The following is a 52,747-nucleotide window of genomic DNA, read 5'->3' as shown; positions in this document are numbered from 1 at the left end:
GGGAACACCTCTAGGACAGAGGCATAAAGGATTCACTTCAGGATGAAGTCAGGGAACACCTCTAGGACAGAGGCATAAGGGATTCACTTCAGGACGAAGTCAGGGAACACCTCTAGGACAGAGGCATAAGGGATTCACTTCAGGATGAAGTCAGGGAACACCTCTAGGACAGAGGCATAAAGGATTCACTTCAGGATGAAGTCAGGGAACACCTCTAGGACAGAGGCATAAAGGATTCGCTTCAGGACGAAGTCAGGGAACACCTCTAGGATAGAGGCATAAAGGATCACTTCAGGATGAAGTAAGGGATACCTCCAGGATGGAGCGAGAGTCGACATAGGATGTGGCGACGGGTCAAGGAACAACCGAAGGACAACTCTAGGATAGAGATTAGGAATTACGCTTGGAAATAAGCTAATCATGGATTGATGCAGGGAGCACCATAGTAGCGGGATTGCTGCATGTAAGACCTAAGGGCGCAACAGAAATGTTGCGCCCGTTCTTTTTCTACTATTTAGATCTATCTTGTTCGCCTCCACGTTTATCTGTGTCTTCTCTTTTTTACCGCTATTTCCTACTCTTATTTTGCTTTTATTGCTGTTTTACTTCATTCATTCATTCATTGTATTGATTGGTTTGGCTATCGCTACCCCTACCAATATCTGATCACTTTGTGCGAGATCTCTTACAAAGGTGTGGGATAAAGCAATGATTCCTTGCTATAAAAGAGATGCTGACTTTATTAAGTTACTGTTATTTATAGCTTTATTTTTTTATGGTCTTTTTCTTAATATAAAGATACGAATAAGTTTTTTCTTACATGGGTTCAATCTGCAGTGGATCAGCGTAATCTTATTGGTGTCGGAAGGAACTGACGGAACGGAACAGGAAATAGCCAAGGATTTGGGCAGTCTCAGGATGAGACCGATGTATTAGGATGATATATCGTACATGGACTGTGAAGGGAAAGCCGAAGGATTCGGTAATAGTAAGTTAGGATTACTTACTGGTCAGGATGACAAATGGACCACTTCAGGATGAAGTTAGGGACACCTCTAGGATAGAGGCATAAAGGAACACTTCAGGACGAAGTAAAGGACACCTCCAGGACGGAGACGAGAGTCGGATCAGGATGAAACGACGGGTCAAGGTAAGGCCAAAGGACAACTTCAGGATGAAGAATTAAGGATTACGCTGACGGATTACAGCGATTCAATGGATGGATGCAGGGAGCACCATAGTAGCGGGATTGCTGCAAGTAAGACCTCAGGGCGCGACGCAAGTCGCGCCCGCTCTTTTTGGGGAAGGAGCGGGAGCGATTCGAGCCCAATACCAAGACAGACAGATATGACCTATTGGTATTATACCAATCTAACTAAGCAACTGATCGTTCTTGCTGGTTAAAATCAATGATAACTGCGTTGTAGATTTTGTAGATAGAACAACTAGCTATCCGCAATCTACGCCTTGTTCTCAGTGATTTTTCCTGCGCAATCACCTGATCATTTACTTACCCAGATTGGTATTACAAAAAAAGCAGCCTTGGCTGCTTTTTTTGTATCTGCTATTTAGTGATTGGTCGATATTAGGGCTAATACTCATCCGGTAAACGGTGAGGTGGCACATAAAAACGCATAGGTCTAAACCCTTTCATTACTATGTACCCTTGATAATAGTCTTGCCCATCAGCCGAAAATTCAAACCAATATACGGTATGCCAGTGCCATTGTTGCTCATCACGCAGCTTATGCGATCCTCGGGCTGTACTGAGTAGCTGTAAGCCTAACTTTTCACAGCGTTGCTCTATAAATTTCTGCGCCAATTCCGTTTGGCGGCGTTGTTGCCAAAACAGAAAACAGCCAAACGATACTGTGACAATCCAAAATAAATTGGTCAAATTATCTTCCTTGTAAACCACATTTAACGGCTAATACCCATAGCTTGCAGCGAGTTACTACTGACTACGTGCATGCTGCTGTAACTGAGTAATGGCAGTTACGAGTTCAGGGTTTGCTTGGCTATGAAGTACTTGCAACATGATGCCACGCAATAAAGGCAACATGACTAAGTCGGTAAATAGCTGATTAAACAACACTTGGTCATTAGTTTGAGCCAAGCGTAATAAAAACTCACCGGCAGTATCAGTATGCGTTAAGCCATTCCAGCAGCGCCCTGCAATTGCGACCAGCACTTCTGGGTGGCACAGCTTTGGTTGGCTCAGTACCGCTTTTAAGGCAAGGTTGAGTTGTTGGGCGTCAATTCCTGCCATTGCACGCAATAATGCAGCAATCAGGAATAGGTCGGGCTCAGCTTGTTCGCATTCAAGGTTGAGGCGCTCTTGTAATCGTTCTGCGAGGCTTTGCGGTAATTCACAATGCTCTAAGCAACCGAGTAATGCATATAACGGTGTCATTGGTAGCTTATTGATGCCTTTACGGAGCAGAGTGGTATTGTTTTCTTGTTTCATGCGAGCACAGACATCAGCCAAACCTTGTAAACCAACGGCTTGCCATTGCTCCCAGCCTAAGTCACCAGTGAGGTAATGTTGAGCGTGTTCATAGTACTGGCTAGAGGAAAGCGATAAGCGTTGGCGAAGCTGAGCATGAAAGATTGCCATCTTGTCGTCGCTAGGTTTGAAGGTGTAAGGGTTTGCAGCTAGCTTTTCTTGTTCTTCTTCCGTTGGCTCACTGTTGAGTGTTGCGCCCATGGCTTCAATCACATACTTGATGAAGTCGCCTACAGCAGCTTGCTTTAGAAGACCACGTTCATCAAGCGGTAAGCGTAAGAACCAAATCCAAGGTGTATTACCTGCTTGCCAAAAAGAAATGGATAAATGAGCATGCTGTTGCAATGGCCATGGATAAGGTTGGCGGTTTTCTTCGACGGCTTTAAATTGCTCAACATTGATTTCGCAAACGCGGCGGCCAAGATCAAAAATTTTGTATTGGCAGCCGGCATTGTCTAACAGTTGGGTGAGGGTATGAAAATTATCCATGGACATCTTTGATTACTCCTAAATGGTTCTTTGATTATATGGACTCTGCGTGCGAGATGGTATCCTTGCGCGCCTGAATTCATCGCACTGGGATAAATGACGTGGATAAATACCTTCATTGCCAACAATTACTGGGAAAGTTGCAGCAAACTATGCAACAACATCAACAATGGGATGCGTGTTCACCGAGTGCGCAGGCATTGGCAAGTATTGAGCCGTTTGCGATAGATACCTTGTCGTGCTCCCAGTGGTTACAGTGGATTTTCATCCCTAAAATGACCCTGTTGGTGAGCCAGCATTTACCGCTGCCTAGTCAGTTTGAGATTGCTCCCTATGTGGAAGAGGCGATGAAAAACGAACAAGGTTACGAGGCTATGCTTGCTGTGTGCCATGAATTCGATCATTTACTAAAAGCGAAGTGAGCTAATGGAACTCGAAATTTTATTCCAAGATGAATATTTAGTGGCGGTGAATAAGCCCGCAGGTATGTTAGTGCACCGATCTTGGCTCGATAGCCATGAAACGCAGTTTGTAATGCAAACATTGCGTGATCAAATTGGTCAGCATGTATTCCCGTTACACCGTCTTGATCGTCCAACATCGGGTGTGTTGATCTTCGGGCTATCGAGTGAAATTGCGGCACAAATGATGCCATTATTTGCAGGACGAGATATTCATAAAACGTACCATGCCGTGGTGCGCGGTTGGGTAAAAGAGGCGGCAGTATTAGATTATCCACTGAAAAAAGAGTTGGATAAAATCGCCGATAAACACGCCAAAGAAGAACAAGAAGCGCAAGAGGCGGTAACTGCATATTGTCCACTCGCAACCGTTGAAACAAACATTGCAGTGGGTCGCTATAATACCAGCCGCTATTGTTTGGTTGAAATGAAGCCGGAAACTGGCCGTAAACATCAGCTTCGTCGCCATATGCACCATTTAAGTCACCATATTATTGGTGATGTGAACCACGGTGATGGTCGTCATAATCGTATGTTTCGTGAAAATTATGATTGCCACCGCCTGATGCTACACGCATCTCGCTTGCAGTTTGCACATCCGATTACAGGCGAAGCGTTAGACATCCGCGCCAATGTTGATGAGCCATGGCTACGAGTGATGACGGCGTTTGACTGGCCTATTTCTTTAATGTGTGTTGCTGAAAGCTAACGATTAACCGCTTAAATTGTTTGCAACTTTTACTAATGCCGACCACTCTAATACTAAAGGAATGTAATTGTCAGCCTGAGAGGCTAAGCGAGGAAGCGATGGCAAAAATTGGCGTGTTCGTCGGCTCGGTATTTGGTGGCGCGGAAGATGTCGCAGAAGAAGTCGCAGCAAAATTAAATGAAAGCGGCCATTTAACCCAAGTCTATCTTGACCCTGAATTGAGCGATTTAGTCGCCTATCAGCAAGATATAGTGTTGGTGATTTCATCAACCACAGGGCAGGGTGAGATCCCCGATAACTTGATGCCATTGTTTATGGCGTTAAGCGATCAATTCCCGTTAATGCCTGCGATGCATTATGGTGTGGTTGCCTTAGGTGATTCTAGCTATGGCGAAGATCGCTACTGTGGTGGTGGCCGTCAGTTTGATGAGTTGCTACAGCAGTTGCAGGCTAAACCACTCGCACCGCGGTTAGACGTTGATGCTTGTGTTAACTTCGATGCACTAGAAGTGGTGATCCCTTGGCTTGGTGGGCTATTGAAGAAAGTCGCCTAAATTGTTTCTTATCACGATAACAATGACGAACATAAACACAATGACCATTAAGATGCTGTTGTGAGCGTGGCATATAAAAGCACATGGCCAATATAAAGGCGATGTGCTTTTTTGTTGGAGAGGGTGGCGGCTAGCGACTATTTTAGCTTTTCGAGATCGGCTTCGATCTCTGCAATTTTATGGCTAACCACTTGTTCTAAGTGGCGAAGATCACCTAATATTTTTTTCTTAACATCCACTTCTACATGTTTGCGTTTCGTGATTTTATCAAGCTCATCAATGATATGAGTTAGGTTTCGATTGATCTCTGTAACTTCTTTGTATTCTCGGCTACCACTGTTTACTACAACAGATTTGCGTTGGCGTGGAAATTTGAATTTCACACTTTTTGCGAACAGCTCGCCTTTTCGTTTTTTAAAGTAAATTTTAAGAATATCGTTCGCGGCTTCTTGGCGAAGGCTATAGCGTTCGATAGTTTCTGGAAGTTCGATGCCAATGCCGGTGAGGTTTGGGTACATAAAGGCCTCATGTATGGGGTACGGTGGGAGAGAAATGTTGCAATACCAATCTATTCATCATCTAAGTAAATTGGCGATTCTTGTTTGAATAATGTAGCAAGATTGTAAGTTGGACGCTTGCTAAGAGGGCGGGATATGTGGACAAGATCGCCCTTACTCATTTTAAAATCAGTAAGGGCTGATAGGGAGGATTAGTCGTGATGGTCGAGTTTAGCGATCAACTCAGCTTTGAGTACCAGCTGCTCGTCATCCGTTAATTGGCTGCCATGTTCATTAACCACGATGAAAAAGTCTTCTGCGCGTTCACCTATGGTGGTGATTTTTGCGGCTTGTAAGCTGATACGCAGTTTAGCAAAGACGGCACCAATTTTAGCTAATAGCCCTGGCATATCGAGCGCGACTAATTCCATCATGGTTTTCTTACCTGTTTTGGTCGGTAAGAAATCGACTTTGGTTTTGACGTTAAAGTGCAGTAATTTACGTGGCGCGCGTTTCTTTTTACGATCTGACTTCATGTGTGTTAACGCATTCACCAGTGCGCGACGTACTGTATTATGGCGATTTTCATTCAGGGTTTTCCCTGTGGGATCGAGAACCATAAAGGTATCTAATGCATAGCCATCTTTACTGGTCATGATTTGGGCGTCGTGCACGCTCAAATTCTTCTTGTCGAGCTCTGAGACCACAATCGAAAAGAGCTTAGGCTTGTCTTTACAATAAACAAAGACCTCAGTGCCGCCTCTCGTGGATTTCTTACTGAGTAAAATCAATGGTTTTTCATGGTCATGCTGCAACATAGCTTCGGCATGCCATGCCAATTGTTTATGGGTATGTCGTAAGAAGTAATCCGCTTTAAAGCGTTGCCATAAGACTTCTATTTCACGTGGTGCAAAGTTTTGGCTGCGCAGTAACGCAGACGCTAAATGTTGATTGTGGCGGATACGTTCTCGTATATCGGGCGGATTTTCTAATCCGCGACGCAGTGCCTTTTGAGTTGAGTAATACAGCTCTGCCAGTAGTGTGCGCTTCCAGCTATTCCACAGATCTTGGTTCGTGGCACAAATGTCGGCAACGGTGAGGCAAATAAGGTAATCCAGTCGTTCTTCATCACGGACTATTTTGGCGAATGTAGTAACGACTTCTGGGTCGTAAATATCACGGCGCTGCGCGGTCACTGACATCAGTAGGTGGTGTTTGACTAACCAAGAGACAATGTTGGCTTCTGGGCGAGATAAACCATGCAAGATACAGAAATCATAAGCTTCGATAGCCCCCAACTCTGAGTGGTCCCCACCGCGTCCTTTGGCGATATCATGGAAAATCGCCGCGATAAGCAGTAACTCTTTTTTGATGATCCTTGGGTACACTTCGCAGCAAATTGGGTGGCGTTCACGGTTTTCTGGATCGTTAAATTTATTAATATTTTTGAGTACGCGGACACTATGTTCATCGACGGTATAGACATGAAAGAGATCAAACTGCATTTGACCTACAATTTGGCTCCACTGCGGTAAATATGACGACAAAATACCGTGGCGATGCATCAACCTAAAGGCTTTTTGCAGGGCGTTGGGTTGACGGATCAACTCCATGAACTTCTCACGAGCTGCTGGAATATCAACGAGGAAAAGGTTAAGACGACGGCGAGCTGTACGCAGTTGGCGTAAAGTGGGTGCGGCGATACCTTCTATGCTGGAGTTTTCCGCAACGTGTTGGCACATGTCTAAAATGGTTTCAGGGCGCGCCTGAAATAGGGCCGGTTTAGTGGCTTCGATTAAATGCCCGCGAATGTGAAAATCATCACTTAATACAATGACTTCACGTTCTTCGCGATTATTCAAAATAGCCTGATCAAATAACTGCAATAGCATTTTATTGAGTTCTAACACCCGTCTCAGGGTACGGTAGAACTCTTTCATCATCATTTCAACGCCACGGTTCCCTTCAGCGATGAAACCTAGGTTTTCAGCAACAGAAGCTTGGTGGCCAAAGGTGAGTCGATTGTCGTAGCGACGTAGCTCGATGTGCAGTGCAAATCTAATTTGCCATAAAGCGGTTTGGCATTCAGCGAGCTCTCGGTATTCAGCGTCGGTGAGAAAGCCAAATCGACTCATTTCCAATAGGCTGGTGGCACCAAAGTGACGACGAGCGATCCAACTTAAGGTGTGAATATCGCGCAGGCCACCGGGGCTAGATTTAATATCCGGTTCTAAGTTGTAAGTGGTATCGTGATAACGGGCATGACGCTTTTTTTGTTCATCAAGTTTTGCTTGAAAGAAGACCTCACTGGGCCAGAAGTCTGTCGCGTGTATACGTTCTTCGAGTTGTAGGAATGTTTCTTCACAGCCGCAGATCTGACGCGCTTCTTGCAAATTAGTTGCCACGGTTAAGTCATCAGAACCAATCTCGATACATTGTTCGACAGTACGTACGCTGTGGCCGACGTCGAGTCGTAAATCCCAAAGAAGGGTTAAGTATTGGCTGACTTTTTCGCCGATTGCTTCATCAAGTGCAGTCTGACTCAGTATGAGGATATCGACATCTGAAAGTGGGTGTAATTCACCTCGACCATAACCACCGACTGCAATGAGTGCGAGACCGGGTAACTCATGGAATTGAAAGTTGCGCCATAATCGATGGAGCAAGCTATCAATAAAATGAGAACGAGCATGCACCAGTTCTGTAACTGGACTTCGTGCGAGAAATTGGTCTTTTTGCAACTCTGCAAACTGCTCGAGCTCATCGCGTAGATGCTGTGGGTTACAGTCATGATTATAGTGAGTTGAAGAATCAGTCATTGCTGTCCATGCCATATGATGAAGGTCGGGATGTGCTTATAAAAAAGCCGACGTTATCGTCGGCTTTTTTTATTATGCGTTGTTTACAAAGCGAGGTAATGATTCCTCTTTGCGAAGGGTTAACACTTCGCAACCTGTTTCCGTTACCAGCAATGTGTGTTCCCATTGCGCCGAATTTTTACCGTCGACGGTGTAAACTGTCCAGCCATCTTCGTCATCGACTAAACAACCAAATTTACCCGCATTGATCATAGGTTCAATCGTGAAACACATGCCCGCTTTAAGTACTGTGCGGTCATTGTTTTTGTAGTGAACCACTTGCGGCTCTTCGTGGAATTCGTTGCCAATGCCATGGCCACAGAAATCTTTCACGATAGAGAAACGGCTGTTACCGTTTTTGATGAACTTTTGAATAGCTGTACCAATTTCGCCTAGTTTCGCACCAGGTTTTACTTTCTTAATTGCAAGGTACAGGCTTTCTTGTGCCACGCGGCAAAGACGTTTGTTTTCAAGTGATGCTTCACCCACTTCAAACATCTTAGAGGTGTCACCATGGTAACCGTCTTTGATAACCGTGATATCAATGTTCACAATATCGCCATCTTTAAGGATCGCTGGTTTACCAAATTTTTGGCCTTCGTTACCATCTTTCTCAGCCGGAATACCGTGACACACGATGTGGTTGATTGACGTACAGATAGATTTCGGGAAGCCGTGGTAGTTAAGCGGAGCTGGGATACAACCTTGCTCTTTGGTGATGTACTCGTGACAGATGCGGTCAAGCTCTTCTGTCGTCACGCCCGGTTTTACGTGAGGTTCAATCATTTCTAATACGTCAGCAGCTAATTGACCTGCTACGCGCATTTTTTCGATTTCTTCCTGCGTTTTGATCTTGATAGTCATTCAATCTTCTCTACGAATTACGGTTTACCTCTCATGTTATCAGCGAGGGGGCAATATGAAAACCAAGTTTCGCTCTAGAGCTAGATTTGGCTGGATTATTGGTGGCTTTATATGGTATAAAGCGCGCCGTAAATGTACTAATTCAGGTTGAAGCTTCGCACTTCACTGGGTTAGTTGCGTTTGCACTAAACTTTATTAATCACTCACACATATCGACACATGCTCCGGGGTGCCCGCTGTTATTTCGCTTAGGCAAATGCAGAAAGAGGGTCGGTAGGATGGGATATGTGGACGCCTAACCCCATAGAGGAATATTCAATGGCAACTGTATCAATGCGCGACATGCTTCAAGCTGGTGTTCACTTCGGTCACCAAACTCGTTACTGGAACCCAAAAATGAAGCCTTTCATTTTCGGTGCTCGTAACAAAGTACACATCATCAACCTAGAAAAAACTGTACCAATGTTTAACGACGCTCTAGCTGAAATCAACAAGATTGCAGCTCGTAAAGGTAAAGTTCTTTTTGTTGGTACTAAGCGCGCAGCCAGCGAATCAATTAAAGAAGCAGCTGTAAGCTGTGACCAGTTCTACGTAAACAACCGCTGGTTAGGCGGTATGTTGACTAACTGGAAAACTGTTCGTCAGTCAATCAAACGTCTAAAAGATCTAGAAGTTCAGTCAGCAGACGGTACTTTCGACAAGCTAACCAAGAAAGAAGCGCTTATGCGTACTCGTGAAATGGAAAAGCTTGAAAAATCTCTTGGCGGTATCAAAAACATGGCTGGCCTACCAGACGCTATGTTTGTAATCGATGCTGATCACGAACACATCGCAATTAAAGAAGCTAACAACCTGGGTATCCCAGTATTTGCTGTTGTAGATACTAACTCTAACCCAGACGGCGTAGACTTCGTTATCCCTGGTAACGATGACGCAATCCGCTCTATCCAGCTTTACACTGGTGCGGTAGCGACAACTGTTACAGAAGCACGTAACCAAGATATCGTAGCGCAAGCTGAAGAAGGCTACGTAGCTGAGTAATAGCCAAGCTCCTTTATTTGAGCTTCTTAAGTTACCTTGCGTAAACTAAGAATGGTTAGCAGGGGCCTACTTAGGCCCCTGATTTTTATATCAAGTATTTAAAACTGAGGATATGACAATGGCAACAGTTACAGCTGCCCTAGTTAAAGAACTGCGCGAACGTACTGCCGCAGGCATGATGGAATGTAAGAAAGCACTTGTTGAAGCAAATGCTGACATCGAGCTAGCAATTGAAAATATGCGTAAGAGCGGTGCTGCAAAGGCTGCTAAAAAAGCAGGTAACGTTGCTGCTGAAGGTACAATCTTAATTAAAGATGCAGACGGCGTTGCCGCTCTTCTTGAAGTTAACTGTCAAACTGACTTCGTAGCTAAAGATGTTAACTTCCTAGCATTCGCTAACGAAGTACTAGATGCAGCACTAGCTGAGCGTCTAGACATCGCTGCACTTCAAGCTAAGTTTGAAGACGCACGTATCGCTCTAGTAACTAAAATCGGCGAGAACATCTCTATCCGTCGCGTTGAGTTCATCGAAGGCGCTAAAGTTGGTTCTTACCGTCACGGCGACCGTATTGGTGTTGTTGTTGCTGGTGAAGCTGACGAAGAAACGATCAAGCACGTTGCAATGCACATCGCTGCATCTAAGCCTGAGTTCGTTAACCCTGAAGACGTTCCAGCTGAAGTAGTTGAGAAAGAGAAAGCAATCCAAGTAGCTATCGCTGTTGAATCTGGCAAGCCACAAGAGATTGCAGAGAAAATGGTTGTTGGCCGCATGAAGAAATTCACTGGCGAAGTTTCTCTAACTGGTCAAGCATTCATCATGGACCCATCTCAAACTGTTGGTCAAATGCTGAAAGCTAAAGGCGCTACAGTAACTAACTTCATCCGTCTTGAAGTTGGTGAAGGTATCGAGAAAGCTCAAGAAATGAGCTTCGCTGACGAAGTAGCAGCTGTACAGAAGGGTTAATCCTTCTTGTAAGAACTCTAAAGACCGTAGCCAAGGCTGCGGTCTTTTTACAACTCCATATCTCAATTGTAAGCCTGGAAGGTAATCCTAATGACCACAAACCCTAAACCGACTTATCAACGAATCTTACTTAAACTGAGTGGCGAAGCGCTACAAGGCGAAGAAGGTTTTGGTATCGACGCACAAGTTCTTGACCGTATGGCACAAGAAGTTAAAGAACTGATTGAACTGGGTGTACAAGTTGGTCTTGTTATCGGTGGTGGTAACTTGTTCCGTGGTGCTGGTCTTGCTGAAGCGGGTATGAACCGAGTTGTGGGCGACCACATGGGCATGCTAGCAACTGTTATGAATGGTCTTGCGATGCGTGACGCACTTCACCGTGCCTATGTGAACGCTCGAGTAATGTCTGCAATTCCTCTAAACGGCGTATGTGACAACTACAACTGGGCTGACGCTATCAGCCAGTTACGTCAAGGTCGTGTTGTGATCTTCTCTGCTGGTACCGGCAACCCATTCTTCACAACTGATTCTGCTGCGTGTCTACGTGGTATTGAAATTGAAGCTGACGTGGTGCTTAAAGCAACGAAAGTTGACGGTGTGTTCACAGATGATCCAGTTAAAAACCCTGATGCTGTTCTTTGTGATAAGCTGGGCTACAATGATGTTCTTGAAAAAGAACTGAAAGTGATGGACTTAGCTGCATTCACTCTTGCTCGTGACCACTCAATGCCTATTCGTGTATTCAACATGAATAAGCCTGGCGCTCTTCGCCGCGTGGTTATGGGTGAGAAAGAAGGCACTCTGATCACTAACGACTAATTTTCGTAAAGGGCTCTAAAGGGCCCTTTATAGTGACCGAATAATCAAGGATATTAATCGTGATTGATGCAATTAAACAAGATGCGCAAGAGCGCATGGCAAAAAGCGTTGATGCGCTAAAAAACCAACTGGCTAAGATTCGTACTGGCCGTGCGCACCCAAGCCTACTAGATACTATTTACGTAGAATACTACGGTGCAAATACACCGCTTAAGCAACTTGCAAACGTTGTTGCTGAAGATTCTCGTACACTGGCGATCACTGTATTCGATAAAGAATTGACGCCTAAAATTGAAAAAGCAATCATGATGTCTGACTTGGGCCTAAACCCAATGTCTGCTGGCACGGTTATCCGTGTTCCACTTCCTGCACTAACAGAAGAGCGTCGTCGCGATCTTGTTAAGATCGTACGTGCTGAAGCTGAGCAAGGTCGTGTTGCTGTTCGTAACATTCGTCGTGACGCTAACGCAGACGTTAAAGGTCTTCTAAAAGACAAAGAAATCTCTGAAGATGATGATCACCGCGCACAAGATGAGATTCAGAAACTGACTGACGTTGCAGTGAAGAACATCGATTCAGTACTTGAAGTTAAAGAAAAAGAGTTAATGGAAGTTTAATTCTTCTCAGCTCATTAGCTTTATGTAAGTTAAAGCGCTGTGCGTGCAGCACAGCGTTTTTTTTTGAGGAAGATTTATGTCGGAATCGACAACTGACACCCCACTGAGCATCGATAGCCTTCCTAAGCATGTTGCAGTGATCATGGATGGCAATGGTCGTTGGGCTAAAGCACAGGGCAAGGCTCGTGTTTTCGGTCATAAAGCAGGTGTTGAGGCTGTTCGTAAAACAGTATCTGTAGCTAATCGTTTTGGCATTAAAGTTGTCACCTTATTCGCGTTTAGCAGTGAAAACTGGCGCCGCCCAGAGGCGGAAGTTTCATTGTTAATGGAACTGTTCATGACGGTATTAGGTCGTGAAGTTAAACGTCTGCACAAAAATAATATTCGTTTGAAAATCATTGGTGATACCAGCCGTTTCAGCCAACGTTTACAAGACAAAATCATGGCAGCTGAAACATTAACCGCAGACAATACCGGCATGGTGTTGAATGTGGCGGCGAACTACGGTGGCCAGTGGGACATCCTTCAAGCAACCAAACGTCTTGCTGTTCAAGTGGCTGAACACGGTTTGACGGCTGAAGATATTACCGAAGATATGTTAGCAGAAGGTTTAACCACCGCAGGGTTACCTGATGTTGATCTATTGATTCGTACCAGTGGTGAATCCCGAATTAGTAATTTCATGCTGTGGCAGATGGCTTATGCTGAAATGTACTTTTGTGAGCAGCACTGGCCAGATTTTAATGACGACAGCTTTGCGAATGCGATGGCATGGTTTGTTAATCGTGAGCGCCGTTTTGGCTGCACCGGTGAGCAGCTCCAGGCATTGCTTCAACAATAAAAAAGATTTTAAAGAGGATGCAGCTTGCTTAAGCAACGAATTATAACGGCATTGATTCTCGCGCCTTTGGTTATTGCGGGTATTTTCTTCCTACCTTTTCCTGCTTTTGTTGTGGCACTTGCCGCGATTACTATGGTGGGCTTTTGGGAATGGACTCAATTTATAAATGGTAACGCTCGCGTCCAAATCGTGAGCCTGTTTACACTGGTATTTGGTGCTTCTTTAGCTGCAATGCCCACTGATGTTACGGCGCTGGCTGCGGTTGGTGATTCCCACCGTGCGATGCTAGCCGTCGGCGGTATTTGGTGGTTAGTGGCTTCTACGTTGGCGATCACTTACCCAAAAAGCGCTAAGCTTTGGTCATCATCGGCATTGTTGAAAGGTGTATTTGGTGTATTGACGTTATTGCCTTTCTTTTGGGGCATTTTACTGCTTCGTGCCGTTAACTATGCTGAATCACCGTATCACGGCTCACAGCTTGTGATGCTGGTATGCTTTATTGTATGGGCGGCAGATACAGGTGCGTATTTCACTGGTAAACGCTTTGGCAAACATAAAATGGCGCCATCAGTTAGCCCGAATAAGACCATCGAAGGTTTAGTCGGCGGAGCTGTATTGGCAATGTTTATTGCTTGGAGTGGTGCTTCACTGATGAACATTCCATTTTCAGGTGTAGGCTCATTACTTGCTATCGCGATGGTGACAGTGGTGATTTCTGTTCTTGGCGATTTGGTTGAAAGTATGTTCAAGCGTGTTGCTGGTATAAAAGATAGCGGCACAATATTACCTGGTCACGGTGGTATCTTAGACCGTATCGACAGTTTAACCGCCGCGCTTCCCGTCTTTGCTCTATTCTACCTTTGGTAGTCATTATCTCCTATTCAAAGGTAGCTACAGTGTAGCTACCTTTTCTAAGCCAAATGAAGTGATATATGCGTAAGTTATCAATCTTAGGTGCTACTGGTTCTATCGGTACAAGCACACTGGCTGTTGCAGCACAAAACCCTGATTTATTTGATGTCGTAGCGCTTGCTGCAGGTTCTAATGCTCAAAAAATGTTTGAGTTGTGCTGCCAGTGGCAGCCGAAATATGTCGCGATGGCTGATGAGTCGGCGGCGAATGCGTTAGCCGCTATGCTGATTGAGCAATCGATGCAAACAATCGTGCTCGCAGGCGAACAGGGACTCTGCAAGGTTGCCTCCCTAGACGAGATTGATACGGTTATGGCAGCCATTGTGGGCGCGGCAGGGTTAATGCCAACCATGGCTGGTGTAAAAGCGGGTAAGCGTATTTTACTGGCGAATAAAGAAGCCTTGGTAATGTCAGGACAAATGTTCATTGATGCTTGCGAACAATATGGTGCTGAATTGCTGCCAGTAGACAGTGAACATAATGCTATCTTTCAATGTTTACCTGCCGAAATTCAACGTCGGATGGGGCGCTGCGACCTGACTGAGCATGGTATCAGCAAGATTTTACTTACAGGCTCTGGCGGTCCGTTTCGTTACACGGATATTGCAGAACTAGATGCAGTAACGCCAGAAATGGCAATTGCACACCCGAATTGGTCAATGGGACCGAAGATTTCGGTGGATTCTGCCACTATGATGAATAAGGGCTTAGAGTACATAGAAGCACGCTGGTTGTTTAATGCTTCGCGTGAACAAATGCAGGTGATTATTCACCCTCAGTCTGTGATCCACTCAATGGTGCAATATAAGGATGGCTCTGTGCTTGCGCAGATGGGGCTACCGGATATGAGAACCCCAATTGCGTGTGCGATGTCCTATCCTGAAAGGGTAGATGCAGGTGTTGCGCCGCTCGATTTTAGCCAAGTGGGTGAGTTTACTTTTTTACAGCCAGATTATGACCGTTACCCTTGTCTGAAATTAGCGATGGATGCGTGTTACAGTGGTCAAGCAGCAACGACGGCACTGAATGCCGCCAATGAAGAAGCGGTTGCAGCATTCTTAGATAAGCGCATTGGCTTTACTGATATTGCTAAAATCAACCACTTAGTCTTAGAAACAGCACCCAAGGAAGAACCAACTGACTTGGAATGTGTGATTGAGCTAGATAGAATGGCACGACTTTTAGCTCAGGAAGAGATTGCTAAGGTAGCAAAATGACAGGCATTTTATGGAATTTAGGCGCATTTCTTGTTGCGCTTGGTGTACTAATCGCAGTCCACGAGTTTGGTCACTTTTGGGTTGCTCGCCGTTGTGGTGTTTTTGTTGAGCGTTTTTCCATCGGTTTTGGTAAGGCAATTTGGCAAAAGAAAGGCAAAGATGGTACTGAATATACCTTAGCGATGATCCCGCTAGGCGGTTACGTCAAAATGCTCGATGAGCGAGTTGATGACGTACCAGAGCATCGTCGTCAGCAAGCGTTCAATAATAAAACGCTGTGGCAGCGCAGTGCGATTGTTGCTGCCGGACCAATAGCAAACTTCATTTTTGCTATTTTTGCTTACTGGGTGGTTTACCTCATTGGTGTGCCTGCAGTTAAGCCCGTGATTGGTGATATTGCGCCGCAATCTATTGCTGCAACTGCAGGAATTGAACCAGGAATGGAACTTAAATCTATTTCAGGTATCAAAACCGCTGATTGGGAATCCGTTAATATGGCGATGATCTCCCATATTGGCGATAAGAAAATGGTGATCACGGCGACGGAACCCGAAGGTGGAGCTACTGTCGAAAGAACATTGGATTTAGAGTATTGGCACTTTGATCCTGAAACTGAGCGTGTAATGACGAGTCTAGGGATGAAACCCTATACCCCAAAGATAACGCTCTCTATTTCACAACTTGTTGACGGCGGTGCAGCTATTGATGCTGATATGCGGTTAAATGATCGTATTACTGCAATTGATGGACAACCTGTGACGCAATGGCAGCAAGTGGTTGATGCTGTACGTTCTCATCCCGAGCAAGCGTTAATTATCGAGGTGAGTCGCCAGAGTCAGTTAGTCGATTCAGCCGAGGTTGCTCCTGAGACTAAGTTAGTGACGTTAACATTAACACCTAAAGCCCGAACCTTAGCTGACGGTGAAGTGATTGGTTACGCTGGTTTTGCCCCTGAGCTTGAACCTTGGCCGGAATCTTACCGTCTTAATTTACAGTTTGGTCCTATTGAAGCTGTAGGCAAAGCAACGGAAAAAACGTGGCAGTTAGTCACATTAACATTTGATATGGTCACTAAACTTGTAACGGGTGATGTGGCTGTAAAAAACCTAAGTGGCCCTATTTCAATTGCAAAAGGTGCTGGAATGACCGCCGACTATGGCTTGGTTTACTTCCTTGGCTTTCTAGCATTGATCAGTGTGAATTTAGGTATTGTGAATTTGTTACCGCTTCCAGTATTAGACGGTGGACACTTGATGTTCTTCGCTATCGAAGCAGTAACACGCCGACCAGTCTCTGAACGCGTTCAGGACATTGGCTACAGAGTGGGCTCAGCCATTTTGGTTGCGTTAATGGCCGTCGCGCTATTCAATGATTTTACCCGCCTTTAATAAATGCGTTTTTAGCAAGGAATAATCAGAACAGTAATGGCGATGAAAAAACTGTTGGTCGCATCGCTACTGCTAAGCAGTAGTATGGCGCAGAGTGCTGAACAATTTGTGGTCGACGATATTCGATTTGAAGGTCTTCAACGAGTAACGTTAGGTGCTGCACTATTGAAGATGCCAGTACGTGTTGGTGATAAGGTCGACGACCGTGATATCGCTGATGTTATTCAAGCGCTATTTGCTTCTGGTAACTTTGAAGACATCAAAGTTTATCGCGATGGTGAGGTGTTGTTAGTCAAAGTGTTGGAGCGTCCAACGATTGCTAATATCTCGTTTTCAGGCAATAAAGCGATTAAAGAAGAGCAGCTAAAAGAAAATTTAAATGCCTCAAACATTCAAATTGGCGAAGCCTTAGATCGCACAACGCTGAGTAAAATTGAAAAAGGTCTTGAAGACTTTTACTACAGTGTGGGTAAGTACAATGCGACAGTGCAAGCTGTTGTGACGCCGTTGCCACGCAACCGTGCTGACTTAAAGTTTGTATTTACGGAAGGCGTGTCGGCAACCATTAAGCAAATTAACTTTATCGGTAACGAAGTTTTTACTGATGATGAACTGCGCGGTAAATTTAACCTACAGGCCAATGTGCCGTGGTGGAACTTCCTAGCCAATGAAAAGTACCAAAAGCAGGTGCTGGCTGGTGATATGGAAGTATTGCGCTCTCAGTATCTGAATAATGGTTATTTGAAGTACAAGTTAGAGTCTACCCAAGTATCGATTTCGCCGGATAAGAAAGGTGTCTATATCACCTTGAAGGTTGATGAAGGTGATCAATACACGGTTAAAGGTGTTCAATTCCGTGGGGAAGTTGCTGGTCGCCAAGATGAGTTAGATACACTTGTTACTTTCAATAACGGTGATATTTACAACGGTGCGCAAGTAACAGCTCTAGAAGAAGCCATTAAGCGTAAGCTGGGCGAATCTGGGTATGCGTATCCGCAAGTTACCACTATTCCAGATTTTGACGATGATACGAACGAAGTTTCTTTGTTGGTTAATGTTGAGTCGGGCAAGCGCGTGTATGTACGTAATATTGGTTTCTCTGGTAATACGACAACCAAAGATGAAGTACTACGCCGTGAAATGCGTCAGATGGAAGGCAGCTGGCTAAATTCTAAATCGGTTGAACGTGGCAAAGAGCGTTTGAGCCGTACTGGTTTCTTTGAAACCGTTGACGTTCAGACATCACGCGTTCCTGGAACCGATGATCAGGTGGATGTGACCTATAACGTAAAAGAAGCAAACGCAGGTAGCGTTAACTTCGGTGTTGGTTATGGTACTGAATCAGGTATTAGTTTCCAGGCGGGTTTACAGCAAGATAATTTCTTAGGTACAGGTACACGCTTTGGTATCAATGCGATGACCAATAAATACCAAAAGAATATAAGCTTAGATTACCGTGACCCATATTTTACATTAGATGGGATCAGCCTTGGTGGTAAGGTTTACTACAACGAGTTTGAAGCATCGAATGCCAACATCTCGGACTATACCAACCAAAGTTACGGTGCTAGTTTGACCTGGGGTTTCCCATTTGATGAGCTAAACTTCTTTGAGTTTGGTGTTGGTTATGATCATAACAAGATCTCTAACACCCGAGAGTACTACCAAATCGAAAAATTCAAAGCGATCCATGGTTTTGACCGTGGTGAAAACATCATTGAATTAGATGATTTTGATTGGTCGGTTTCATGGTCGCGAAATAACTTGAACCGCGGTTATTTCCCAACAGCGGGTAATCACCAACGTGCGTCATACCGTATGACGATCCCTGGTTCTGATGCGCAGTACTTCAAAATGCAGTACGATGTGCGCCAGTACATTCCATTGAATGAAGGCCATGATTTCACGGTATTGCTACGCGGTAAAGTGGGTTATGGTAACGGCTACGGTACAACAGAGAATGGCAGTGATCAATTAATGCCATTTTATGAAAACTTTTACGCTGGTGGCTTTAGTACTTTACGAGGCTTCCGCTCTAATACTGTAGGTCCGAAAGCTGTTTATGTTGAAGGTTGTTCCGGTGGCGGCCCATCAGGCAACAACAACTGTGCTACGGGCACAAAAGATGCCGCGGGTGGTAACGCTATTGCATTGGCAAGTGTGGAGTTGATTGTACCAACCCCGTTTGCATCGGAAGAATTTAAAAACCAAATTCGTACCAGTCTGTTTGTGGATGCGGGTTCAGTGTGGGATACCGAGTACGACCTGAAAGATACTGATGGTAAGTACTTGTATGACTACTCTGATCCATCATTAATTCGTGCGTCATACGGTGCCGCGCTTCAGTGGATGTCCCCAATGGGGCCGCTGGTATTCTCGGTAGCTAGTCCGCTTAAGAAGTATGACGGTGACCAAGAGGAATTCTTTACCTTCACAATCGGACAGACATTCTAATTTTTTGAGGAGAACTCTTTTGAAACAATGGATCAAAGCAGCAAGTCTTAGCCTTGTCATTTTATCATCGTCGATGTATGCACAAGCAGCTGAAGCAGCACAAAAAGTCGGTTATGTAGCGACAGGTCAGGCCATGCAACAGTTGGCTAAACGCTATAATGTTACCGAAAAATTACGTAGCGAATTCAAAGATCGCATCGATGAACTTCGTAGCATCGAAAATCGCATGAAAACAAAAGTTGATAAAGCGAAGCGTGATGGTGAGCTACTAAGTGAATCTGACCGTACCAAGATTCAACGTGAACTTGCGTCACTCGATTCAGACTACAAATTAAAAGCAAAAGCGCTTCAAGAAGATCAACGTCGTCGTGGCGCTGAAGAAGAACAAAAACTAGTGATGAAAATCCGTACAGCAATTCAAAGTGTTGCGAAAAAAGAAGGCTATGACATCGTTGTTGATGCACAAGCTGTACTTTACGCAGATCCAAAAGATGACCTATCAAGCAAGGTTATCTCTGCTGTAAAATAATTGATTAAAGCGCCACAGATAACCTAAGCTGCTATGCGTTTAACGTATGGCAGCTTTGTTGTCTCTACCCTTAATGGTGGCGTCTAACAAAAAAGATAAGGTAACTCATGGTTGTAATTACCCTTGCTGAATTAGCAGACAAATTAGGTGCAGAGCTTCATGGTGATGGCACTGTCGAAATTCACTCTATTGCTGGCACTGAGCAAGCTGGTGAAGGTCAAATTACATTTATTTCAAATAGTAAATACCGAAAGCAACTTGCTGACTGCCAAGCTTCGGCTGTCATGCTACAAGAAGGGGATCGCCCTTTCTTTAATGGCAATGCATTAGTGATGGCGAATCCTTATTTAGGTTATGCCAAGGTAGCTCAGTTGCTTGATACCACGCCTGCAGCCGCGAACGATATTGCAGCATCAGCATACATTGCAGATGATGCCGTCGTGGGCAAGGGTGTTGTTATTGGCCACAATGCCGTGATTGAATCTGGCGTTAAGCTGGGTGATAACGTGCAAATTGGCGCAGGCTGTTTTGTGGGTAAAGAAGCCGAGATTGGTGCTAATACTAAACTGTGGGCAAACGTGACTGTTTACCACCGCGTGACATTAGGCACTGATTGTTTAGTACAATCAGGCACGGTATTGGGTTCTGATGGCTTTGGTTATGCGAATGACCGTGGTAATTGGATCAAAATCCCTCAACTAGGTTCTGTTCGTATTGGCAACCGTGTTGAAATTGGTGCATGTACCACGATTGACCGCGGCGCATTGGATGACACTATTATCCATGATGGTGCGATTATCGATAACCAATGTCAGATTGCTCATAATGTATCGATTGGTGAAAACACTGCAATTGCAGGTGCAACTGTGATGGCTGGTAGTTTAACCGTAGGCAAAAACTGCTTCATTGGCGGCGCAAGTGTATTTAACGGTCACATGGAAATTTGTGATGGTGTGTCGATTGCAGGTATGGCGATGGTGATGCGTCCGATTACTGAGCCGGGTTTCTACTCGTCAGGTATTCCGCTTCAGCCAAACAAAGAGTGGCGTAAAACGGCGGCACGCGTTATGAAAATTGACGACATGCATAAACGCCTGCGTGCTGTTGAGAAAAAAATAGACGCTGAAGGCTAATGCCAGCGCCATGTATGCCGATATAAATGGGCAACGTGCGATTGTGTTCTACGGCTCTTAATATCGTAGGACACTTCATTTCCTTGCTATTTTAGCTTTGATTCATCGAACTCGGCTTTGAAATAGCAGCGAATTGAATAACCAAAGTAACATTGTTATTTTGCGTTTCACTTTACTGACAGGAATCCAAGTTTTGACTTGCGAGAACAAAACGTTAAACATCACTGAAATTCAAGAGCTTCTTCCTCATCGTTACCCGTTCTTAATGATCGATCGCGTAACCGATTACGAAGAAGGTAAAACACTAACGGCAATTAAAAACGTTTCAGTGAACGAGCCGCAATTTACTGGCCACTTTCCAAAAATGCCAGTATTCCCAGGTGTAATGATCCTTGAAGCAATGGCACAGGCGACTGGCTTATTAGCATTCAAAACATTTGGTGCGCCAGCTGAAAACGAACTTTACTACTTTGCTAGTATTGATAAGGCGAAGTTCCGCAAGCCTGTTGGCCCTGGTGATCAGCTGATCATCGAAGTGGAATACCTGAAAGAGCGCCGCGGCATTGCTATGTTTAATGGTGTAGCAAAAGTTGATGGCACAGTTGTTTGCTCTGCTGAACTAAAATGCGCAAGACGAGAGTTTTAATGATTCACGAAACGGCACAAATTCACCCTTCTGCTGTAGTGGAAGAAGGGGCTAAAATCGGCGCGAATGTGACGGTTGGTCCATTTACCTATATCACTAAAGATGTAGAAATTGGCGACGGCACAGAAGTGATGTCTCATGTTGTGATTAAAGGCCCGACGGTCATTGGTCAGGATAACCGCATCTTTCCGTTTGCGGTTATTGGCGAAGAGTGTCAGGACAAGAAATTTAGCGGTGAAGCGACACGCCTCGTTGTCGGTGATCGTAACGTGATCCGTGAGAGCGTCCAGCTTCACCGTGGCACTACCCAAGATAAAGGGGTAACCACTGTTGGTAATGACAATTTACTTTGTGTAAATGCTCACGTTGCTCACGATGTAGTGATTGGCAATCATACCCACATTGGTAATAACTCCATCCTTGGTGGCCATGTTACGGTTGGTGACTATGCTGGCGTGATGGCGTTGTCTGCTATTCACCCATTCTGTACTGTTGGTGCTTATAGCTACATTGGTGGCTGTTCTGCGGTTGTGCAAGATGTACCACCATACGTATTGGCACAAGGGAACCATGCGACACCTTACGGGTTAAACTTGGTTGGCCTTCAACGCAATGGCTTTGAAAAGCCAGAGCTTCATGCTTTACGTCGAGCATACAAAGAAATTTACCGTTCAGGTAAAACATTGGCGGAAGTAAAGCCTGTGTTAGCTGAGATGGCAGAAGAATGGCCATCTATCGGTTTATTCTGTGATGCATTGAATAACACAGAACGCGGTATTATTCGTTAATGGCTAAACCTCTTCGAATAGGTATTGTCGCCGGAGAAATCTCCGGCGATATTTTAGGTGCCGGTTTTATTAAAGCGGTAAAAGCGCAATACCCAGACGCTGAATTTGTTGGTGTGGCTGGCCCTCGCATGATTGAAGCAGGCTGTGAAGCCTTATTCGATATGGAAGAGCTTGCTGTCATGGGGATTGTTGAAGTGTTCGGTCGCTTGCCTCGCTTGTTTAAAATAAAAGCCGAGTTGGTGAAGTACTTTTCAGATAATCCCCCCGATGTTTTCGTTGGCATCGATGCCCCCGATTTTAATTTGCGCCTAGAGCGAGACTTAAAAGAAAGCGGCATTAAAACGGTTCATTATGTGAGTCCATCGGTATGGGCATGGCGTCAAAAGCGGATTTTCAAAATTGAAGCTGCGACTAACTTAGTGTTGGCCTTCTTACCTTTCGAAAAAGCGTTTTACGATAAGTTTAACGTGCCGTGTGAGTTTGTTGGCCACACTATGGCTGATGCCATTCCGTTACAGACAGATCAGCTTGCTGCCCGTGAATTGCTAGGTTTAGATAACAGCAAACGTTGGTTAGCGGTATTGCCTGGTAGTCGTGGTGGTGAAATGAGCATGATAGCGACGCCATTTATTGAAACGTGTCGGCGTTTACACCAGCAACACCCTGACTTAGGTTTTGTGGTTGCTTTAGTGAATGAGCAACGTCGACAGCAGTTTGAGCAAGCATGGCGTGAAACCGCACCCGAGCTGAATTTCGTATTGGTCGATGACACCGCACGAAATGTGATGATTGCTTCTGATGCCGTATTATTGGCATCGGGTACTGTGTCTTTGGAATGTATGCTCGTGAAGCGTCCCATGGTGGTTGGCTATATTGTTAAGCCTCTTACTGCGTGGATTGCACGTCGCATGCTGAAAACCAAGTATGTTTCCTTACCCAATATTCTCGCGGATAAGGAATTGGTACCTGAGTTACTGCAAGAAAATTGCACGCCTGACAAACTGACTGAACAGGTTAACCATTACCTCAGCACCGATAACAGCGAATTAATGGCTGAATTTAATCAGCTTCATCAACGTATTCGCTGTAACGCCGATCAAAAAGCCGCCCAGGCTGTGCTTAACTTGATTGGCAAAACGACAGATCAACAAGCAGATTAATCATGAAAGAATTCGAACCATTTGTGTACCCGCAAGCAAATTGTATTGCAGGGGTAGATGAAGTAGGGCGTGGTCCACTCGTTGGTGCCGTGGTAACTGCTGCGGTGATCTTAGATCCTAATAACCCAATTGAAGGGCTAACGGATTCTAAAAAACTGACGGAAAAGAAACGTAATGTGCTGTTTGATGAAATCAAAGAAAAAGCATTAGCGTGGTCGCTAGGGCGTTGCGAACCTGCAGAGATCGATGAGCTGAATATTTTGCAAGCGACGATGGTTGCAATGCAACGTGCAGTTGCAGGTCTGCATATTCAACCTGACTATGTGTTGATTGATGGTAATAAAGTCCCTCAACTACCTATGGATGCTCAAGCCGTGGTAAAAGGCGATTTACGGGTGGCGGAAATCAGCGCGGCATCTATTATTGCTAAAGTGACCCGAGATCGTGAAATGGAAGAGCTCGATGCTCAATATCCGCAATACGGTTTCGCAAAGCACAAAGGGTACCCGACCAAAGCTCATTTTGAAGCGCTAGAAGTGCATGGTGTTATAGAACAACACCGTAGAAGCTTCAAACCTGTAAAACGCATATTGGGCATAGATTAATCGAGTTGCGCACGCACTGATTCGCTCACTAAAAATTTGTGTCAGAAGCGCGCTCCGTGCGGTGTTTTCTGGCACAATGTCCCTCTCGAAATTACCTATCTGATCTGGTTGTCATGGCAGAACCTCGTTTTATTCATCTTCGTATTCACAGTGACTTTTCAATGGTTGACGGCTTGTCGAAAGTACCTCCATTGGTAAAAAAAGTGGCTGAAATGGGCATGCCTGCAATGGCATTAACCGATTTTACTAACCTATGTGGTTTGGTGAAATTTTACTTTGCAGCGCACGGTGCAGGCATGAAGCCAATCATTGGCGCTGATTTCAAAGTGAAGTCGGAAGAGATGGGTGACGAGTTATGTGACTTGACGATTTTGGCATCGAACAACGAAGGGTATCAAAACCTGACGATGTTGATCTCGAAAGCGTATCAGCGTGGTCATTATCACCATCAAGTGGTGATGGATAAAGAGTGGCTGCTTGAGCATAAAGAAGGCTTAATTTTGCTTTCTGGCGGTAAAAGTGGTGATGTGGGTAAGGCATTACTCAAAGGCAATCAGACCCTGATTAACCGTTGTGTTGAATTTTATCAAACCCACTTTGAAGATAACTATTATCTTGAGTTGGTTCGCACGGGTCGCACTGATGAAGAAGCGTATTTGCATTTCGCGGTAGAACTGGCTGAGCAGCAAGGCTTGCCTGTTGTTGCGACCAATGATGTACGTTTCTTAACGCCTGATCAGTTTGATGCCCATGATATTCGTGTGTGCATCCACGATGGTTACACTATCGTGGATCCTAACCGTCCAAAACTGTACAGCGATCAGCAATATTTACGCAGCGAAGAAGAAATGTGTGAGTTATTCTCAGACATACCTGAAGCGCTCGAAAACAGCGTAGAAATTGCTAAGCGTTGTAATGTTACCGTTCGTCTTGGAGAGTATTTCCTACCAAACTTTCCAACTGGCGATATGACTATTGAAGATTTCTTAGTCAAAGTGTCGGAAGAAGGATTAGAGCGCCGTTTAGCCTTCTTATTCCCTGATGAAGAAGAGCGTCTGAAGCGTCGTCCTGAATATGATGAACGCCTTAAAATCGAGCTCGACGTAATCAACCAAATGGGATTCCCAGGTTACTTCTTGATCGTAATGGAGTTCATTCAGTGGTCGAAAGATAATGATGTACCAGTAGGACCTGGTCGTGGTTCGGGTGCGGGTTCATTAGTGGCTTATGCCCTTGATATCACAGACTTGGATCCGCTTGAATTCGACTTGCTCTTCGAACGCTTCCTGAACCCTGAACGTGTATCTATGCCCGATTTCGATATCGATTTCTGTATGGATAAGCGTGATTTGGTTATCGATCACGTGGCTGAAATGTATGGTCGAGATGCGGTATCGCAGATCATTACTTTCGGTACTATGGCAGCAAAAGCCGTCATTCGAGACGTGGGGCGTGTTCTAGGGCATCCCTATGGCTTTGTTGATCGCATCTCTAAACTGGTACCTGCTGAACCGGGGATGACGTTGGCGAAAGCGTTTGAGGCTGAGCCTCAATTGCCACAGGTTTATGCTGCCGATGAAGAAGTCAAAGCCCTGATTGATATGTGTCGCATTCTTGAAGGTGTAACACGAAATGCCGGTAAGCATGCGGGTGGTGTTGTTATTTCACCCACTACCATCACTGATTTTTCACCTTTATATTGTGATGCTGAAGGTGGTAACCCAGTTACTCAGTTCGATAAGAATGATGTCGAAACGGCAGGCTTGGTCAAATTCGATTTCTTGGGTTTGCGTACGTTAACCATCATCGACTGGGCACTGGGAATGGTTAATCCCCGTCTTGTTGCCAATGGCGAAGAGCCTGTCAATATCGCGTCTATCCCTATGAATGACCCTAAGTCATTTGCGATGCTACAGCGTTCTGAATCGACCGCGGTATTCCAGCTTGAATCCCGCGGGATGAAAGATTTGATCAAACGTCTTCAGCCCGATAGCTTTGAAGATATGATCGCATTGGTAGCTTTGTTCCGCCCAGGTCCTTTGCAATCAGGCATGGTAGATAACTTCATCGACCGTAAGCATGGCCGAGAAGCGGTTTCATACCCGGATGAAAAATGGCAACACGACTCGCTAAAAGAAATTCTTGAACCCACTTACGGCATCATTCTGTATCAAGAACAGGTTATGCAGATCGCGCAGGTACTCTCTGGCTACACCCTAGGTGGCGCCGATATGCTTCGTCGTGCGATGGGTAAGAAAAAACCAGAAGAGATGGCGAAACAGCGTGCCACTTTCGAAGACGGCGCGATTAAGAACGGCGTAGACGGCGAGTTGGCGATGAAAATCTTCGACTTGGTAGAAAAGTTTGCGGGCTATGGTTTTAACAAATCCCACTCCGCAGCATACGCTTTGGTTTCTTATCAAACACTTTGGCTAAAAGCGCATTATCCAGCAGAATTTATGGCTGCGGTAATGACTGCTGATATGGATAACACTGATAAAGTTATCGGCTTGGTAGATGAATGTCTTCGTATGAAGCTGAAGTTACTGCCGCCTGATGTAAATAAAGGTTTATACCGTTTCAATGTCGATGATAACGGTGCCATTGTTTACGGTATCGGTGCAGTCAAAGGGGTGGGTGAAGGCCCAATCGATAATATTATCGAAGCCCGTAATAAAGGCGGTCATTTCAAAGATTTGTTTGATTTCTGTGCCCGAATAGACACTAAAAAAGTCAATAAGCGTGTATTGGAAAAATTGATTAAAGCCGGTGCAATGGACCGTCTAGGGCCAAACCGTGCAGCTATGATGGCGACGTTAGATGCGGCGATTAAAGCGGCGAGTCAGCACCATCAGGCGGAAGCATTTGGTCAAGCAGATATGTTCGGCGTACTGACGGCGGCACCTGAAGAAGTGGAACATGCTTACGCGAACATCCCTGAATGGCCTGATGCTATATGGCTAGAGGGTGAACGTGAAACATTAGGGTTATACCTAACTGGTCACCCGATTAATGCGTATTTATCTGAGCTAAAACATTACACAACGTGGCGCTTGAAAGATGCGAATCCAACCGGACGTGATAAAGTAGCGACTGTTGCAGGTTTAGTGATAGGCGCAAAAGTGTTTACCACCAAACGCGGCACACGAATTGGCGTTATTTCATTGGATGACCGTTCAGGTCGAATGGAAGTAATGTTATTCTCTGAAGCGTTAGAACGTTACGTCGATCTGATTGAAAAAGATAAAATTGTGGTCGTAACAGGACAGGTCAGCTTTGATGATTTCAATGGTGGCCTTAAAATGTCCGCGCGAGAAGTGTTAGATATCTCTGAAGCAAGAGAAAAGCACTTAAGAGGTCTTGCCATCTCGGTCACCGAGGGGCAGATTGATGAACAGTTTTTTGCACGCTTCAGCCAAGTGCTGGAGCCACACAAAGCAGGTACAGTACCTGTGAACGTGTATTATCAGCGCTCGAACGCACGCGCTAAACTCACCTTAGGCACAGAATGGCGGGTGACGCCTAGTGATAAGCTAATCCTTGATCTCAAAGGGTTGTTGGGTGAGAAGCAAGTCGAGCTTGAGTTTAATTAATAATGTCTGTGATCGCTTACGATGATAGACAAAAGGATTTTGAGTGGTATGAGCCTGAACTTTCTTGAGTTTGAACAACCAATTGCTGAACTAGAAGCCAAGATTGAAGCATTACGTGATGTTTCTCGTCGTGATGAATCTGCGTCGGTTGATCTGGATAAAGAAATTGAACAACTAGAAAAGAAAAGCCTAGAACTGACTAAGAAAGTATTCAGTGATTTAGGTGCGTGGCAAGTTGCCCAAATGGCACGTCACCCTCAGCGTCCTTATACGTTTAATTACGTTGAGCACATTTTTGAAGAGTTCGATGAACTAGCCGGTGACCGTGCGTTTGCTGACGATAAAGCGCTAGTGGGTGGTATTGCACGTATTGATGGTCGCCCTGTGATGATCATTGGACATCAGAAAGGCCGCGAAACCAAAGAAAAAGTGTTACGAAACTTTGGTATGCCGAAGCCAGAAGGTTACCGTAAAGCCCTTCGTCTAATGAAAATGGCTGAGCGTTTTAAAATGCCGATTATCACGTTTATCGATACAGCGGGTGCATACCCAGGTGTCGGTGCAGAAGAGCGTGGTCAATCTGAAGCTATCGCAACTAACTTAAAAGCAATGGCTGGCCTTACTGTGCCAATCATTTGTAATGTTGTTGGTGAAGGCGGTTCTGGTGGTGCATTAGCTATTGGTGTGGGTGATTGCGTGAATATGCTGCAATACTCAACGTACTCAGTGATCTCACCTGAAGGGTGTGCATCTATCTTGTGGCGTGATTCAGATAAAGCGCCACAAGCCGCTGAAGCTATGGGTATTACCGCTGGTCGTCTAAAAGAACTAGAGCTAATCGATAATATTATTGAAGAGCCGTTAGGTGGTGCACACCGTGATGTGGCTCTGATGTCTGAAAGGCTAAAAGCGCAGTTTAAAGCAACGCTTGATGAGCTTGATGCACTAGATACAGAAACCTTGTTAGAGCGCCGTTACCAGCGCTTAATGAGCTACGGTTACTGCTGATAGTCAGTGACTAAAGTAATAACAAATTCAATGGGGCAGCCTAACTAGGCTGCCCCATTTTTTATGCTTGTTTTCCCTTTCTTTGTACGTCTTATTTCTTCTCATTGTTATACTGACGCCGTGTTTATTTTCAACGATCATGGTTGCTATGTCTCGCTCGCTGCTTTATCGCCAGCTTCATCTTTGTTTACAGTCCCACTCGCCTAAGTCAAAACGTTTTGTTTTAGCCTTGAGCGGCGGTATCGATTCGCGTGTATTGCTGGATGTCATGGCCGAGTACCTTACGTTACATCCTGATCACCAGTGCGATGCTGTTCATGTTCATCATGGATTAAATGTTCATGCGAATGAGTGGGCAGAGAAGTGTTATCTGTGGGCGAAAGCGGTTGGTATTCAGTGTTATGTCGAACGAGTTACTTTAATGAAAGACTCTGGAGATAGCCTTGAGCAACTAGCACGAGATGCCCGTTATCAAGTGTTGGCAAAACACATCAAACGTGGCGATGTTTTACTGACTGCGCAACATGCAGATGATCAGGTCGAAACCTTGCTGCTGGCACTAAAGCGAGGCAGTGGACCGGCAGGTTTGGCCGCAATGCCTGTTTCAACATCGTTTGCCAACGGCCATCATGTTAGGCCATTACTACAAATAAGCCGAGTGGATGTCGAGGCATATGCCGAGCAGAAAAACCTTGATTGGGTAGAAGATGACAGTAATCAAGATACTCGTTTTGATCGTAATTTTTTGCGTCATCAGATAACCCCATTATTAGTACAGCGTTGGCCTGGGTTACGTAAAGCTGTTGCTCGCAGTGCTGCCTTATGTGGTGAACAAGAGGCCTTACTTGATGAACTCTTAGCAGACAAGCTTGCACTTGCTACTGCTGTTGATGGCAGTTTAGCCTTGAGTGAACATACGCAAGAGCGATTAGGTAAAGCCCTGATCCGACAATGGCTTCAACGGCAAGGTGTCGCGATGCCATCTTGTGCTCAGCTTGAGCAAGTATGGCACTCAGTGGTGCTCGCGCAGCAAGATGCCAATCCACAACTGAATTGGCAACAGCACCAAATTCGACGTTATCAACAGCGCCTATACCTAGTGCAACAATGGCCTGATATCCAAGATGTTCAGCTGCCTATCACATGCTCTGTACCGTGTGAATTACCACAAGGGTTAGGTCGAGTGACGCTTATGCCAAGCAAACATGGTCAACTTCGTTTACCTCAAAACGATGAGATTATTTCGGTTCGTTTCAACCCTGAAGGGATAAATGTAAAGCCTGTTGGTAGGGTAGGTAAGCGTAAGCTGAAAAAGCTATTCCAAGAGTATGGGGTGCCTAGTTGGAACCGTCGCCGTACCCCATTGGTTTATTATGGCGATCAATTAGTGGCGGTTGCTGGTCTCTTTGTGGTGGATGGTTTTGCTGGGCAAGAGTGTGAACTCACATGGCACAATCCGCTATCCGATTGATATTAAAAGTGCATTGGAAAGGTAAAGCAGGCACAATTACTAGCAGGAAACTACAACTATAAAAGAGGACCTCATGAAGAAAGTTCTTACACTTGCACTGTTAGCCACTGTTATGTCAGCACCTGCTCTTGCTGGCGACCCTGCTGCGGGTAAAGCGAAAGCCGCCATTTGCGCAGCCTGTCATGGCGCAAATGGTATTGCTGTTATTCCAGGTTATCCCAATCTGAAAGGGCAAAATGAGCAATATCTCGTTAACTCGTTAAAAGCTTACAAGAATAAAGAGCGTACAGGTGGCATGGCGATGGTGATGCAGCCACAGGCTTCCATGCTTAATGATACGGATATTGCTAACGTAGCCGCATATTTTGCTCAAATGAAATAATTGCTCTAACTGTAATATTGAATAACCGAAAAGCCGCTTGATCACTTGATGATCAAGCGGCTTTTTTCATTGGTAACGTGGCGTTTTTAATGAGTAAGAGCCGTGACCTTTATAGGGGAAGAGGCCGCTACAGTTGAATACAAGCAGTACCCGATAAAATGTAGTGATTAACGGATGTGATAATTCTTTCTATAAGGTGATGAATAATTGTTCAGTTGGTCATTCTCTAGTTGCTAAAAATAACAGAAGATATTATTGTACTAGCACGCTGATACATTATTGTTGCTGTCGTTATTATTGTTGTCTAGGAGTCATTATGAGTAAACCATCCACACTTGGGGGCGCGTGCATTATCGCCAGTGTTTGTGTTGGGGCTGGCATGCTTGGTTTGCCAAGTGCCGGTGCAGGTGCGTGGACGTTATGGAGTGTGGTGGCCATCTCTTTCACAATGATCATGATGACACTTTCTGGATGGTTGTTACTAGAAGCACTTAAGCATTACGAGTTTAAAGCCTCATTTAATACCGTCACCAAAGATTTATTAAACAATAAACTTAACGTTATTAATAACCTATCTCTTTATTTTGTTGGTGGCATTCTGCTTTATGCTTATATCTCATCATCAGGTATGATTTTTAGTGACATCTTGGGTGTGACGCGTGAATTGGCTTCTGTCCTGTTTGTTGCATTCTGTTCAGCTTTTGTATTGCACTCGACCCGTGCTGTTGATCGTATTTCTATTGTACTGATCCTCTTTATGGTCATCAGCTTTGTATTGGGTATCTCTGGATTAGCTTCAAATATCAGTGTGCCTGTGTTGTTTGAACAAGCTCAAGGTGGAACCCCATACTCGGCTTATGCACTCGCTCTATTGCCTGTCGCGCTAACATCATTTGGTTACCACCACTCGGTCAGTACGATGCGTGATTACTACCAAGATGAACACCAAGCTAAAAAGGCGATCCTTGGCGGGACGCTAATTGCCCTTACGTTTTACTTAGGGTGGGTGATCTGTATCTTTGGTAATGTATCGCGTGAGGCGTTTGGTCCTGTTGTGACTGCGGGTGGCGGGGTCGATGTATTGATGTCGGCGCTAACTTCAGCGATAGATTCAAATAGCATTCAACAAGCACTGCATGTCTTTTCTATTGCCGCGATCGTTTCATCTTTTATCGGTGTGGGTTTAGGTGTGTTCGATTACTTAGCTGACTTTTTTGGCTTTGGCGATACTAAGCAAGGAAGATTAAAAACCTGGGGTGTAACTTTTCTTCCTCCGTTGGTTTTCTCGTTAGTCGCACCATTTGGTTTTGTTGCTGCAATTGGTTTAGCCGGTGCCGCCGCTACGATTTGGACCTGTATTATCCCTGCTATGTTGGCAAAAAAATTACGTCAAAGACAGCCAGAACAAGAAGGGTTTGTAGTACCTGGTGGCAATGTGACTATTTATGTAGTGATCGCATTCGGGGTACTGACTGCTGCGTTCCATTTACTCGCGATGGCGAACTTACTGCCTATCTTTAAAGGTTAGGGAATCTGCGAAGTAGATACATGAGCATGTATTCGTGCAATAAAAAACGGAAGCTTTGGCTTCCGTTTTTTATTGATCTAAATTTGTGAGTCTTTTGGGGCTAGCGCCTTAACGAAATTGCTTTGCTTCCGGCAAGTAATCAAACCCTGCACTCGCCAAACGAGCAATCAGCTGGGCCTTATCAATTTCGTAATACTTCACCAGATTATCAAGGTCACCAAACTCATCACGGATCTTCATATTGACGATGCTCATCAACATCACGGCATCCATGGTTTCAAAGTTGGTTAGCTTCATGATTAATCCTCGTGATCGCTCATTAATAGGTTAGCAGCAGCGTATGCTGCACGCTCACGCACTTCTTTGGGTAAATCCGTATTCGCAGCAACGTAGTCAAGCGCCTTAATCGCACAGTGAATCGCATTTGGGATATAACCAAGTTCACCACCACCAATTTGGGCGTAGTTCATTCGGATTAATTCGCAACACTCATGTACTTTCATTAGTTCATCCTTAATTAAATCATTAGCTCAATGTACCAGTGTCAGGTGCCGGTAGATTCAGCGAATGATTCACATTTGCAGATTAGTATACCGTGAATAGCGAGGCTTTGATCAATATTAAGAAAGAGGATTAAAAGGGGATACTAACGTGCTAGGTGTGGTTATTTTTGGCGCTTGTGTTGGTACAGTTGGCGATCTGCTCGATCAATTAACGAAATTGATGTATCGCCTTTTTGATAGTGCGCATAACCCAAAGACACGCTGATATTAAGTGCGCGTAATGTTTGGTCTTGCTTCATTAATAGTTGGATACGAGTTGCTACCTTACTGGCAGACTCCCCCGTTGCGGGTTGGAGTAGCGCGGTAAATTCATCCCCACCTAAACGATAACAGCGATCGGTTGCACGCACGGCATCTTTTAAAATGGTCGCAAATCGTCGGATCACTTTATCGCCATCAAGATGACCAAAGCGGTCGTTCACTTGTTTAAAGTTATCCAAATCAAAAATGATTAGAACAAGCCCTACATTGCGGCGTTCGCTTAATGCTATGGCATGGCGGATATCTTGTTCAAAGCTGGTACGGTTTCCCAAGGTCGACAAGTAATCTTGTAGAGCGAGATTTTTCACTCGACGGTATTCAATCGCATTTGCTAATGGGCCGGCAAACAGTCGATGGTAGGTATGAAGCAAGTTGATTTCGTCTTGGTCCAGTTTGTAAGGGGTACAGTACTGGAGTTTGCCGAGCTCATTTTCACCGAAGCGAAGTACAAATGTTTGACGATACTCGGTCGCTTTACCTCTACGGATCAGAGTCGCTGTGCCCTCTAACTCCCAAATTAGCCGATGAATATCAATTTGCTTTTCCATTTCACGAGTGAAAATTTCAAATAGCAGTGCTAAATCAAGCTTGCCTTGGAGCTTCTGTAGGATCAATAGGCGTACGTCAGCACCGAGCGGTTTTCTTCTCGGTTTCTGTGGTGCATCCGCATATTTATCCCAAAGAGCTGGATCCATATCATCATCGAAATAAAGGGTGGGCAATCACTATATGCAAAATTCAGCGTCGATCAACCGTTTGTTGTTAAAATTGATAATAATTAACTGATTCTATTTTAAAAAGTTTCTGAGTTCGCCTTCTTGTCGTAGTGCATCTTCATATCCGAGCTGTATGAGTGATTTGATGTAACCTGGCTCAAACAATATATAGCTCGTAATGGCAGCATCGTCTTGAGGGCTGATCCCTATCATTCTCATTAATGCCCGTGTCATTGGTGGCAGGTAGCAGTAATTGTCTTGCGCGAGCGGCTCAAAAGATTGGCTTGGGAAAAGGTGAATATGCTCGACTACCTTCATATTGAGATTTTCTCGTGCAGTCGTAGGTAAGGTTTGTAATAAGCGATTAGTTCGATCGAGATGCTCTAAATCAGCGGTTAATGTATCGCTGAAAATAGTATCCATTAAATGGCCACCTAAGGTTGCTAACCCCGGTGTTTGAATATGCTCAGACGGTTCAATTTTCTGGTTGATTAAGTTAATGATCAGAATTTTGTCAGCGCCCATTTTGAGTGAAGGGCGTAATGGGGCTAATTGGTGAATAGAACCATCCCCATAATAATGGCGACCGATACGACTGGCGGGGAAAACTAAAGGAATAGCGGCAGATGCCATTAAGTGATCGGTATTGAGCATAGCGCGGCGGCCTTTAGACTTAGCGCGATCCCACTCCGAGAGGTGGGATTGGCCTTGAAAGAAGCTTACTGATAAACCGCTTTTGTAACTTGAGGCCGTAATGGATAGTCCCTCTAAGTTGCCAGCCATGATCTGTTTTTCAAGTCGATCGTAATTGTGGACTTGGTTGAGCAATTCGCGCAATGGACGATTATTAAGTAAACCAAATGGTGGCCTTTCATGGTGCTGAGCTTGCATTCGGGCGTACCACTGGTGGGCTAAATAGCCCGTCATGCCTAATGGACTGGATTTAAAAATTCTACGGCTGTGGAGTCGCCCCCAAATCCATTCTAGTTTCTTCACACCAAGGCGAAAACAGGACGCGTAGCAGGCGATAGAGGTGGCGTTGATGGCTCCTGCGGATGTACCACAGTAAATAGAAAAAGGGCTGTGATGTACCCGTGGATACCATTCTGAAATGGCTTTGAGTACACCCACTTGATACGCTGCGCGCGCACCGCCACCACTGAGTAATAAACTGATTTTAGGCTTATCCTTTGCCATATCAACATCCTGACTATCTTTGTTTAACTATACAAGGTCTTGTCTGGCAGGATAAGTCTTTTTCGATTAGGCCGAAGGCGGACCAATAAAAAAGCCTCCACGAGGGAGGCTTTAAGATATTGCTTAGAGAGAAGGATTAAGCCATTTTTTGCTTAATAAACTCAACCATCTCAGCAACAGGTACACCGACCTTGCTGCCGTCTTTACGGTCTTTGTATTCCATCTCGCCATTTTCAAGGCTACGGTTACCGATAACGATAGTGTGAGGGATACCGATCAGTTCGTGATCTGCAAACATAACACCAGGGCGCTCTTTACGGTCATCGAATAGTACTTCGATACCTGCAGCAGTCAGGTCAGCGTATAGCTTCTCAGCGGCTTCTTTAACTTCTGCAGACTTCGCCATGTTCATCGGTACGATGGACACTTGGAAAGGTGCAATCGCTGCAGGCCAGATGATGCCGTTTTCGTCGTAGTTTTGTTCAATAGCTGATGCAACAACACGTGACACACCAATACCGTAACAACCCATTTCTAGAATTGAGTTTTTACCGTTAGAGTCAAGTACGCCACAGTTCATTGCTTCTGAGTAGGCAGTTCCTAATTGGAAGATGTGACCCACTTCGATACCACGTTTTAGTTGTAGAGTACCTTGACCACATGGGCTTGGATCGCCTTCAACAACGTTACGTAGATCTTCAACTTGACCAAGTTCAACGTCACGACCCCAGTTAATGCCGAAGTAGTGCTTATCGTCAACGTTAGCGCCAGCGCCAAAGTCGCTCATTACTGCAACCGTGCGGTCAACGATGAATGGTAGTTCAAGACCAACAGGGCCTAGTGAACCAGGGCCTGCGCCGATCAGTGCACGAATTTCTTCTTCTGTTGCCATCTCTAGTGGAGCAGCAACTTCTTTTAAGTTTTCCGCTTTTACTTCGTTAAGCTCGTGGTCACCACGGATGATAAGAGCAACGATTGGAGCTTCGATTTCGTCAGATGCTTTGAAGAATAGAGTCTTAACTGTTTTCTCGATAGCCAAATCGTGCTGCTCAACAAGCTCAGCAATCGTTTTTGCGTTTGGCGTATCAACCAGCGTCATTTCTTGCGTTGGTGCTGCAAGCTCAGTGGCAGGTGCTAGTGCTTCTGCTTTTTCGATGTTTGCTGCGTAATCAGACTCTGAAGAGAATGCGATTAAATCTTCGCCACTTTCAGCCAGTACGTGGAACTCCTGAGAGCCACTGCCGCCGATAGCGCCAGAGTCAGCCAGTACTGGACGGTACTCAAGACCCATACGGTCGAATGCTTTACAGTAAGCATCGTGCATTGCATCGTAAGACTTTTGCAGGCCTTCTTTGTCGATGTCGAAGCTGTAAGCATCCATCATGCAGAATTCACGTGCACGCATTACGCCAAAACGAGGGCGGCGCTCGTCACGGAATTTAGTCTGGATTTGGTACAGATTTAGCGGAAGCTGCTTGTAAGAGCTGACTTCGTTACGCACAAGGCTAGTAATAACCTCTTCGGCTGTTGGGCTAAGTACAAACGGACGAGCGTGACGGTCAGTAAAGCGAAGTAGTTCAGGACCCATCTTTTCAGAGCGACCTGTTTCTTCCCAAAGTTCAAACGGCTGAACAACGGGCATCAAAGTTTCAACTGCACCGGCATTGTTGATTTCTTCGCGAACGATGTTCTCGACCTTACGTAAAACACGCAGACCAGTAGGCAGCCAAGTGTAAAGACCTGAAGCCAGCTTACGGATCATACCTGCACGAAGCATTAGCTGGTGGCTAATAACCTCTGCGTCGTTTGGAGTCTCCTTCAGGGTAGAAAGAAGATATTTACTGGTACGCATTGATGGTATCCGTTTGTTGATAAAAATTTATGTGAAGGGATCTATATTATCAGCTAATCCGTTACTCGCCAAAGGATTCATCATCAATTGGCTCTAATGCAATAACGGTAATTGCGTCAAAACTCACGCTGAACCTGACATTATAGTTAAACAGATGTACGGCGTATTGTTTATTGTCAGTTTTCCCTTTTTTGTAAGCTGGGCGGGGATCTTGCGCCAGCACTTCACTGATCACTGCTTGATGATAGGCAGCTTGGCCTTTTTGTAGCTGCTTAACCGCAGAGTCACTGAAAATGACGGGTAAAGTTTGCGGTTCTGAGGCTGCAAATCCTCCTTGGGCATTCGATAAGCTATCGGAGTAAGGGATGTAAGGTTTGATATCCACAATAGGAGTACCGTCAACCAAATCAACGCCACCTAATTCAATGATCACATTGCCATTTTGTTGGCGTACCCCTTTCAACTCTACCGCTGACATGCCGATGCCATTGGGCCTAAAAGTCGCGCGGCTAGCAAATACGCCAATACGTTCATTACCGCCAAGGCGAGGTGGTCGAACGGTTGGGCGCCACCCCGCTTCTAGATTCTGATCAAATAAAAACAACAGCCACAAATGGCTAAATTGCTCTAAGCCGCGAACCGCTTCGGCGGTGTTGGCATCACCTTGCAATACGATTTCAGCCCGTGCACTTGGCACTAGCCCAGGTTGGCGAGGCACCGCAAATTTTTCTTTGTAAGGGGAGTGAATAACACCAACAGGTTCGATAGAAACAGACATACACGCATTCAAGTTAACGAGGATGAAGAAACTTTATCATAAATAAACAAGGAAGAAGTTGTTGAGAATAGCTATCAAGTGTTACATTATAACAAGTGTTATAATATAACATTAAAATCAAAGCGAATAATAAGGATAGCATCATGAAATCGGGTATCCATCCTGAATACCGCACAGTCGTTTTTCACGACACCAGCGTTGATAAATATTTTCTGATTGGATCAACACTTCAAACAGAGCGCACGATCACTTGGCAAGATGGCAAGGATTACCCGTATTACACCTTAGATGTGTCGTCAGAATCGCATCCGTTTTATACCGGTAAGCAGCGTGTTATTTCTTCTGAAGGGCGTATGGCTAACTTTAACCGTCGCTTTGGACAAATTGGTTCAGCAAAAGGATAAGATGATGAAAGTATTAAGTTCGTTAAAAAGTGCCAAGATGCGTCACCGTGATTGCCAAATCGTAAAACGCAAAGGCCGTGTCTATGTGATCTGCAAATCGAACCCTCGATTTAAAGCGGTGCAGGGCAGTGGCGGTAAGAAGAAATAGCGTGTGATTTGTACTGAAGGAAAGAAAACAATCAAGCCCCTTTTCGAAGGGGCTTGATATTAGGTTTGTTAGACATTATTGCCTAGCGATAGGGCTAAGTAGATTACCAGCCTTTCACTACACCACCTTGAAAGATGTCTTTTGCTGCAGTGTAAACCGTTTCTGATTGGTATGCTTTTACGAATGTTTTCACGTTTTCTGCGTCTACATTATCTTGGCGAGAAACAATCAGGTTTACGTAAGGTGATTCTTTATCTTCAACGAACACCCCGTCACGCTCAGGTGTTAGGTTAATGCTGCTAGCGTAAGTCGTGTTGATAATGGCAAGCTTCACGTCGTCCAGTGAACGAGGAAGTTGAGCTGCTTCTAGTTCAACAATTTTTAGGTTCTTTGGATTTTCAATAATATCAAGAACCGTTGCGGCTAGGCCTGAACCTTCTTTCAGTGTCAGTAAGCCTTGTTGTTGCAGTAGCAGCAGTGAGCGACCTAGGTTTGTTGGATCGTTAGGTACCGCGACTTGATCGCCATCTTGTAGTTCATCAACCGATTTAATCTTGTTTGAGTAACCTGCGATTGGGTAAACAAAGGTATTGCCAGCAACGGTGAATTTGTAACCGCGGTCAGTAATTTGCTGATCAAGATAAGGTTTGTGTTGGAACGCATTCACATCAATTGAGCCTTCTTCAAGCGCTGCGTTTGGTGACACGTAGTCTGTAAAGGTGATCAGCTCAACATCAAGACCGTATTTGTCTTTGGCTTCTTTAGCTGCCACTTCTGCCACTTGCGCTTCCGATCCAGCCATTACCCCAACTTTAATCTTGGTATTATCAACCGCGGCTTCTTTTTCACCACAGCCAGTTAGTACAAGTGCAGATGCTAACCCTGCGACTGCAAAAATGTTTTTTAGATTAAACGCCATGTTACTTCTCCTTTGCGGGGTATTCCCTGATTTTTTGCGTGAGTTAACTTGGCTAACTCACTGTCATAATATGTTGTTGTGTTCGGTGATACGTTGTTATTACGTGATACTAAGATTAGCGATGGTCGGTACGTTTGACTAAGTGATCACCAAGCGACTGAATAAGTTGTACTAAGATAACCAGCATAATGACGGTGATTGCCATGATGGTGCCATCAAAGCGTTGGTAGCCATAACGGATGCCCACATCACCTAGGCCACCGCCACCTACGGTTCCGGCCATTGCCGAGTAACTTACCAGTGTTACTAAGGTGATAGTGACAGCGTTAATGATGCCCGGCAGCGCTTCAGGTAATAGTACTTTAGTTATGATTTGGATTGGCTTTGCGCCCATCGCTTGCGCTGCTTCAACTAGCCCAGTTGGAACTTCCAATAATGCCCCTTCAACCAAGCGAGCGATAAATGGAATCGCTCCGACGGTGAGTGGCACTATGGCTGCAGCTGTCCCGATCGAGCTACCTACAATAAAGCGGGTAAACGGTATAATCGCGACAAGTAGAATAATGAATGGGATTGAGCGACCAATGTTCACCACAATACCCAGTACTTTATTGAGTTTTGGGTTTGCCATTAGGCCGTTATTTTTGGTGAGGTGAAGTGCTACACCTAGCGGAATCCCCAAAATAAACCCAATAAGCCCAGAGGCTAATACCATAGTTAATGTTTGGCCAAGAGCTTCAATTAATAGTTGAACTAAGCGTTCGTTGGTTTGCCACCAAGTAGTAATAGAATCAAGCAACATAACCCAGTACCTCTACGTTAACTTTGTGATCGCGAAGGAAGGCTACCGCATTTTCGGCTGCTTGTTCCGTACCATAAAACTCAGCCAACATTAGGCCAAATTTCACACCGCCAGCGTAGTCCATATCTGAGCTTAAGATACTGATATCAATATTGAACTCACGTGCTACTTGGCTGATCAGCGGAGCGTCAACAGAAGCGCCTGTGAATTCTAAGCGGATGAGAGGGTAACTATTTTCAATTCGTTCAGCTGTCATCCGCGCTTTGTAATCTTCTGGAATAGAGAGATCCAATGTTGAGCGGATAAACTCTCGTGCGAGTTCCGTTTTAGGGTGGGCAAAAATATCGCCGACTGGGCCTTTTTCTACTAGCTCTCCATCGCCAATGATGGCGACTTTAGAACAGATGTTTTTAACCACATCCATTTCGTGAGTGATCAATAAAATGGTGAGGTTTAGTTTACGGTTAATCTCTTTTAGTAGTTCTAAGATCGACTGGGTCGTTGCTGGGTCTAACGCGCTGGTGGCTTCATCACACAGTAGAACTTTGGGCTCAGAAGCCAGTGCGCGTGCAATGGCAACACGTTGTTTCTGGCCGCCACTTAAATTAGCTGGGTAGCTGTGGTGTTTGTCTGACAGCCCAACCAATTGAAGTAGTTCTGTTACTTTGGCTTTTATGTCTGTTTTTGATTTATTCGCGAGCTCAAGGGGCAGGGCAACATTATCAAAAACGGTACGAGAAGAAAGCAGGTTGAAATGCTGGAAGATCATGCCGATTTTGCGGCGAGCAAGAGTTAATTCTTGATTGGATAGCTGAGTTAGGTCAACGCCATCGACAACCACTTGGCCGCGACTAGGACGTTCCAGTAAATTGACACAACGGATCAGGGTACTTTTACCAGCACCCGATGAGCCAATAACACCGAAAATAGTACCTTGTTCAATGGTAAGGTTGATATCACGCAGAGCATGTATTTCTAACTCTCCCTGATAAAACACTTTGTCTACTCTATTTATTTCTATCATCGAACTTCCTAGATACCAGATAAAATAATGCGTTTTGTGGTTATACGTATTGTATTTGTAACGCGTTTGTGCGAAAAGTTGAATTAAATCGCGTTATGTTGATAACGAGATTAGCAGTCTGGATGGCTAAGTCAATAGATATTTTTACGTCTAGATGGCTAAATGGATTTCGTGTTAAAAACACCCAGCTAAATCCTAACCTCGCTATATCTTCCTTAAAGCTGTAAATAGATGAATCGCAACTGCTGTCGTGCCATAATCTAGCGAAATGAAATATAGAGGGCTTACCTTTGGCCAAACCAGCAGTTTTTATCGATCGTGATGGTGTCATTAATGTTGACCGCGGTTATGTTCATACTGTAGATGACTTTGAATACATCGAAGGTGTCTTTGAAGCATGTAAGAAATTAAAAGAAATGGGCTACATGTTAGTACTTGTGACGAACCAAGCTGGTATCGCACGTGGTATGTACACTGAAGATGAATTTCTTTCTTTAACAGAGTGGATGGATTGGAACTTTGTTGATCATGATGTTGAGTTTGATGGGATTTATTACTGTCCGCATCACCCAACGGAAGGCCAAGGTGATTACTTACAAGCTTGTGAATGTCGTAAACCTAATCCAGGTATGTTCATCTCAGCGCGTGATTTCCTAAAAATTGATATGGAAAACTCCATCATGATCGGTGATAAAACCGATGATATGAAAGCGGCGCAAGCGGCCAATGTCGGTTCGAAAGTTTTAGTTCGTACTGGTAAGCCAGTGACAGAAGAAGGTGAAAGCCTTGCATCCGTTGTGCTAGATAGCATCGCAGATGTGCCAGCATGGGTTGCTGCGAAGTAAGTGTAATTCATTACGTTTATGTTCAAAAAAACAGGTCGCTTAGGCGACCTGTTTTCGTATTAGGGAAAGGGTTATTTATCGGTTATCAAGCGGTAGAATTTCTAATACTTGTTGATAACGATTGGCGAGTTTGAGCAGTTTCGGCTGTTGCTCTGAATCATCAAACTGAGTCAATGTAATGTGCTTAAGTTCAAGCGTGCTGTTATCGATACTTGGGTCTAGCAGTTGGTTTAATTCATTGGTGAATTGAATCATCTGTAGCGCTAACCCATTCGCTGGGCCTGCATAGTAACTTTGGCCATTCTGACGAACAAAAGTCTCTAGCTGGCTAACATGATCGTTACTGCTACGTAGTGAAACATACTGCGCTAATTTGTCACCGTTGGTGTAATAGCCTGTTTGGCTATCACTGAATTGCACGACCAATTTGAGTAACGCTTCAATCTGGCTGTACTCACCTTTATGTGGCAAGTTGTAGAAACGCTTGAGGTTCTTGGCGTAATAAGGCGTTGCTTCTACTTTAGTGTCTACTTCAAATGTAGTGAACTCACCTTGTGGCGCAACTGCTTTACCTTGGCGATCTCTAAATAACTCGGTGTCTAAGAGTGCTTGGGTATTGTTGGTACCCAAGGCAATGTCGTCTAGCAGTATTTTAAAAATATCGTATCTTGTGTAACCGTTGCCGCCCGCAGGAATAATGTAGGGTAAATCAACCAAGGCGCTATCTGTACGGTCAGTGGTACGACGAATGCCATCTCGCTCTAGTAATGCAGCCATCGCAGCAAACTTATCAGGCCAGAAGCCGTAGTAGTCAAACATGCCGACGTAGTTAAACTTCGGGTTCACGTTGGGTGCTTTACCGCTGTTGAGCATTTTACCAGCTTCAGCCTGGACTGTTTGTCCTTGGCTGGCTAAGTATGATTCAACGGCTGGGTGGAAACAGCTACGTGGCACTTCCCCTTGTTCTAGCTGGCTACGTACTGTGCTTTGATAGATAACATCATTGAGTGTGCGATAACTTATTTCTCCAGTCGTATCTTGCACTTCACATTGGTGGTCTGGTTGTATGACGATATTCACTAAGTTGTTTCTAAGCTCGTCGATACCTTGCGCCATGCCACAGAAGTAATCGAAATTAAAATCAGACACTGGCCATATTTCCATCTGACCAGTACAAACAGGATCAGTTTTGGCGATGAATAGGCGATCTGCATCACTCCAGCCGAGATATTGCGACATACGATCGAACATCTGAATGTTTTCACGCCAGTTCATGAAGGTGTTGACTCGACCTATTGCGTAATCACTTAGTGTTGACTCATCAAAGTTTTTGCGGTTATTACGCTGCGTATTTAATGGGAAGTGCTCGTAGTAACGCTGCCAATTGTAATCGTTGATTTCGCTGTGGTTTCGTCCTTCATCATGACGGTTACAATCGGTATTTAAGCTGACATTACCATCGGTACAGTACTTAAATTCGCGTAGCACTTTGTCACCAGGTACTTTGTCGCTCCATTTATCATCTAATACCGCATCGTTAACGGCTGCACTCAAAACACCATCGCTTAAGCGTGGGTCAAGGTGGGAGTTTTCAGCAAAGAAAGCGGTTTTAAGTTCTTTATCATAAGCGTTTAAGTTGAAGTACTCCGGTGATGTTGCGGATGAATCGGGTTTTGCACCGAAGGTTGATATTTCAACTTGGCGCTTATAGGCAAAACGCAATGCGGCTTTATCGTATAAGCCAAATACAGGGAGCGCGTCCATCATTGATGGGTTGTAATCCATGATAGAGCTATACGCTGGAATGTATTTTAAACCGTGATTATGCGCTTGCTGTTTGGTGAAGAAGTTGGTGTCATCATTACTGCCTTGGAAGTTATGGCGTAGCCCAAGATTGTGACCAATTTCATGGACTAATGTTTTCGCGTAATAAATGCCAGCTAAGATACGCCCAACATGTGTTTGCTGCTCAATTGTGAGATCGTCCCAGCGTTTAAGTTGGGTTTTTTCATTATCAGCCCAGACATATGCCTCTTCAGAGGTGAAATCGATTGATTGCCCTGCCACTATCATAGTCGGCAGCATTTTCTCTGTTGTGCTTGACCATAAACTAGAAACTGGGAACATATTGTGTTCAGCCCATAGGCGCTTTTCGAGTTCGTTAATTTTGATTAAATCAACGGGGGTAAGCGTATCTTGCGGAATTTTATTGAGTTCATTAAGTGCTTTTAATGCGCTCTCAAGTGGTTCGCTCGCCAGCATTTGTGCTGCTGGTGGTAACGTATTCGATATCACTGCGCCTTGTAAATCTGCCGAGCTTTCACCAAGTTGACCAGTACTTGCTGAATGGGAAAATGTCATCGGTTCAGTGGATTCAAAAGCCCCTTCTTCTATTGGCATTGGTTGTACATTACCTTGGTTATATTGGATCGCGATACGATCCCACAAGCGATGAGCAATGCTTTCTAGTACACCTGAATACTGGTTGACGTGTGCGTGGACGATCTCACCAGTAACTGGATTGACGGCTGATGGACCATAGCCAGCCAAGCCATTTTGTAGGGGTTCGTGAATTAAGTTAATGACGTTGTAGCGTAAGTCGCCTGATCGCTTACCAGAAGGCTCGTGCAGCGTAATTGCTGGTACACCAACTTTGGTTAGTTGTGGATTAATGCGTTCAATGACATCAAGGGTAATTTGCTTATAAAACTGGGTTGTTGGGTCAACATTGAAACTATCAGACAGGTGGTAATTGACGGTAGCTTGCGTTGGGTTGAAGCGATGCATGTAATGAATGCGGTTACCATCTTGAGTGTTGTTCCCTAAGTGATCGGGACGAGAGACTTGCGAGGCAAACATACCAAAAGTATCTTCATCGCCTTTAGGGTAAAGCACAGGTTCATAGTCTTGGCTTTGAACTGCATCAAGAGGGACAAATGAATAAAAGTTTGAAACCGTGAAAGTGAGGTTATTGAAATCGAGTCCGTCGTTGCCTTGAAATAAGGCATTAACTAAACAGTTCCACTTATTTGAAATTTGATAGTCTTGCTCAAGTTCAATATTCAGTGCGCCATCTTTTAATTCATAACCTTCCCAATCGGTAGCGAGTCGAGCGGGTCCTACGGCAGTATAACACCCTGTTGAATAGGTAAATAAATCATCCCAATCACGCTCTAATACAGCAAGTTTGGTATAATCAGGCGTAAAAAACTTTTTATCTTTCCAACTTACATCATCGTCTTTGTTTTCTTCTTCTTTATTTGTACAGTCATCGTAAGCATCTTCTTTACAGCGGTAATCTTGGTAAGTACCTGGTAGTTTAAGTAGTGGACTTAAGTTTGTGTCAATATCGGACCAACGACCAAAATCATTATTATTTATCTGAGCTTGGCTAATGACATCTGGGCTTAATTGGCGTACCTCTAAACCTTCCTCAGTATAGAAAAATCGAACCAATTTTTCTTGACCTTGCATAAATGGCGCCATGCTAACGGCATAACGTGGTGCTTTTGCCATTGATGGCATATAAAGATAAACTTGGTCAGTTTTAATATCTCTTTTAGTTACTTGTTGAGGATCTCTTTCAACAAGGTCATAACTTTGGTCATCAGCACCACAACCTGCGAGAAATAACGCAGAGATAATACTGGATGCGACCAGTGATCGTTTCATACAAACTCCTTTTGTATTTTAAAATGAATAGCCAACAGCGATTGAATATGTTGCTGTATTGAGATTGAATATGTCTATATCGCCAACAGTGCCACGCTCGGCATCGAAGTAGACACCTGAATTAGAGGTGGAAAGGGCGGTGTAAAAATGTGGTGTTATTTGCCAAAGACCCGTTAATGCGCCTGAATAGTCCCAGTCATATCGAGTGCCATGGTAGTTCCAGCCTGTACCTGCTAGAAGGGATAAGTTCACTTTAAAATCATGCCACTTATAACCAATCCCTGTATTAAATGATGCAACCCATTCGGTTAAGTTTTTCTCTCCCGCTGTTTTGTATTTATGAAAGTTCTTTTTAACTCTTGGCGTGAAGAAGTAATTAAAGTTGTCCCATTTATTAGTGATTGGCATCGAAAGTCGTAAAGCCGTATATAATTCATCTTTCTCTGATAGTTCCGACGTCGGTAAAGTTAGTTGGGCTGCATAACCAATATGGCCGGTTTCTCCCCATGGAAATATCTCATTATTCTTAATGCCAATAACGGTATCCGTTAAGTAAGTATCCGTTTCATCTTCATAAACGCGGTAGCCGCCAGAGTCGAGATAAAAAGTGTGGTTATTATTAAATGTGTAATTTAGATTGCCTGACCAATTTAAATTTCTAATGCTGCGGTGATCATCGGTATCAAAATAATTGGATGTGTACGTCAATGATAAATAACCACCAATATTATTAATATCAGCATGGCTACTATTAGCAAATAGAATATTTGCTACAAAAAAATAAAATATATGCTCTTTTGGGATTCCATTCCGTATTATGTTTTTTATTTCCATCATGTTCATCCATTAACAATATTATTGACGGTGCTTACTTTAATATTGTTACAGTTTTATATATAGCTCGGTCAATTTTTAGAGCTTGTTGAATATGCTGCTTAAATGCAATCTTATGGGTCATATGTGTCAGGGTAGTAGTATATTATGGTTTATAAATTCAACTAGCTACACTGAGGCTTTAATATTTAACTTAATTATGTGGAGGGGCGTTATTTTGCTCTTATGTGTTTATTGAGTTGAATTTGACACGGTACTAAATGATTACATTTGAGGTTGTTAGTGATAAATCACCCAAGAAATAGTTTGCTACCACTACTTAGTCTTATTGATGTAGGGTGATAATCCTTGTTATTAATTTTAATATGGTATTAAATTCTAATACAGAGCGACAAAGATAAATAACGACAAGGAGTGTCGTCGATGTTGTCATATTTTTTACGGCGGTTAATGTTGGTGATTCCTACATTTATCGGTGTAACCTTACTTATATTTACTATCACTCGATTTGTTCCGGGTGGGCCAGTTGAACGCCTACTTGCCAGTATGCAGGCCAAGGGGGATGTGCAATCTACTAGCACGGCTGTTGGCGGAAACAATGCGCTTTCGGATGATCAAATTGCTGAGCTGAATGCCTTTTATGGTCTTGATAAGCCTGTATTTGAAGCGTACACCGAGTGGTTGAGCAAACTTGTTGTGCTTGATTTTGGTGAGTCGACCCGTTACTACGAACCTGTTTGGGATATGATTGCTGAGCGTATCCCTGTTTCTGCTTTTTATGGTGGTATGACGTTTTTTATTAGCTACTTCATATCGATCCCTCTTGGTTATTTTAAAGCCATGCGTCATGGCAGTGTTTTTGATTCCTCCTCTTCCATTCTGATTTTTGTTGGTTACGCATTGCCGGGGTATGTGGTTGGTATTTTATTGATTACCTTATTTAGCTATCACTTAGAGTGGTTTCCGATGGGGGGCTTCGTTGGGGATGATTTTGATGATTACGAAACCATAGCGGAACAGTTTAAAGATATTATGTGGCATGCGGTATTACCGCTAATTTGTTATCTCATTGGTGATTTTGCCACGCTAACAATGACGATGAAAAATAACTTAATGGAAAACCTATCTGCGGATTATGTGCGAACAGCTATTGCCAAAGGTTTACCTTTTAAAACGGCGGTTCGTAAACACGCCTTGCGTAATAGCCTGATTCCTATTGCGAGCCACTTTGGTAATTCATTACTCTTTTTTATGAGCGGCTCATTTCTAATTGAAGTGATTTTCAATATAGATGGGGTCGGACTACTGGGGTATGAAGCTATTATGGAACGTGATTATCCCGTTGTGATGGGGATTGTTGCGATAAATGCCGTGTTACTCATGATAGGCAATATCTTGTCTGATATGTGTGTCGCGGTGGTTGATCCTCGTGTGAAATTTGGAGCATGAATCAATGACAATTAATCCATTAACTCGAAAAAAACTACTGCGATTTAAACAAATAAAACGAGGGTATTACTCTTTTATTATTTTATCTGTATTACTGCTTTTATCATTAGTCGCTGAATTATTTATTAATAGTAAAGCGCTCATCGTCAGCTATAACGGGCAATGGCATTTTCCTGTCGTAAGTGACGTACGTGCAGGATCGGAATTTGGCTTAGGATATAAAAAAGAGACCGATTATCGGGAGCTTCAAGCGCTATACCAGCAACAGTCTGAAGGCAATTGGGTATTATTACCTATTATTCCATGGGACCCGTATGAGCAAGATTTTAGTGGTGATTTCCCACCTACCGAACCGAACTTTGTCGATAAGCACTATTTAGGAACGGATACCATAGGCCGCGACATTGTAGCTCGGCTGGTTTATGGCTTTCGTATCGCAATGGGATTTGCGTTAAGTACTATGGTGATTTCTTATGTGATAGGCGTCGCGGTAGGGTGTGCGATGGGTTTTTGGGGCGGTAAGTTCGATCTTGTTGCCCAGCGTGTCATCGAGATTTGGTCCATGGTGCCATTCTTATACGTCATTATGATTTTGGTCTCGATCACTCAGCCCACTTTTTCGTTATTTGTCGCTATCAATGTGCTCTTTGGTTGGATGGGGATGACGTGGTACATGCGAACCATGACCTATAAAGAATCTGCCCGTGAGTATGTGATGGCTGCGAGAGCATTGGGAGCCTCTACTGCTCGAATTATGTTTAAACATATCTTGCCTAATACCATGGTAATGATTGTAACGCTTGCCCCCTTCACCATTGCTGCAAATATCACAGCATTAACTGCACTTGATTATTTAGGGTTAGGGTTGATGCCTCCGACGCCAAGTTGGGGCGACTTGTTACAGCAAGGCAAGTCGAATCTCGATTCACCATGGATTGTGGTGTCAGTTGTTACTGCGATTGTATTGGTATTGGTGATGGTGACCTTTATCGGAGAGGCGATTCGCGAAGCATTCGACCCTAAAAAATACACCCGCTATATTTAGATCAGAGCGGATCTTTTTCAATAAATTGGTTCATCACTAACACAAGGATGTATAACGATGAAGTTTTTAACTTTTACCGCTGTAGCGGCAGCGACCGCATTTCATTTTAATGTCCAAGCTGCACAGCTACCAGATAATTTGATGTGGGTATCGAATGCCAATGAACCATTATTTGCATCCGAAGAAGCGCAGTTCGGAGGTAAATTCCGAACCTATATTCAAAGTTTTCCGCAAACATTTCGGGTGATAGGCCCTGATTCTAATGGTGCTTTTCGTTCATGGCTGGTGGATAACCGTCCATCATCGGTTACACGTCACCCTGTTACTAATAAATGGATCCCTGAAATTACCGATGAGTGGGCATACGGAGATGATAATAAAACGGTTTATTTCAAGATTAACCCGAAAGCAACATGGTCTGATGGTAAGGCGATCACATCGGATGATTTCGCGTTTGTGTTAACGTTAATGCGTTCAAAAGATATTATCGATCCTTGGTATAACCAGCATTATACTGAGCAAATTAAAGAAGTTGTGAAATACGATGATCATACATTTGCGGTTGTTTCGACTAAGCCTCGTAATCGTGAAGATTTGATGATCTATAGTAACTTCCAGCCTCGTCCTGCTCATTTCTATCAGACTAAAAATGATAAAAATAATGATGGTATCGATGATAACTTTGTTCGCAAATACAACTTCAAAGCAGAGCCATCAGCTGGACCTTATTATTTAGATAAAGTGAAAAAAGGAAAATCACTGACATTTAAGCATATTGGCCAAGATTGGTGGGGCTACTCCAACCGTTATTTTCAGAATCGTTATAATGTTGAAAAAATTAGTATTAAAGTAATCCGTGATAACGATATAGCGAAGAAGCATTTTGAGAAAGGTAACATCGATACATTTGCTTTGCTTATTCCATCGCTTTGGCATGAAAAGTCAAACACCAAGCCCTATCAGCAAGGCTATATTCATAAGTTCTGGGGCTATAATCAAGTGCCTGAAGGGGCGGGTGGGATATGGATCAACACAGCCAAAGATAAGCTTGATAACCCGATTATTCGTCAAGGATTAGCGCATGCCATCGACTTTGATGGCATGATCACCAAGTTGCTACGGGGTGATTATACCCGTTTGCCAAATGGTGTTGGGGTTGGTCATGGTGACTACACCAATAGTGCAATTACAGCCCCAAAGTTCGCGCCTGAATTGGCAGCCCAAAAATTTGCGAAAGCAGGTTTTGATAAGGTGGGCGGAGATGGCATTCGTATTAATAGTAAAGGTGAGCGTTTAACGTTTGCTGTGACGTATGGTTACGCTCAGCACACACCGAGAATTGCTTATTTAAAAGAGCAGGCAAAAGAAGCAGGATTAGAACTAACACTTAATCTTGTGGATGGTTCGTCAGCGTTTAAATATGTATTAGAGAAAAAACATCAGTTATCTTTCCATCGAATGGGTACGTCTGAAATTCCTGCATACTGGGAGTATTTCCACTCAGACAATGCCAATAAAGTTCAGAATAACAACTTCACAAATTTTAGTTCGCCTGAACTCGATGCGCTGATCATGGCGTATCGTTCTGAATTCGATCTTGAAAAGAAAAAACAAACTTCGCGCCAAATTCAACAGTTAGTCAGTGAGGAAAACGTCATTATCCCTGGCTATATGGTGCCTTATACTCGTGAAGGTTACTGGCGTTGGTTGAAGTATCCGAAACCAGCGATGACCAAGTTGACTAAGTTTTTGTTCACTACTGGTACATTCCGTGACTATGGCACTTTCTGGATAGATCCCGTTGAATACAAAGAAACGAAAGCGGCAGTGAAAAAAGGACGAAAGTTTGAGCCGATGACGGTTGTTGATGAAACTTACAAGCGGTCCAGTTCGGAGAATAATTAGATGACAGACTCGGTGATTTTATCTGTGAATGATCTCGTCACTGAGTTCACGACAGATGGTGGTGTTGTTCGGGTATTAGACGGTGTGACATTCGATGTGAAAAAAGGGAAGACACTTGGAATTGTCGGAGAATCGGGTTGTGGCAAGAGTGTAACTGCCATGTCGATAATGGGGCTTTTACCTCGCCCTTATGGACAAGTAGTGGGGGGGCAGGTTTACCTTGATGGAACCGATTTACTTGGATTACCGCCACAAGACCTCTATCACATGCGTGGCAATCGTATCTCAATGATATTCCAAGACCCAATGACAGCCCTTAACCCGGTACACACCATAGGGAAACAAATTAATGAAGTGTTAGAACTACATCGTCCTGAACTGAATAAACGGCAACGATTCGATTATGCGTTATCCATGTTTAAAAAAGTGGGAATTCCTTCCCCAGAACAACGTATTCACGAGTACCCCCATAACTTATCAGGTGGTATGCGTCAGCGAGTGATGATCGCGATTGCACTAGCATGCCAACCCGATGTGCTGATCTGTGATGAACCCACCACTGCATTAGATGTGACCGTTCAAGCTCAAATTCTTGATTTGATGCGTGAGATCCAACAAGAAACTGGGATGGCAATTATCTTCATCACACACGATTTAGGTGTGGTTGCCGAAGTTTGCGACGACGTTGTTGTTATGTATGCGGGGCGAGCGGTTGAAGCTAGTGATGTTTTTAGATTGTTTGAGCAAGCTAAACATCCTTATAGTCGAGGATTACTGCAATCAATGCCTACGCTGAATGTAGGGCATAAGCAGCCGCTGCAAACGATCCCTGGCACTGTCCCGCAATTAGATGAGATGCCTCAAGGCTGTCGTTTTTGCACGCGGTGCCAGTTTATGACGAAGAAGTGTGAATCTCTGCAGCCATCTTGGGAGCGGCTAGGCAATACACATCTCGTGAGTTGTCACCATTGGCGAGAGGTACATTGATCATGGAATTACTGAAGATTAAAGATCTCAAAAAGCACTTCCATTCGGGTGGCGGTTTATTACGAAAGGGTTACTCGGTAAAAGCGGTTGATGGGGTAAGCCTTAGTTTAAATAAGGGAGAAACTTTAGGGTTAGTAGGGGAGTCTGGCTGTGGGAAAAGTACGTTAGGGCGAACATTACTTAAATTATTTGAACCAACAGCAGGAAAGATTTATTTCGAAGGTAAAGATATTACTTCGTTATCAGTAAAAGACATGCGGGTATTAAGGCAAGATATGCAAATTGTCTTTCAAGATCCTACCGAGTCACTCAACGCGCGTCATACAGTGGGTATGATTATCGAAGAGCCATTTGTTATTCACAATATTGGCACTGCAAGTGAGCGTAAAGTTTGGGTGAAAGAGTTACTGGTGAAAGTGGGTTTGTCTGAAAGTGCCGCTGAACGTTATCCCCATGAATTTTCTGGTGGCCAAAAGCAAAGAATAGGAATTGCTCGTGCTATCGCATTAAAGCCGAAACTTCTGGTATGTGATGAATCGGTATCAGCCTTGGATGTTTCTGTTCAAGCGCAAATTATCAATTTACTATTGGCTTTGCAGCAGGAGCTTCAGTTATCGCTTATTTTCATTGCGCATGATTTATCGGTAGTGAAGCATATATCGGATCGTGTTGCAGTTATGTATTTGGGTAAAATTGTAGAAACTGGCCCAACTGCTAACGTGTACACTCAGCCTTCGCACCCTTATACCCAAGCGTTACTGTCGGCGATCCCTATCCCTAACCCAAGATTGCGTAATCAAACTCGAATTATGCTAGAAGGTGAGTTGCCTTCGCCGATTAATCCTCCCCAAGGTTGTCGTTTTCACACCCGTTGTCGTTATGCCACAGATAAATGCCAAGCAAATCAACCGATAGAAGTGAATATATCAGCTAATCATAGTGTTGCTTGTCATTACCCTTTAGACGTTGCACCCAGTAAAATTAACAAAATAGAGGTATTAATTACCGATTAAAGGGTATTTGTTTAAAAAGTGTGCGGTTGATGTTTTTTTTGAATTTAAGGGTTGCCAGCTTTTGGGAACTCCCTATAATACGACCTCACTGACACGGAGCAAGGCGCTAAGCCCGCTACGAAGTCAGTATGTTCTTTAACAATTTGACCATGCAATCTGTGTGGGCACTCGTGAAATGAATAGTCAAAACTGTTCATTGTGACTTTTTAAGTAACAATGAATTTGGCATCAATGAACTGAGTGACCAATGCAAAACTTAAGTTTACTTAAGCTTTGGCACAGTCAATTCGAATATCATG

The 52,747-nt window shown here is 44.2% G+C and carries 47 protein-coding genes; 31 read left to right on the top strand and 16 right to left on the bottom strand.

Annotated elements, in window-relative coordinates:
• Positions 1-1,591: 1,591 nt before the first annotated feature.
• Positions 1,592-1,897, bottom strand: a complete 306-nt coding sequence (locus ASV53_RS01550) for a DUF3301 domain-containing protein (RefSeq protein WP_062690226.1) — start codon at positions 1,895-1,897, stop codon at positions 1,592-1,594.
• A 57-nt stretch (positions 1,898-1,954) separates the two neighbouring features.
• Positions 1,955-3,001 carry a DUF3549 family protein gene (locus tag ASV53_RS01545; RefSeq protein WP_062690227.1) on the bottom strand — a complete coding sequence of 349 codons (1,047 nt, stop codon included), beginning with the start codon at positions 2,999-3,001 and terminating at the stop codon, positions 1,955-1,957.
• A 95-nt stretch (positions 3,002-3,096) separates the two neighbouring features.
• Here ASV53_RS01545 and ASV53_RS01540 point away from each other — a divergent pair, with 95 nt between their 5' ends.
• The 3 genes from ASV53_RS01540 to ASV53_RS01530 all read left to right on the top strand — a co-directional run bounded on the left by ASV53_RS01540 (position 3,097) and on the right by ASV53_RS01530 (position 4,719).
• Positions 3,097-3,417: a YqcC family protein gene (locus ASV53_RS01540; RefSeq protein WP_094955838.1), complete on the top strand. Its 321-nt coding sequence runs from the start codon at positions 3,097-3,099 to the stop codon at positions 3,415-3,417.
• Positions 3,418-3,421: 4 nt separating this feature from the next.
• Positions 3,422-4,165 (top strand): tRNA pseudouridine(65) synthase TruC, encoded by a 744-nt coding sequence (truC, locus tag ASV53_RS01535; protein ID WP_094955837.1) that lies wholly within the window; start codon positions 3,422-3,424, stop codon positions 4,163-4,165.
• 98 nt (positions 4,166-4,263) lie between these two features.
• Positions 4,264-4,719: a flavodoxin gene (locus tag ASV53_RS01530; protein ID WP_062690229.1), complete on the top strand. Its 456-nt coding sequence runs from the start codon at positions 4,264-4,266 to the stop codon at positions 4,717-4,719.
• Positions 4,720-4,856: 137 nt separating this feature from the next.
• Here ASV53_RS01530 and ASV53_RS01525 read toward each other — a convergent pair whose 3' ends face one another.
• The 3 genes from ASV53_RS01525 to map form a co-directional block, all read right to left on the bottom strand.
• On the bottom strand, positions 4,857-5,237 hold the full coding sequence (locus ASV53_RS01525; protein ID WP_062690230.1) for a DUF3461 family protein: 381 nt from the start codon (positions 5,235-5,237) through the stop codon (positions 4,857-4,859).
• Positions 5,238-5,428: 191 nt separating this feature from the next.
• On the bottom strand, positions 5,429-8,035 hold the full coding sequence (gene glnD / locus ASV53_RS01520) for a bifunctional uridylyltransferase/uridylyl-removing protein GlnD (RefSeq protein ID WP_062690231.1): 2,607 nt from the start codon (positions 8,033-8,035) through the stop codon (positions 5,429-5,431).
• A 72-nt stretch (positions 8,036-8,107) separates the two neighbouring features.
• Entirely contained in the window at positions 8,108-8,938 is an 831-nt protein-coding gene (gene map / locus ASV53_RS01515; protein ID WP_094955836.1) for a type I methionyl aminopeptidase, read from the bottom strand.
• Positions 8,939-9,256: 318 nt separating this feature from the next.
• Here map and rpsB point away from each other — a divergent pair, with 318 nt between their 5' ends.
• The 20 genes from rpsB (at position 9,257) to ASV53_RS01415 (ending at position 32,034) form a co-directional block, all read left to right on the top strand.
• On the top strand, positions 9,257-9,979 hold the full coding sequence (gene rpsB, locus ASV53_RS01510) for a 30S ribosomal protein S2 (RefSeq protein WP_062690233.1): 723 nt from the start codon (positions 9,257-9,259) through the stop codon (positions 9,977-9,979).
• Between the two features lie 118 nt (positions 9,980-10,097).
• Complete coding sequence (gene tsf, locus ASV53_RS01505) at positions 10,098-10,943, top strand: translation elongation factor Ts (protein ID WP_094955835.1); 846 nt, start codon at positions 10,098-10,100, stop codon at positions 10,941-10,943.
• Positions 10,944-11,033: 90 nt separating this feature from the next.
• Positions 11,034-11,762, top strand: coding sequence for a UMP kinase (gene pyrH / locus ASV53_RS01500; RefSeq protein WP_062690234.1), 729 nt, complete (start codon positions 11,034-11,036; stop codon positions 11,760-11,762).
• Between the two features lie 59 nt (positions 11,763-11,821).
• Complete coding sequence (gene frr, locus ASV53_RS01495) at positions 11,822-12,379, top strand: ribosome recycling factor (RefSeq protein WP_094955834.1); 558 nt, start codon at positions 11,822-11,824, stop codon at positions 12,377-12,379.
• 76 nt (positions 12,380-12,455) lie between these two features.
• The gene (gene uppS / locus ASV53_RS01490) at positions 12,456-13,220 is read left to right on the top strand and encodes an undecaprenyl pyrophosphate synthase (RefSeq protein ID WP_062690235.1); all 765 of its coding nucleotides are present in this window, start codon (positions 12,456-12,458) and stop codon (positions 13,218-13,220) included.
• 24 nt (positions 13,221-13,244) lie between these two features.
• Complete coding sequence (locus tag ASV53_RS01485) at positions 13,245-14,087, top strand: phosphatidate cytidylyltransferase (RefSeq protein WP_062690236.1); 843 nt, start codon at positions 13,245-13,247, stop codon at positions 14,085-14,087.
• A 65-nt stretch (positions 14,088-14,152) separates the two neighbouring features.
• Entirely contained in the window at positions 14,153-15,349 is a 1,197-nt protein-coding gene (gene ispC / locus ASV53_RS01480) for a 1-deoxy-D-xylulose-5-phosphate reductoisomerase (protein ID WP_094955833.1), read from the top strand.
• Entirely contained in the window at positions 15,346-16,737 is a 1,392-nt protein-coding gene (rseP, locus tag ASV53_RS01475; protein WP_062690238.1) for a sigma E protease regulator RseP, read from the top strand. Before ispC ends, rseP begins: the two co-directional genes overlap by 4 nt.
• 36 nt (positions 16,738-16,773) lie before the next feature.
• Positions 16,774-19,191 carry an outer membrane protein assembly factor BamA gene (gene bamA / locus ASV53_RS01470; protein WP_094955832.1) on the top strand — a complete coding sequence of 806 codons (2,418 nt, stop codon included), beginning with the start codon at positions 16,774-16,776 and terminating at the stop codon, positions 19,189-19,191.
• Between the two features lie 19 nt (positions 19,192-19,210).
• The gene (locus ASV53_RS01465) at positions 19,211-19,720 is read left to right on the top strand and encodes an OmpH family outer membrane protein (RefSeq protein ID WP_062690240.1); all 510 of its coding nucleotides are present in this window, start codon (positions 19,211-19,213) and stop codon (positions 19,718-19,720) included.
• Positions 19,721-19,827: 107 nt separating this feature from the next.
• The gene (gene lpxD, locus ASV53_RS01460) at positions 19,828-20,853 is read left to right on the top strand and encodes a UDP-3-O-(3-hydroxymyristoyl)glucosamine N-acyltransferase (RefSeq protein ID WP_094955831.1); all 1,026 of its coding nucleotides are present in this window, start codon (positions 19,828-19,830) and stop codon (positions 20,851-20,853) included.
• A 193-nt stretch (positions 20,854-21,046) separates the two neighbouring features.
• Positions 21,047-21,499: a 3-hydroxyacyl-ACP dehydratase FabZ gene (fabZ, locus tag ASV53_RS01455; protein WP_094955855.1), complete on the top strand. Its 453-nt coding sequence runs from the start codon at positions 21,047-21,049 to the stop codon at positions 21,497-21,499.
• Positions 21,499-22,287, top strand: a complete 789-nt coding sequence (gene lpxA, locus ASV53_RS01450; protein WP_062690241.1) for an acyl-ACP--UDP-N-acetylglucosamine O-acyltransferase — start codon at positions 21,499-21,501, stop codon at positions 22,285-22,287. Before fabZ ends, lpxA begins: the two co-directional genes overlap by 1 nt.
• Positions 22,287-23,447 carry a lipid-A-disaccharide synthase gene (gene lpxB / locus ASV53_RS01445; RefSeq protein WP_094955830.1) on the top strand — a complete coding sequence of 387 codons (1,161 nt, stop codon included), beginning with the start codon at positions 22,287-22,289 and terminating at the stop codon, positions 23,445-23,447. Before lpxA ends, lpxB begins: the two co-directional genes overlap by 1 nt.
• A 2-nt stretch (positions 23,448-23,449) precedes the next feature.
• A complete protein-coding gene (gene rnhB / locus ASV53_RS01440) occupies positions 23,450-24,052 on the top strand; it encodes a ribonuclease HII (protein WP_062690243.1) in 603 nt (200 codons plus the stop codon).
• Positions 24,053-24,165: 113 nt separating this feature from the next.
• Complete coding sequence (gene dnaE / locus ASV53_RS01435; protein ID WP_094955829.1) at positions 24,166-27,645, top strand: DNA polymerase III subunit alpha; 3,480 nt, start codon at positions 24,166-24,168, stop codon at positions 27,643-27,645.
• Positions 27,646-27,693: 48 nt separating this feature from the next.
• Complete coding sequence (gene accA, locus ASV53_RS01430; RefSeq protein WP_094955828.1) at positions 27,694-28,653, top strand: acetyl-CoA carboxylase carboxyl transferase subunit alpha; 960 nt, start codon at positions 27,694-27,696, stop codon at positions 28,651-28,653.
• 148 nt (positions 28,654-28,801) lie between these two features.
• The gene (gene tilS, locus ASV53_RS01425) at positions 28,802-30,124 is read left to right on the top strand and encodes a tRNA lysidine(34) synthetase TilS (RefSeq protein WP_094955827.1); all 1,323 of its coding nucleotides are present in this window, start codon (positions 28,802-28,804) and stop codon (positions 30,122-30,124) included.
• Between the two features lie 73 nt (positions 30,125-30,197).
• Complete coding sequence (locus tag ASV53_RS01420) at positions 30,198-30,506, top strand: c-type cytochrome (RefSeq protein ID WP_062690246.1); 309 nt, start codon at positions 30,198-30,200, stop codon at positions 30,504-30,506.
• 316 nt (positions 30,507-30,822) lie between these two features.
• The gene (locus ASV53_RS01415; RefSeq protein WP_062690247.1) at positions 30,823-32,034 is read left to right on the top strand and encodes an aromatic amino acid transporter; all 1,212 of its coding nucleotides are present in this window, start codon (positions 30,823-30,825) and stop codon (positions 32,032-32,034) included.
• Between the two features lie 108 nt (positions 32,035-32,142).
• Here ASV53_RS01415 and ASV53_RS01410 read toward each other — a convergent pair whose 3' ends face one another.
• The 6 genes from ASV53_RS01410 to tsaA form a co-directional block, all read right to left on the bottom strand.
• Positions 32,143-32,331, bottom strand: a complete 189-nt coding sequence (locus ASV53_RS01410; RefSeq protein ID WP_094955826.1) for a DUF4250 domain-containing protein — start codon at positions 32,329-32,331, stop codon at positions 32,143-32,145.
• Positions 32,332-32,333: 2 nt separating this feature from the next.
• Entirely contained in the window at positions 32,334-32,537 is a 204-nt protein-coding gene (locus ASV53_RS01405; RefSeq protein ID WP_094955825.1) for a YaeP family protein, read from the bottom strand.
• A gap of 161 nt (positions 32,538-32,698) precedes the next feature.
• The gene (locus ASV53_RS01400) at positions 32,699-33,553 is read right to left on the bottom strand and encodes a GGDEF domain-containing protein (protein ID WP_094955824.1); all 855 of its coding nucleotides are present in this window, start codon (positions 33,551-33,553) and stop codon (positions 32,699-32,701) included.
• 93 nt (positions 33,554-33,646) lie between these two features.
• On the bottom strand, positions 33,647-34,771 hold the full coding sequence (locus tag ASV53_RS01395) for a patatin-like phospholipase family protein (protein ID WP_094955823.1): 1,125 nt from the start codon (positions 34,769-34,771) through the stop codon (positions 33,647-33,649).
• A gap of 136 nt (positions 34,772-34,907) precedes the next feature.
• Positions 34,908-36,623 (bottom strand): proline--tRNA ligase, encoded by a 1,716-nt coding sequence (locus ASV53_RS01390; protein ID WP_094955822.1) that lies wholly within the window; start codon positions 36,621-36,623, stop codon positions 34,908-34,910.
• A gap of 61 nt (positions 36,624-36,684) precedes the next feature.
• Positions 36,685-37,401, bottom strand: coding sequence for a tRNA (N6-threonylcarbamoyladenosine(37)-N6)-methyltransferase TrmO (tsaA, locus tag ASV53_RS01385; protein ID WP_094955821.1), 717 nt, complete (start codon positions 37,399-37,401; stop codon positions 36,685-36,687).
• Positions 37,402-37,544: 143 nt separating this feature from the next.
• Here tsaA and ASV53_RS01380 point away from each other — a divergent pair, with 143 nt between their 5' ends.
• A complete protein-coding gene (locus ASV53_RS01380; protein ID WP_062690253.1) occupies positions 37,545-37,805 on the top strand; it encodes a type B 50S ribosomal protein L31 in 261 nt (86 codons plus the stop codon).
• 4 nt (positions 37,806-37,809) lie between these two features.
• The gene (gene ykgO / locus ASV53_RS01375; RefSeq protein ID WP_048899969.1) at positions 37,810-37,953 is read left to right on the top strand and encodes a type B 50S ribosomal protein L36; all 144 of its coding nucleotides are present in this window, start codon (positions 37,810-37,812) and stop codon (positions 37,951-37,953) included.
• 103 nt (positions 37,954-38,056) lie between these two features.
• Here ykgO and ASV53_RS01370 read toward each other — a convergent pair whose 3' ends face one another.
• The 3 genes from ASV53_RS01370 to metN form a co-directional block, all read right to left on the bottom strand.
• Positions 38,057-38,872 (bottom strand): MetQ/NlpA family lipoprotein, encoded by an 816-nt coding sequence (locus ASV53_RS01370; RefSeq protein ID WP_062690254.1) that lies wholly within the window; start codon positions 38,870-38,872, stop codon positions 38,057-38,059.
• Between the two features lie 115 nt (positions 38,873-38,987).
• The gene (locus tag ASV53_RS01365) at positions 38,988-39,674 is read right to left on the bottom strand and encodes a methionine ABC transporter permease (RefSeq protein ID WP_062690255.1); all 687 of its coding nucleotides are present in this window, start codon (positions 39,672-39,674) and stop codon (positions 38,988-38,990) included.
• Positions 39,664-40,698, bottom strand: coding sequence for a methionine ABC transporter ATP-binding protein MetN (gene metN, locus ASV53_RS01360; RefSeq protein WP_094955820.1), 1,035 nt, complete (start codon positions 40,696-40,698; stop codon positions 39,664-39,666). Before metN ends, ASV53_RS01365 begins: the two co-directional genes overlap by 11 nt.
• Before the next feature lie 290 nt (positions 40,699-40,988).
• On the opposite strand from metN, the gene gmhB reads away from it, so the two are divergent.
• Complete coding sequence (gene gmhB, locus ASV53_RS01355) at positions 40,989-41,543, top strand: D-glycero-beta-D-manno-heptose 1,7-bisphosphate 7-phosphatase (RefSeq protein ID WP_062690257.1); 555 nt, start codon at positions 40,989-40,991, stop codon at positions 41,541-41,543.
• A gap of 75 nt (positions 41,544-41,618) precedes the next feature.
• Here gmhB and ASV53_RS01350 read toward each other — a convergent pair whose 3' ends face one another.
• The gene (locus ASV53_RS01350; protein WP_094955819.1) at positions 41,619-45,215 is read right to left on the bottom strand and encodes a zinc-dependent metalloprotease; all 3,597 of its coding nucleotides are present in this window, start codon (positions 45,213-45,215) and stop codon (positions 41,619-41,621) included.
• Between the two features lie 18 nt (positions 45,216-45,233).
• Complete coding sequence (locus ASV53_RS01345; protein WP_141226216.1) at positions 45,234-46,052, bottom strand: porin family protein; 819 nt, start codon at positions 46,050-46,052, stop codon at positions 45,234-45,236.
• A 420-nt stretch (positions 46,053-46,472) separates the two neighbouring features.
• On the opposite strand from ASV53_RS01345, the gene ASV53_RS01340 reads away from it, so the two are divergent.
• Genes ASV53_RS01340 through ASV53_RS01320 form a run of 5 tightly spaced genes read left to right on the top strand, consistent with a single transcriptional unit; the run spans position 46,473 to position 52,448 of the window.
• The gene (locus ASV53_RS01340; protein WP_094955817.1) at positions 46,473-47,498 is read left to right on the top strand and encodes an ABC transporter permease subunit; all 1,026 of its coding nucleotides are present in this window, start codon (positions 46,473-46,475) and stop codon (positions 47,496-47,498) included.
• A gap of 4 nt (positions 47,499-47,502) precedes the next feature.
• Entirely contained in the window at positions 47,503-48,543 is a 1,041-nt protein-coding gene (locus tag ASV53_RS01335; RefSeq protein ID WP_062690261.1) for an ABC transporter permease, read from the top strand.
• Between the two features lie 57 nt (positions 48,544-48,600).
• On the top strand, positions 48,601-50,448 hold the full coding sequence (locus ASV53_RS01330; protein ID WP_094955816.1) for an extracellular solute-binding protein: 1,848 nt from the start codon (positions 48,601-48,603) through the stop codon (positions 50,446-50,448).
• Positions 50,449-51,435: an ABC transporter ATP-binding protein gene (locus ASV53_RS01325; protein WP_094955815.1), complete on the top strand. Its 987-nt coding sequence runs from the start codon at positions 50,449-50,451 to the stop codon at positions 51,433-51,435.
• A gap of 2 nt (positions 51,436-51,437) precedes the next feature.
• The gene (locus tag ASV53_RS01320; protein ID WP_148665206.1) at positions 51,438-52,448 is read left to right on the top strand and encodes an ABC transporter ATP-binding protein; all 1,011 of its coding nucleotides are present in this window, start codon (positions 51,438-51,440) and stop codon (positions 52,446-52,448) included.
• Positions 52,449-52,747 lie beyond the last annotated feature (299 nt).

The organism is Photobacterium sanguinicancri (assembly GCF_002265265.1).
Taxonomy (GTDB): domain Bacteria; phylum Pseudomonadota; class Gammaproteobacteria; order Enterobacterales; family Vibrionaceae; genus Photobacterium; species Photobacterium sanguinicancri.
Note: the sequence above shows the minus strand (reverse complement) of the source record. Positions and strands in the feature narration are given on the sequence as shown.

Coding starts and splice junctions, on each gene's coding strand:
- ASV53_RS01530 (WP_062690229.1), top strand. CDS start 4,264: ATGGCAAAAATTGGCGTGTTCGTCGGCTCGGTATTTGGTGGCGCGGAA.
- ispC (WP_094955833.1), top strand. CDS start 14,153: ATGCGTAAGTTATCAATCTTAGGTGCTACTGGTTCTATCGGTACAAGC.
- ASV53_RS01545 (WP_062690227.1), bottom strand. CDS start 3,001: ATGTCCATGGATAATTTTCATACCCTCACCCAACTGTTAGACAATGCC.
- ASV53_RS01350 (WP_094955819.1), bottom strand. CDS start 45,215: ATGAAACGATCACTGGTCGCATCCAGTATTATCTCTGCGTTATTTCTC.
- rpsB (WP_062690233.1), top strand. CDS start 9,257: ATGGCAACTGTATCAATGCGCGACATGCTTCAAGCTGGTGTTCACTTC.
- ykgO (WP_048899969.1), top strand. CDS start 37,810: ATGAAAGTATTAAGTTCGTTAAAAAGTGCCAAGATGCGTCACCGTGAT.
- ASV53_RS01370 (WP_062690254.1), bottom strand. CDS start 38,872: ATGGCGTTTAATCTAAAAAACATTTTTGCAGTCGCAGGGTTAGCATCT.
- map (WP_094955836.1), bottom strand. CDS start 8,938: ATGACTATCAAGATCAAAACGCAGGAAGAAATCGAAAAAATGCGCGTA.
- ASV53_RS01335 (WP_062690261.1), top strand. CDS start 47,503: ATGACAATTAATCCATTAACTCGAAAAAAACTACTGCGATTTAAACAA.
- ASV53_RS01325 (WP_094955815.1), top strand. CDS start 50,449: ATGACAGACTCGGTGATTTTATCTGTGAATGATCTCGTCACTGAGTTC.
- accA (WP_094955828.1), top strand. CDS start 27,694: ATGAGCCTGAACTTTCTTGAGTTTGAACAACCAATTGCTGAACTAGAA.
- rseP (WP_062690238.1), top strand. CDS start 15,346: ATGACAGGCATTTTATGGAATTTAGGCGCATTTCTTGTTGCGCTTGGT.
- uppS (WP_062690235.1), top strand. CDS start 12,456: ATGTCGGAATCGACAACTGACACCCCACTGAGCATCGATAGCCTTCCT.
- rnhB (WP_062690243.1), top strand. CDS start 23,450: ATGAAAGAATTCGAACCATTTGTGTACCCGCAAGCAAATTGTATTGCA.
- tsaA (WP_094955821.1), bottom strand. CDS start 37,401: ATGTCTGTTTCTATCGAACCTGTTGGTGTTATTCACTCCCCTTACAAA.
- ASV53_RS01395 (WP_094955823.1), bottom strand. CDS start 34,771: ATGGCAAAGGATAAGCCTAAAATCAGTTTATTACTCAGTGGTGGCGGT.
- dnaE (WP_094955829.1), top strand. CDS start 24,166: ATGGCAGAACCTCGTTTTATTCATCTTCGTATTCACAGTGACTTTTCA.
- ASV53_RS01390 (WP_094955822.1), bottom strand. CDS start 36,623: ATGCGTACCAGTAAATATCTTCTTTCTACCCTGAAGGAGACTCCAAAC.
- ASV53_RS01320 (WP_148665206.1), top strand. CDS start 51,438: ATGGAATTACTGAAGATTAAAGATCTCAAAAAGCACTTCCATTCGGGT.
- bamA (WP_094955832.1), top strand. CDS start 16,774: ATGGCGATGAAAAAACTGTTGGTCGCATCGCTACTGCTAAGCAGTAGT.
- lpxA (WP_062690241.1), top strand. CDS start 21,499: ATGATTCACGAAACGGCACAAATTCACCCTTCTGCTGTAGTGGAAGAA.
- metN (WP_094955820.1), bottom strand. CDS start 40,698: ATGATAGAAATAAATAGAGTAGACAAAGTGTTTTATCAGGGAGAGTTA.
- pyrH (WP_062690234.1), top strand. CDS start 11,034: ATGACCACAAACCCTAAACCGACTTATCAACGAATCTTACTTAAACTG.
- ASV53_RS01405 (WP_094955825.1), bottom strand. CDS start 32,537: ATGAAAGTACATGAGTGTTGCGAATTAATCCGAATGAACTACGCCCAA.
- tilS (WP_094955827.1), top strand. CDS start 28,802: ATGTCTCGCTCGCTGCTTTATCGCCAGCTTCATCTTTGTTTACAGTCC.
- ASV53_RS01340 (WP_094955817.1), top strand. CDS start 46,473: ATGTTGTCATATTTTTTACGGCGGTTAATGTTGGTGATTCCTACATTT.
- ASV53_RS01410 (WP_094955826.1), bottom strand. CDS start 32,331: ATGAAGCTAACCAACTTTGAAACCATGGATGCCGTGATGTTGATGAGC.
- ASV53_RS01330 (WP_094955816.1), top strand. CDS start 48,601: ATGAAGTTTTTAACTTTTACCGCTGTAGCGGCAGCGACCGCATTTCAT.
- lpxB (WP_094955830.1), top strand. CDS start 22,287: ATGGCTAAACCTCTTCGAATAGGTATTGTCGCCGGAGAAATCTCCGGC.
- ASV53_RS01400 (WP_094955824.1), bottom strand. CDS start 33,553: ATGGATCCAGCTCTTTGGGATAAATATGCGGATGCACCACAGAAACCG.
- truC (WP_094955837.1), top strand. CDS start 3,422: ATGGAACTCGAAATTTTATTCCAAGATGAATATTTAGTGGCGGTGAAT.
- ASV53_RS01415 (WP_062690247.1), top strand. CDS start 30,823: ATGAGTAAACCATCCACACTTGGGGGCGCGTGCATTATCGCCAGTGTT.
- ASV53_RS01525 (WP_062690230.1), bottom strand. CDS start 5,237: ATGTACCCAAACCTCACCGGCATTGGCATCGAACTTCCAGAAACTATC.
- ASV53_RS01380 (WP_062690253.1), top strand. CDS start 37,545: ATGAAATCGGGTATCCATCCTGAATACCGCACAGTCGTTTTTCACGAC.
- tsf (WP_094955835.1), top strand. CDS start 10,098: ATGGCAACAGTTACAGCTGCCCTAGTTAAAGAACTGCGCGAACGTACT.
- ASV53_RS01365 (WP_062690255.1), bottom strand. CDS start 39,674: ATGTTGCTTGATTCTATTACTACTTGGTGGCAAACCAACGAACGCTTA.
- ASV53_RS01345 (WP_141226216.1), bottom strand. CDS start 46,052: ATGATGGAAATAAAAAACATAATACGGAATGGAATCCCAAAAGAGCAT.
- ASV53_RS01420 (WP_062690246.1), top strand. CDS start 30,198: ATGAAGAAAGTTCTTACACTTGCACTGTTAGCCACTGTTATGTCAGCA.
- lpxD (WP_094955831.1), top strand. CDS start 19,828: ATGGTTGTAATTACCCTTGCTGAATTAGCAGACAAATTAGGTGCAGAG.
- glnD (WP_062690231.1), bottom strand. CDS start 8,035: ATGACTGATTCTTCAACTCACTATAATCATGACTGTAACCCACAGCAT.